The following is a 55,745-nucleotide window of genomic DNA, read 5'->3' on the forward strand; positions in this document are numbered from 1 at the left end:
CGAAATCAGGATGCGCCGGATGCGGCCGGCCCGGTACAGCCACAAGGCATGGGTGAGCCGGTCGGCGCCGTGCTGCAGGTACACCCGGTCGTGCGGCGACTTGCTGACCTGGGTGATGCCCGTCAGCAGTACGCCCACCGGCCGGTGGCCCACCGCGGCGGGCGGCACCGGCGGCAGCTCCCAGGCCAGCAGGGCCTCGTTGACCAGCGCCCCGTTGGTACCGACGAGCAGCAGAACCAGCGCCGCCAGCAGCAGGCCGCGGCGCCGGGCCGGGCGGCCGCTGAGCAGGGCCGCTACGAGCAGAAACAGCAGCCACACCAGCGGCAGCAGCAGAAAATCGAGGACCTTAGAGAGCAGGAAGAACACGGCCGCAAAAATCACGGATTTGTGCGGATTTGACGGATGACACGGATTTTGTGGACGGGCACCGGATGAATATAGAACGTCATCCTGAGCGCAGCGAACCGAAGGAAGGCGAAGCCAAGGACCTTCCTCGCACCCTGCACCGACGTTAAAATCCAAGCTCAGACGCAATTCCGGCAGCACAGTAAAAGCGTTGCCTAAGCAATTGGGAGTTAGCAGCTCGGCTGCTATTAAGACTGCGCTAGCCGAAAACGTCAGGGCGTTGGCATCAGCGGCGGTGCGGGGTTAGAGGAAGGTCCTTGGCTGCGCTCAGGATGACGTGCTGATTGATGCGGCGGCCGTAGGCACCTAATCACCTAATCACCTAATCATTCATCGCACCAGCGGCACGAAGGCGCGCAGGCGGTCGAGCATGCCGCGCACTTTTTCCTCGGTAGTCAGCGAGTCGCATTCCAGCAGCTGGCCCTGGCAGTAGCTCACGAAGAAGGGCGCCACACGCTCCTGCATGAGCTTTTTGGCCACGGGGTTTTCGTCGGAATCCAGGCGCAGAAACAGGATGGGCTGGTAAGCCTCGTCGTCGGCGAACTTGCCGAAGGGCGGGGACAGCTGCTCGCAGATAGCGCAGCCCGCGGAGGTAAACTTGGCGAAGACCTTCAGGTGCTCGTGGGTAAGGCGGCGCAGACCTTCGTCGTTGGTGTCGTGGACGCGCTGGCGGGGGGCTTCTTTCATGCGGCGGCTGGATCGGGAAAAGAGGGAGTTGGCCTTGTACGAATTAGTGGCGCTTTTGGCCCAGAATGGGAAAACAACCAGCCCGTCGGCGCAGCTTCAGAAAGCCGGACCGGCGGGCTGGTTGAATTAGTGGCGGCGCCGCAAACAAGGCCGACCGTTAGGCCGGCGCGGGCCTAGCGCAGCATCATCTGGCGGATGTAGCGCACCGGGGCGCTGCCGTAGCTGAGGAACTGCTCGTTGAAGTTTTTCAGGTCGAAGTCCTTGCCCAGCTTCTGCTTCATTTCCTCACGCAGGGCCATGATTTCGCTGTAGCCGGTGAAGTAGGAACTGAGCTGCACCTGGCTCAGGGTGGCGCGGCGCCACTTGTTGCGGGCTTCGGCTTCTTCCTGAAATCCGTCGCGCGTGAGCAGCTGCACCACCTGGGCCTCCGGGGCATTTTCGGTCTGAATCTGGTGGTCGATAATGGTGTTCAGCGTCACGCGCATGTTCCACTTGTCCCACATCAGCCAGATTTCGTCGGTGCCGCCGGCGTAGCCGCTTTCCAGCATCATGCGCTCGGCGTACACGGCCCAGCCCTCAATCATGGCCCCGTTGCCGAGCACGGCCTTGATGATGCTGGGGGAGCGGTTGGCGTACACCAGCTGGGTGTAGTGGCCCGGAATGGCCTCGTGGATGTTCAGAATCTGCAGGGTGTACTGGTTGTACTCGCGCAGGTAGCTTTCGGCCTGCTCGGCCGGCTGCCCGTCCAGGGGCTCCACGTTGTAGTAGGTATCGGCCCCCTTATCATAAGGCCCCGGCGCCGACACCGAAGCCCCCGCGCCCGAGCCGCGCATGTACAGCGGCGTCTCGCGCACCACCAGCGGCTTCGTGGGGTCCTGGGTCAGCAGCTTCTTCTCGTCCACGAACTTGACCAGCTCCGGAATCTGCTGGCGCACCGCCGCCACGAAGCCGGCCTGGGTGGCGTGCTTGGCCGAGAGCTGCTTGATGACCTCGCGGATGCGGGTGAGCGTGTCGGCGGGCAGGGGCTGGCCAGCCAGGTACTTGGGCCAGAGGCGGGTGGCGCGCACGGCCATGTCCTGCAGCAGCTCCCGCTTGTGGCGCAGGGCGCGCTGGTACACCTCGTCGGCCGAGGCGTTGGCCACGATGTCGTAGCGGAACTTCTGGTCGAACAGCGCCTTGCCGATGCGGAAGCTGCGCTTGGCCCGGGGCCGCAACTCCTTATCCAGAAACTGCACGTACTCGCCGATGGCCTGGCGGGTGGTTTCGATGCGGGTGCGCAGCTCCTCCTTTTCGCGCTCCGAGAGGCTGGATTTGGCTACCGAGTCGAGCAGGGCGGGACCGAAGACTTCCAGGCCGCCCTTGTTCTGCAGGATGGCCAGCTCCAGGTGCTCCTTGGTGGGGTTCTGCAGGTTGTTTTCGGCGGTGGCGTAGTACTCCAGGCTGCGGTTGATTTTGCCCGAAATGCTGCGCAGGCGCTGGGCCAGGGGCTGGTAGCGGCCGTTGAGGATTTCGGCCACCGGCTCCGAAATGTTGTACTGGGCCGGGTTCCACTGCCAGCTGCGCAGGGTGTCGTTGTACCAGCGCGTGCTCCGCAGCTGGTTCACCATCATCAGGTAGTCGGTCTGGTTGTTGGGCGAGAGGGAGTCGAAGGCGAAGCCCTGCAGCTCCCGCAGGCCCCGCTCGGCGGCCTTGTTTTCCACCTGCCGCCGGCCGGCGGTAGGCAGCACCAGCACCGCGTCGTACTTGTGAAAGCCCTGCGAAGAGGCCCAGCCGGGGTTGTAGTACCAGAGCGAGTCGATAAACCGCTCCTTGTACCGGTCGAAGCCGATGTCGGCGGGGGAGGACTGGGCGGCGGCGTTGTCGGTCTGGCGCTGGCAGCTGGCGGCCAGCACGCCGGCGGCTACGAGGCCCAGCAGCGGCAGCCGGGAGTAAAGTTGGGACATAGGGAAGGGTAGGAAGAAAAACGGCGAACGGGCGAAGGTAGGGGCAAAAACGGCCGTTGGTACCCGCGGGCTGCACGGCCGGACCGCGCCGCGCCGGCGGCTGTTTGGCGGGCCGATACAGCCGCCGGCCAAGCTCAACCGTAAAAAGGGCCGTTTGCCCGCAATTCCCCACTTTTAGCTTTTCGCTCCCCTCATGCACGGCACCATCTTTACCCTGCTCAAGCGCTACGTGCAGACGCAGTACGACCACAGCACCTGGATTCGCCTGGTGGAAGCGGCCGGTATCAGCGCCATCGACTTCGACCACAAGCACGTGTACCCCGACGAGCACATGTACGCCCTGGTGGGCCACGCCGCCGAAATGGCCGGCATCCCGGCCGCCGAGCTGCAGGAGAAATTCGGCGAGTACCTCGTGCCCGACCTCATCTACATGTACCAGAAGCTGATGGACCCGGGCTGGCGCACCCTGGAAATGCTGGAGCACACCGAAAAGGTGATGCACAAACGCGTGCGCGAGGAGCACGAGGACAACGCCCCGCCCGTGCTCGACGTGCGCCGCGTGGCCCCCGATGAGGTGGTGGTGGAGTACGTGTCAAGGCGGCGCATGGGCGCGCTGGCCGTGGGCATCGTGCGCGGCCTGGCCACCTACTTCGACGAGGCCGAGCGCATCGAGGTGACGCCCACCACCCGCGAAGACGGGGAGCACGTGCACATCCGGGTGCGCCGCCTGCCGGCCTAGCCGCCGGGTTCGGATAGCCCGCCGGCCGGTTCAGCCAGTCGGGTGGCCCTGCAGCCGCGTTTTTTGCGTTTCTTGCCCGTCGCCGCGCCAATCCGAACCCGGCGCGGCTTCGTTTGTCTTCTCCGAGATGGAAAAAAACACCTACTACAACCCCGCCGACCTCGCCAAGTTCGGCAACGTGACCGAGTGGCAGGCCGAAATGGGCCGCAAGTTCTTCGACTACTACGGCGAGGTATTCAAGGAAGGCGCCCTCACCGAGCGCGAAAAATCCCTCATTGCCCTGGCCGTGGCCCACGCCGTGCAGTGCCCCTACTGCATCGACGCCTACACCTCCGACTCCCTGCAGAAGGGCGCCGACGAGGCCCAGATGATGGAAGCCGTGCACGTGGCGGTGGCCATCAAAGGGGGCGCCGCCCTGGTGCACAGCGTGCAGATGATGAACAAGGCGAAGGAGCTTTCGATGTAAACCGCTGATTCGCGCTGATTTTCGTGATTTCGCTGATTTTTGACGTTCAGGCCGGCGCTGTCGGCCTGAATTATACTTAGTTGTCTGATTTCACTGAAGTTATGAGCGAAATAGTGGATGAACGGTACGCGCAGTCGGCGCTGACCGGGCAAATTATTGGGTGCGCCATGCGCGTGCACGCGGCTTTGGGCAACGGCTTTCCGGAAATCATCTACCAGCGGGCCTTGGCTGTGGAAATGGAATCCGAAGGCATGTCCTTTGACGAGGAGTTTGCCCAGCCCGTGTACTACCGCAACGTCTGCATCGGCTCCCGGCGGGTGGATTTTCTGGTCGGCGGCGAGGTGCTGGTGGAGCTGAAAGCCACGCACGAGCTGACCGATTTGCACCTGGCGCAAACTATTAACTACCTGAAAGCATTCAAGCTGGAAGTGGGCCTGCTGATCAACTTCGGCGAAAAGAGCCTGCGCTACCGACGACTGGTTAAGTCGCAAAAGCAGAAGTAGGACCCTCATCCTAGTCTCCTGAACGTCAGAAATCAGCGAAATCATGGAAATCAGCGCAAATCAGCGATTAAGTCTGACGGGCCGCCACCACCCCCTGGCCGATACCGGGTACCAGCTCACCGTGCTCAACGCGGCGCAGACCAGCGGGGCGGCCTGGCCGGCTTTCGGCAGCAAGCTGCGCGAGACGGGGCTGCTGCCGCTGCGGCCCACCGGCATCAGCACCCTGCAGCTGAACGTGGGCAAGATGTGCAACCAGACCTGCAAGCACTGCCACGTCGACGCCGGGCCCGACCGCACCGAAATAATGACCCGCGAAACGATGGCGCTCTGCCTGGAAGCCCTGCGCCAGGCCCCCGACATGCAGGTGGTGGACCTCACGGGCGGTGCCCCCGAGATGAACCCGGACTTCCGCTGGCTGGTGGAGCAGGTATCGGCCCTGGGCCGGCAGATTATTGTGCGCTGCAACCTGACCATCATCGTGGCCAATAAGAAGTACCACGACCTGCCAGAGTTCTTCGCCCGGCACCGGGTGCGCGTGGTGTCGTCGCTGCCGCACTTCTCGGCCGCCCGCACCGACGCCCAGCGCGGCGAGGGCGTGTTTGAGCGCAGCATCCGGGCGCTGAAGATGCTCAATGCCGTGGGCTACGGGCAGGAGGGGAGCGGGCTGACGCTGGACCTGGTGTACAACCCCTCGGGCGCATTTCTGCCCGGCTCCCAGGCGGGGCTGGAGCGCGACTTCAAGCAGCGCCTGCGCCGGGAGCACGGCGTGGAGTTCAATAGCCTGCTGACCATCACCAACCTGCCCATCAGCCGCTTCCTCGACTACCTGCTCGAATCGGGCAACTACGCCGCCTACATGGACAAGCTGGTGCAGGGCTACAACCCCGCCGCCGCCGCCAACGTGATGTGCCGCAGCACCTTGTCGGTGGGCTGGGACGGGCAGCTCTACGACTGCGACTTCAACCAGATGCTGGAGCTGCCGGTGGAGGCCCGCGCCCCGCGCCACATCCGCGACTTCAACCTCGCGCGCCTGCAGGAGCGCAGCATCGTGCTGAACCAGCATTGCTACGGCTGCACCGCCGGCGCGGGCTCCAGCTGCGGCGGCGCGACGGTGTGAGTCAATTAAAAATTGAGAATCAAGAATTAAAAATTGAAACGAGTTCTGCTGATGTGGTCAGCGCTGCTGGCATTGGTGGGCTGCGGCTCGGCCCAGGACAAGCCCGCTCCGGGCGCCTCGCCGGCCTACGCGGCCCTGCTCAAAACCCTGTACAAGAACACCGTACCCACGCTGTCGGCCGCCGAGCTGGCCCGCCTGCGCCAGCGCCAACCTGCACTTATCCTGCTCGACACCCGCTCGGCCGCTGAGTACCAGGTAAGTCACCTGCCCGGGGCGCGCTTCATCGACTACGACGCCTTCACCGCCGCTGCCGTGCGCGACCTGCCCCGCGAGCAGCCGGTGGTGGTGTACTGCTCCGTGGGGGTGCGCTCCGAGCGGATCGGCGAGCAGCTCAAGGCCCTGGGTTTCCGCGACGTGCGCAACCTCTACGGCGGCCTGTTCCAGTGGTCGAACGAGGCCCGGCCGCTCATCGACGCCCACGGCCCCACCCAGCGCGTGCACCCGTACTCCGCCCTCTGGGGCACCTGGCTCACCCGCGCCGAAAAAGCATATCAGTGAATGTGCTGATGTGTTAATGTGTTAATGTGCTGATGACCAATTAGCCAGTAGCAGAACAGCATCAGCACATTTCCTCACATTAGCACATCAGCACATCAGCATATCAGCACATTAGCACCTCAGCACATTAAAATGACCGAGCACCTGCTGATTTTTGCCCGCTACCCGGAGCTGGGCAAGGTAAAAACCCGCCTGGCCGCCGGGCTGGGCGCGGCGGCGGCACTGGAGGCGTACGAGCAGCTGCTGGCCCATACCGAGGCGGCCGTGGCCCCGCTGGCGGCGGCCCGCACGCTCTGGCTGGCGGCGGTGCCACCCGCGGGGGCTGCCCCGCTCTGGCCCGGGACGGCGCAGCAGCTGCAGCCCACCGCGGCCGACCTTGGCCAGCGCATAGCTCACGCGTTCGACGCGGCTTTTGCCAGTGGCGCCCGGCGGGTGGTCATCATCGGCACCGACTGCCCCGGGCTGAGCACCGCCATTCTCGAAGCGGCCTTCCGCGCCCTGCACGAGCACGACGTGGTGCTCGGGCCCGCCGCCGACGGCGGCTACTACCTGCTGGGCCTGCAGCAGCCGCAGCCGACGCTATTTGCGGGCCTGCAGTGGAGCACCGATTCGGTGCTGCGCGACACCCTGGCCCTGGCCGCCCGGCAGGGCCTGACGGTGGCCCAGCTGCCCACCCTGCGCGACGTGGACACGGCCGAGGACTGGCAGCACTGGCAGGGCCAGCGGGGAGAGTAAGCCCCGGCGCTACCTTTGGGGCTGTTTCCTTGCCCTGAAGCCTCCTCGTATGCTGTGTTTTGCCGCGCTCCGTCGCCTGCCGGCGGCCCTGCCCGTACTGCTCCTGACGGCCTGCTCGCAGCCGGCCCCGCCCGCGGCAGGTGGGCCGCCGCCTTCCTCGCTGGGCAGCATCGAGCGGCACTTCGACCGGCAGTGGGCGCTGAGCAAGCACTGGGACGACGGCCTGGCCGAAGTGGCTACCTACGCGGCCGAGCGGGAGGTGTACAAGAAGAAGCGGACGTACGAGCTGACCATCATCACGGTGAAGGAGGACTTCAACCGCGCCTTCGACGTGAAAACCGACGACTACCAGCGCCCGGACCTGTTTGCGGTGATGAAAGTCAACGAGTTCTGCCAGATTCCGACCGACAATTACCCCTACCACTACCTCACCTCCCTGTTTTTCCGCCGCGAAGACCCCGTGCAGCTGCACAAGCTCACCAGCTCCTCGCAGGAGTGGTGCGGCAACACCTTCAAGGCCCTCACCGACAGCGCCACGGCCTACCAGTACAGCTACAACTCCTACTGGGACGGGCAGGGCACCGGCCGCCGCAGCCTGCCGCGCGACATCGTGCTGGAAGACGCCCTGCCCTACACCCTGCGCAGTTTGCGCTTCAACGACCAGCCGCTGTTTGAGGTGAACGTGCTCGAAACCCAGCAGACCAGCAAGGCCGCCGAGCCCAAGCTCTACCGCGCCGGCGTGCGCGTGGCCCGCGCCGCCGACGCCGAGGCGCCGCGCCCGTCCTGGCGCGTGACGGTGGAGCTGGAGCGCGGCAAGGCCAACGTGTACTGGTTTGACCAGCGCTACCCCCACCTGCTACTGCGCCACACCGCCTGGGACGGCCGCACCCTGTTGCTCAAGAACGAGCGGCGCTACGCCTACTGGCAGCACTAGGGGCGTCTGCGACGTAGCGCGAACCGCAGGTCAGCGGAGCTAAGCTCTGCTTCGCGTGTTCTGAACGACAGACGCAGAACGAAATCAGCCGGACGAATAAGATTACTATCTGGGATACGCGAAGCGGAGCTTCGCGCTACGACGCGGACGGCTGCGTTTTGTATTGCACAAGCCGGGTTTTGTATAGCGCCGGCGCCGGCCCGGAGCCGAACCTTTGCAGGGTAATCATTCACCCCAAAATCCCTGCAAATGAACACCCTCAAACGCGTAGCCCTGGGCAGCCAGGGTCTGGAAGTACCCGTCGAAGGCCTGGGCTGCATGGGCATGACCGGCGGCGTGGGCGGCATGAGCGTGTACGGCGCCGCCGACGAAGCCGAAAGCCTGCGCACCCTGGACCGGGCCCTGGAGCTGGGCGTCAACCTGCTCGACACGGCCGACCTCTACGGCCCCTTGCTCAACGAGCAACTGCTGGGCCGCGCCATGGCCGGCCGCCGGCAAGAAGTCATTCTGGCCACCAAGTTCGGCTTTGAAGTCGACGAGGCGGGGCAGTTTACGGGCCGGCTCAACGGCCGCCCTGACTACACCCGCCGCTGCATCGAACGGTCCCTGCGCAACCTGGGCACCGACTACGTGGACCTCTACTACCTGCACCGCCTCGACCCCGAAGTGCCCATCGAGGACTCGGTAGGGGAGATGAGCCGCATGGTGGAGGAAGGCAAGGTGCGCTACCTGGGCCTCTCCGAGGTGGCGCCCGACATCCTGCGCCGCGCCCACCAGGTGCACCCCATCACGGCCCTGCAAACGGAATACTCGCTCTTCGACCGCGGCGTGGAGGAAACCGGCTCCCTGCAGGCCGCCCGCAAGCTGGGCATCGGCTTCGTGGCCTACTCGCCGCTGGGCCGCGGCTTCCTCTCCGGCGACATCAAAACCCCCGACGACTTCGAGCCGGACGACTCGCGCCGGCTGTTTCCGCGCTACCAGGGCGAGAATTTCTACAAGAACCTGGAGCTGGTAGAGAAAATTCAGGCGCTGGCGGCGGCCCGGGGCGTGACGGCCGCCCAGCTGGCCCTGGCCTGGGTGCTGGCCCAGGACGTGGTGGCCATTCCGGGCACCAAGCGCCGCAAGTACCTGGAGCAGAACGTGGCCGCCGCCGCCCTCACGCTCAGCCCCGCCGAGCTGGCCGAGCTGGAGGCCATCATGCCGGTGGGCGCCGCCGCCGTGGGCGCGGCCTACCCACCCGGCTTCTGAGCCTCAATCAGCCGCCTAAGCAGGGCGCCGTAACCAACGGCGCCCCGACTTTGTACTGTACCGTCAACTGCCGCCCATGAAACCCGCCGCCCAACCCTGCACCACCCTGGCTTCGGTCAGCGACTTTACCGCCTACTTCGGCTTTCCGCCGCCGGCCCACCCGCTGCTCACCGTCATCGACCTGGGCCGGCACCGCAAGCCGCCGGTGAGCGGCACGGTCTGGCGCGGGCTGTACATCGTCTCGCTGAAAAAGAACCTGAAGGGCATGCTGCGCTACGGGCACCGCATCTACGACTTCAACGAGGGCGTGCTGGCCTTTTTCGCGCCGGGGCAGGTCTGCATGGCCGATGCCTCGGTGGATACTTCGGCGCTGGAAGGCTGGATGCTGGTGTTTCACCCCGATTTGCTGCTGCGCCACCCGCTGGGCAAGCGCATCGGCAGCTACGGCTTCTTCTCCTACCAGCTCAACGAGGCCCTGCACCTCTCGGCCCGGGAAGAAGGCCTGCTGGGTGCCCTGTTCGGGCAGCTGCACGAGGAGCACCAGCAGCCCATCGACGCGTTCAGCCAGGACGTGCTCGTCTCGCAGATTGATGCCCTGCTGAGCTACGCCAACCGCTTCTACCACCGGCAGTTTCTCACCCGCCGCGCCGCCGAGCACGACCTGCTCAGCCGCTTCGAGGAGCTGCTGACCGGCTATTTCGCCCGCGACGACCAGGACCAGCCCCTGCCCACCGTGCAGCATTTCGCCGACGAGCTGCACGTGTCGCCGGCCTACCTGAGCGACATGCTGCGCACCCTCACCGGCCAGACCACCCAGCAGCACCTGCATCATGCCCTTATCGAAAAAGCCAAGCGCCTGCTGCTCACCACTTCGCTCACGGTCAACGAAACCGCCTTTCAGCTGGGCTTCGAGTACCCGCAGTACTTCAGCCGGCTGTTCAAAAACAAAACCGGCCTGACGCCCGCCGCCTTCCGGTTTTCGGCCCAGTAGGCCCGGGGCACAGCCGCCCGGGTGCTGACGCCGCGTCGGTGGCTGCGTGGACGGGGCCGTGTAGAGACGCAACCTTGGCTACGCCTTCCTCCGGTTGCGTCTCGTCGTTGAACGATTGAAGCATGCACTAACCACGCGGCGCGGACGACTAGACGCAATTATGCGTCCCTACATCGTTCGGGAAACGGCTATTGATAGTCGGGAGGCGCATAAAAAGAACGTTGTGCTTCCGCCGGCTGAGGCCAAACGAGGCGTGACCAATACGCTCCAGTAACCTTTTCATTTCCGCTCCGAACCTCCTGCCTCAACCCTCGAACGCGGCTGGGCATGGAGCTTATTCGCCTCTCTGCCATGAACCTCACCAACTTTCGCACCCTGGGCCGCTCCGGCCTGGTGGTCAGCCCGCTTAGCCTGGGCACCATGACGTTCGGCACCGCCCGCTGGGGCTCGGCCGACGAGGTATCCGCAGCCGTGTTCCGGGCCTACGTAGAGGCCGGCGGCAACTTCATCGACACGGCCGACGTGTACGCCGGCGGCCGCAGCGAGGAGCTGCTGGGCGGCTACGTGGCCGAAGCCAGGCTGCGCGAGCAGCTGGTGCTGGCTACCAAGTTTACCTGGAACCTGCAGCCCGGCAACCCCAACAGCGGCGGCAACGGCCGCAAAAACATCTACCGGGCCCTGGAAAGCTCCCTGCGCCGCCTGCGCACCGATTACGTGGACCTGTACTGGCTGCACGCCTGGGACGCGGTGACGCCCGCCGAGGAAGTGCTGCAGACCCTGGGCGACCTGGTGCGAGCCGGCAAGATTCGCTACTTCGGCCTCTCCAACGTGCCCGCCTGGTACGTGGGGCAGATGGGCGGACTGGCCGCGGCCCATGGCGTGCCCGGCCCGGTGGCCCTGCAGATGGAATACTCGCTGGTGGAGCGCAGCATCGAGCGGGAGTTCGTGCCCGCCGCCCGCACCCTGGGGCTGGGCCTCACGCCCTGGAGCCCGTTGGCGGGCGGCTTTCTGGCCGGCAAGTACCAGCGCCAGGCCCCCCAAGCCACCACCGACGGGCGCCTGAGCGGGCCCAACCCGTTTCAGGACAGCAAGTTCACCGACCACAACTGGCGGGTGCTCGACGCGCTGCGGGCCGTAGCCGCCGAGGTAGGCCGTCCGCCCGCGCAGGTAGCCCTGGCCTGGACGCTAGCCCAGCCCGGCATCACGGCCCCCATCCTGGGCGTGAGCCGGCTGGCCCAGCTGACCGATAACCTGGCCGCCCTGAGCCTCCCGCTCGGCCCCGCGCAGCTGCAGCGGTTGCAGGAAAGTAGCGCGCCGGACCCGGCGTACCCGTACCCCATTTTCGCCCCCGACATCAACCGCCGCATCTTCGGGGGCGCCGACGTACGGGGCTGGCAGCCGTAGCGGGACGCTTGGTGTGGCGCGGTCTTTAGTCCGGTCTCGGGCGGCTAGCGGCCCGATGGAGACGGGCTAAGCCAAGTTGCGGAGCACTGGCGCCGTCCGCGCCGTAGCGCGAAGCTCTGCTTCGCGTATTCAGAACGGTTGTCGCAGAACCAATTGGGGGCGTAATGATAGTCGTTCAACGAGTCGTTCTGGGTACGCGAAGCAGAGCTTCGCGCTACGACACGGACGGCGCCAGTGCTCCGCAACTGGAGTTGGCTAATGTCCCGCTTTACAATTGGTTTAAGCCGGCTGCCGGACGTCGTCAAGGCTGCGCGGTTGCCGGCTGCGGTGCCAGTCGGCGGCCATGAGCAGGGCCACGCCCAGGTACTCTAGGGCCACCAGCCAGAGGTTTTCCTGGTAGGCGGCCGAGCGGTAGGTGGCGTAGGAAAGCGTGGCCAGGGCGGCCCAGGCGGCCGGGTAGCGCCAGCCTGTAAAGCAGCTCAGCGCCAGCAGCGGCGTGAGGTACCAGGGGTGCACGGTGGTAGCCAGCAGGTAGTAGCCGGTGAAGGCCAGCAGCGCCGCCCGCGGCAGCGTCGCCAGCGTGGGGCGCCGCTCCAGCAGCACCAGGGCGAGGATGCCCGCCACGGCTGCCGCGGCCAGCCCGGTGCCGAGGCGGGCAATTTCGTTGTAGCCCGTGAGGCGGTAGCCCACCGCCCGCAGCAGGTAGTACACGCTGGCGTTGAACTCGAAGGAGTGGAAGTACAAATCGAGGCTGCGGCCGAGGTTGCGCAGCAACGCCAGCGAGGCGAAGGGCGCAAAGGCCGCCGCCAGCAGCAGGGCCACCAGGGCGCCGAAGGCCGCGGTGCGCGCCCAGCCCAGGCGGCGCAGCAGCAGAGGCAGCACCAGCAGCGGGGTGAGCTTGGCCGCCACGCCCAGCGTCAGCGCGGCGGCGGCCAGCCCCAGCCGGCGGCGCGTGAGCAGCCAGAGGGCGCCCAGCAGGCCGCTGATGACCACGGCCTCGAAGTGCAGGTTGCCCACCAGCTCGGCCACCGTCAGCGGATGCAGCAGGTACATCAGGGCCCGCTCCGGCGGCTGGCCGAAGCGGCGCAGCAGGGCCAGCAGCAGCAGGGCCGTGGCCGCTTCGGCCAGCAGCAGCGCGAGGCGCAGCGTCACTATCTGCCCCAGCTCGGCGCCCGGAAACAGCCGCGCGGCCAGCCCGAACAGGCCCTGGCACACCGGCGGGTACACCGAGTAGTAATGCGGGGAGTTGAGCCGCTGGTACAGGGCGGACGTCAGGCCGGGCGGGTTGGGCAAGCGGCCCCCGCCGGCCTGGTACTCGTCGGGGCGGTGCCGGAAGGGGCTGTGCCCGGCCACCACCAGGGCGCCGTCCCAGCGGAAGCGGTGGTAGTCGTCGGACAGGGCAGGGCGGGCGGGCAGCCACAGCAGGCGCAGCAGCAGGGCCAGCAGCAGGCCGGCGCGCCAGCTCAGGCGCCAGTGCAGCAGGGCGGCGTAGGCCAGGGTGCCCAGGCCAAAGAGCAACAGCAACTGGGCCGTGTGGGGGCGGGGCGTGTAGTAAGCCAGGCCCAGCTGGGTGGCGGCCAGCACCACGGCTGCGGCGGCCAGCCCCGGGCGTTGCCGGGGGCGGCTCATGCGGCGTGGCGGATGCTGTAGTACACCACCGCCCCGTAGCCCGCCGTCAGCAGTAGGTGAAAGGGCAGCAGGCCGTAGTTGTCGTAGTGAAAGGCCAGCCCGATGCCCAGCAGAAAATACAAAGCCAGGGCCGCTTCGAGCACGGTCTGCCCGTTCACCGAGCCGGTGCGGTAGCGCCGCCAGCGCGCCGCCTTGTCCCGCCGGATCAGCCCCGATTTCGGGGTGCGGATAAAGGGCGTAAGCCGGCCAGCCAGTCCGGTCAGCACCGCCCAGGCGTTGTGCAACGACAGGCCCATCGACATGGCCAGAAACAGCAGAAACTTCGGCAGGAAGCGCAGGCCCCGACCCCGGCCGCCGTTCCAGCGCCAGGCGGCGTAGTAGTAGGCCAGCAGCGGCGTCAGGCTGAGCACCGACAGGCCCGCCAGCCGGAAAAACCAGCGCAGCTCGGGCTGCCGCGTCTGCACCACCAGCAAGGGCACGCTCAGCAGGCCCATCAGCAGCACGGCCACGAACACGGCGCTGTTGAGCAGGTGGGCGGTGGCGTACAGCTTGGTTTTCAGCGGCAACTGCCGGCTGCGCCACACTCGGCCCAGGTGCTTGCGGGCGGTTTCGGCGCCGCCCTTGTTCCAGCGGTGCTGCTGCGAGCGAAGCGCGTCCATCTGGGCGGGCAGCTCGGCCGGGGCCACCACGGCGGGCAAGTAGCGGAAGTGCCAGCCCGTAAGCTGGGCCCGGTAGCTCAGGTCGAGGTCCTCGGTGAGCGTATCGGCCTGCCAGCCGCCGGCCTGCTCGATGCACTGGCGGCGCCACACCCCGCCGGTGCCGTTGAAGTTGATGAAATGGTGGCCGGCGTTGCGCCCCACCTGTTCCACCAGGAAGTGCGCGTTCAGCCCAAAGGCCTGCAGCTCGGTGAGCAAGGAGTAGTCCTCGTTGAGGTGCCCCCAGCGCGTCTGCACCGCTCCCAGCCGCTCATCGGCCAGAAAGTAAGGCACGGTGTGGCGCAGAAAATCGGGGGCGGGCACGAAGTCGGCGTCGAAGATGGCCACCAGCTCGCCGCGGGCCGCCTCCAGCCCGTAGGCCAGCGCCCCGGCCTTGTAGCCCTGCCGGTCGGGCCGGCGCACCTGCTCGATGTCGACGCCGCGCTGCCGGTGCCAGGCTACCCGAGCCGCCGCCAGGGCCACGGAGTCGTCGGTGGAGTCGTCGAGCAGCTGGATGTGCAGGCGGCCCCGGGGGTAGTCGAGGGCCGCGGCCGCGTCGATGATGCGCCCGACCACGTTCAGCTCGTTGTAGACGGGCAATTGCACCGTCACGCGGGGCCAGTGCTGCTCGTCGGTGGGCAGGGGCGGCGGGGCGGGCTGCCGGCGCAGCGCCCGGCGGGCCAGCCGCGTCAGGCGCCACTGCGAGAGGCTGAAGGCCAGCACAAACAGCAGGCACAGGCCGTAGAGGACCAAAAGCAGGACGTCTAGCCCAAACATGCGGAAGCGGCGGGTAATGCGGGAAATTTCAAGCGGACAAAGGTACGCAGCCGGACGGCCGTCGGATTAGCCGCCGGCGGCATCGTCGAAGTGGACCCGGCAATACTCCATGACGGCCGCAAAACGTTGCCGGCAGGCCCCGATTTCCCAATGCGCGCCTTTATCGGCCGCAAAAGCGCCCCACAGGCCGCCCGGCGCCACGAAGGGCCCGCCGTGGGCCGTGCCCAGCTGGGCGTCAATCCAGAGCAGGGCCGCCATGGCCCAGGCCTGGTCGTAGTACAGCTCGGGGCGGGGCAGGTAGGCGTGTAGGTAGCGCACCAGGTGCTGGGCACTGGCCTCGTCGGCAAAGCGGGCCAGGGCAAAGCAATAGCCCTGCCCGGCGTAGTTGCCGCTGCTGGCTAGCAGCAGGGCCCCGAGGTGGTCGGTGTACTGGCGCCAGCCGCGCAGGCCCGCCAGCCAGCTGCCCGTCAGCCGCTCGCGCCAGCCGCCGTCTAGCAGCCGGCTGACCACGGCGGGCGTCAGCCGGGGCAGGGCCACCCGTACCGCCGCATCGAAGGCCTGCTGCTGCTCGGCGGAATCCTGGTGGGCGTAGTTGCCGTGCAGCAGGCGCAGGTAAAACGGCGCGACCCAGGTGCTGAGAAACTCGTCCATGCCTGCTCAGCTCCGCGCGTAGCGGAAAATCGTCCACAGAATCTTGTAGCCCGCGCCCAGCGTGCCCTTCACCGTGCCCGATACCTTCGACACGCCGATGCGGCGGCGGTAGCGCACCGGCACTTCGGCGCAGCGCAGGCCCTGGCGGGCGGCTTTGAGCTGCATTTCCACCGTCCAGCCATAGGTTTTGTCCTGCATGTCGAGGCGGCGCAGGGCCTCGGCCCGGATGGCGCGGAAGGGGCCCAGGTCGGTAAACCGGGCGCCGTAGAGCCGACGCAGCAGGGTAGTGGCCAGCCAGTTGCCGAAAATCTGCTGGGGCAGCATGGCGCCCTTCTCGCGCTGGCCCAGGGCCCGGGAGCCGATAACCATGTCGGCCCGGCCCGCCAGGATGGGCTGCACCAGCTCGGTCAGCTGCTCGGGGTAGTCGGAATAGTCGCCGTCGAGAAAGACGATGATGTCGGGCTGCTCGTGCGGCGGGCGGGCGTAGCAGCGGGCCATGCCGCGCAGGCAGGCGTAGCCGTAGCCGGGCCGGTCTTCGCGCAGCACGGTGGCCCCGCCGGCGCGGGCCGGGGCAGCCGTGCCGTCGGTGCTGGCGTTGTCGACCACGATAACCTCGCGCACCCAGGGCCAGGGAATTTCGCTCAGCACCGGCCCGATGCTGCGGGCTTCGTTGTGGGCCGGGATGATGACGTCGATGACGGGGAGGTCGGCGGGTGGTGGAGGTGTGGAAAGCGGCATGCGGCGCAAAAATAGGCAGTTGGCAATGGGTAATCAGTAGTCGGACGACAGGACAATTGTCTTAATACCAGTTACCTGCTACCCAACCTAGTTGGAGTGGCGGCGGCGCAGCACCCGGCGGTGCCAGCGGCCGGCGCGGTTGCTGCTCTGCAGCTCGGCTTCCTCGGTCAGAATCAGGTACAGCCCGTAGCTGAACACGAAGGCCGTGGCCACGCCCGGCAGCCAGATCCAGCTGCGCGTCACGGCCATGTACAAATCGTAGCCCATGACCAGGCCCGGCACGGCGGCGGCCAGCACGGCCAGGCGGCGCGAGGGGCGGGGCTGCTCAAACAGCAGCGTGGCCAGGAAAGCCGTCATCAGCACCATCTGGTGAATGGCCTCGCCCATCCACCAGGGCAGCAGGGTGTTCAGGCCAACAAAGCGCGACACGGAGCGCAGCACGTAGGCCAGCGCCGCCGCTTCTATAATTGCCAGTACGAGGGGCAGGTAGGGGCGCAGGACGAGTCGGGCCATAGGCTCGGGGCGGGGAATAGGGGCGGGAATGGGCGCCGTCGCGGCTCACATACGCGGCCGCGGGGGGACACGGTTTGCCGGGCCCGGGGCCCGCGGTGCCGGCCTTCCAATATAGGCTTTTCGCCGGATGCCGACGGCCCGCCCGGCCGCTACGGGGCCCGCTGAGAACTTTCCGTGGTAACTTTGGGTTTATCATTGCCTTTTTTGCGTCGAGCCGCCGACCACCTATGCCAGCCTACATCCAGCCCACTTCCCTGATTCCGGACAACGAGTTGGCGCGCCTGCGCACCCTCTACCAGTACCAGATTCTCAACACCATCCCGGAAAAGATATTCGACGACTACGTGGCCCTGGCCGCGCAGCTGTTCAACCTGCCCATCTCGCTGATTTCCCTGGTCGACGCCGAGGCCGTGTTTTTCAAGGCCAACGTGGGCCTGCCGGGGCTGGAATCGGTGCCGCGCGCCGATAGCCTGTGCTCGGCGGCCGTGCTGGAGAACATGCCCGTGCTGTTTCCGGACCTGCGGCAGCAGCGCTGCGACCTGGTCAACCCGGCCGTGGCCGAGTCGGCCGGGCTGCGCGCCTATGCCGGGGCGCCGCTGCGCACGGCCGAGGGCAACATTGGTACGCTCTGCGTGATTGGGCGCGAAGCCCGGGAGTTTACCGAGGGGGAAAGCCAGCTGCTGGCGCGCCTGGCCGGGCTGGTTACGCTCACCATTGAGCTGCGCGGCCGGTTGCTGAGTCACGGTGGGGAGGAGCACTGGCAGCGGGCCCAGCACGAGTTGCGGGGCTACCTGCACGAAAGCTCCACCCTGGCCCGCTACCTGGCCGCGCGCACCAACGGGGCCGCCTTTTTCAGCGAGGAAGTGCAGCAAACCGTCGACCGCCGCCTCGACGCCATTGAGCAGGCGCTGCGCCGCCTGCTGGCCCGGGCTGCCGCCGCCCCGGAAGCTGCCTCCGCCCAGCAAACCAGTAAATAAGGCTACTAGCCGATAGCAACGCGGCCCCGCTCTGCCTGGCAGAGCGGGGCCGCGTCGGTAAAAAGCAGGCGGTTAGCGGCTGGCCGTAGCCCCCGTCATCGGCTCGATGGTTTCGATGCTGCCGTCGGGGCGGCGCTTCAGCTCGGTCACCTTCACGTTGCGCAGGTGGGTTTTGCCCGACAGCTCGGTGTCGTGGTAGAAAATGTACCACTTGCCCTTGTGCTCGATGATGGAGTGGTGGGTGGTCCAGCCCTGCACCGGGTTCATAATGACGCCCTTGTAGGTGAAGGGGCCGGTGGGTTTGTCGCCCACGGCGTAGACGAGCAGGTGGGTGTCGCCGGTGGAGTAGGAGTAGTAGTACTTGCCGTTGTACTTGTGCAGCCAGCCGCCCTCGAAGAAGCGGCGCTTGGTGTCGCCGGCCAGCAGGGGCTTGCCCGCTTCGTCCAGAATCTTCACCTCCGTCACCGGCCCGGCGAAGGAGCGCATGTCCTTGCTCAGCTTGGCCACGCGCGGGCCGTAGGCTTCTTCTCCGGCCGGCTGGTTGGGGGCTACTTTGTCGTCGTACTGCCCGCTGCGCCAGCGCTGCAGCTGCCCGCCCCAGATGCCGCCGAAGTACAGGTAGCTCTGCCCGTCCGAGTCGGTAAACACGTTCGGGTCGATGCTGTAGGAGCCGGCAATGGGCTTGGCGTCCGCCTTGAACGGGCCGGTGGGCGAGGTGCTGGTGGCCACGCCCAGGCGGAACACGTCCTGCTTGTCCTTCACCGGGAAGTACAGGTAGTAAGTGCCGTTCTTGAACTCCGCGTCGGGGGCCCAGAGCTGCCGCCCGGCCCAGGGAATGTCCTTGATATCCAGGGCCACGCCGTGGTCCGTCACCTTGCCGCCCACGCTGTCCATCGACAGCACGCGGTAGTCGCGCATGGCGAAGTGGGCGCCGTTGTCGTCCTCGGGCACGTTCGCGTCGATGTCGTGCGAGGGGTAGATGTAGATGCGCCCGCCGAAGACGTGGGCCGAGGGGTCGGCGGTGTAAATGTCGCGCACCAGCGGCGCGGAAAGGAATTTCGCCTGGCCTGCGGCCGGGGCGGCGGTCTGCGCAGTGTCGGCCGCGGCGGGTTGGGCGGCGGTAGTTTCGGAGGAGCCGGAGTTGCTCTGGCAGGCCGCGGTCAGCAGCAGGGGCAGGCCGAGGCCGAGCAGGTAAGCAGTGGATGCGCGCAGGGTGGGCATGGGCAGGGGATAGGTGAGAGTTCGGTTCCGCAAAAAACACCGGCCCGTTCCGGAAATCGGCCGATATAGATAGGTTCCGGATGAGCTGGGCGGGGCGGGCGGGGGCCAGCGGAAAAAAAGTGGCTTCCTGGCCGTGCGCGCCGTACTTTGCGCCGAATCCGCGCCTACTAAGCGGCGCCTGAAACGATTCCGATGGGAGCTTTACTAACTGATTTATTGCAGCGCGCCCAGCGCAGCCGCCGCCTCGTGGCCCTGAAAGTCGGCTCCGATTTGCTGCTGGGCTACGTGCTCAGCCACAACCCCGATATGCTGCTGGTGCGCACCGTCACGCGCCAGGGCGTGCCCAGCACCGTGCGCAGCCTGCACCTGCACGAGGTGGCGCAGGTGTACTTCGACGACAAGTACGTGCGCCTGATTGAGTTCAAGGAGCAGCACCCCGAAATCATCTTCGGGGCCGTGCCCGCGCCCGAGGGCCTGGGCCAGCAGTACCTGACGGTGCCCGCCCTGCTGCAGCGCGCCCTGGAGCTGCGCCAGCTGGTGCAGCTGCTGACCTCCGCCGACAACGACCCCTACGGCTACGTACTGCGCCTGACCGAGGACGAAGTGCTGCTCGAAACCTACAACGACTACGGGGAGCCCGACGGGCAGGTAGTGCTGCAAATCGACGACGTGAGCAGCGTGGTGTGGAGCGACGAGGACACGCGCACCATCGAGCTGCTGCTGCGCCAGCGCGGCGCGGCGGCGCAGGAGTAAGAAATTTAAAGCTGGAAGCCAGGGGCTAGTTTCCCTCCTCAGCTGACAAGGGGAGCTAGCCTTAACCCTACTTTTGCTCTGGCTCCAAATGCCGGGCAGAGCGGTGCTTTGGTGCCCGACATAGCTTATTATCACGCCGGGCGGCCGCTGTCGGCCCAACCCAGGCCCTTATTTCCTGCTCCGATGACCAGCAACTGGCCCCGCAAGCACAACGCGTTTTACCGGCGCCCGAGCGGCAGCGTCGTTATCGAAAGCTCCTTGCCGCGCTGGCAGGTGGCCCTGGGCACGGGCCTGTTGCTGCTGGGCGTCGGCGTGCCGTGGCCGCCGCTGTACGCGTACGAAATGCCCCAGGTCTGCGCGCTGCTGCTGCTGCTGGCGGCGGTGGGGCTGTTGTACACGGGGCTGTTCAGCAGCCTGGAAATCGGGCCGGCGGGGGTAGTGCTGCGCCGCTTTGGCTGGTTTTGGCCGGCCGAGCGCGTGCCGCTGAGCGCCCTGGTGCTCCGGGAGCAAGGCGGCACCCCGGCCGGGCGGCGGCCCCGGCTCCTGGCCGACGAGCGGCTGCACCTGGAATGGGGCGCGCCCTGCGAGAACGAAGCCGACCAGCTGTTCATTACCTACCGGGGCCGCCACCTCGACCACGTGTTCGACGACGAATTTGCCTGGAGCAGCCTGCAGCGGGCCGCCGCTCAGCAGCGCCTGGCCGGGGCTACGACGGCCGGCTAACGGCCGCGCGGGGGCGGCTGAGAATAAAGGCGCCGGGAAGCGCCGCCGCGCTGGCCGATAACCCCGTTGCCCAAATCGGGGTTAAGAACTCCGATGAAGCACCTTCTGACCTTACTGCTGAGCGGCCTGCTGCTCGGCGCCTCCTTCGCGGCCCGGGCCCAATCGGCCGTGCCCAACACGCTCAACGCCACTCTCGACGGCTACGACTACCCGCACCCGGTGCGCTACCTGCGCCTGCGCCTGGAAGGCCAGCCCGTGCGCATGGCCTACATGGACGTGCCGCCGGCTGCCAAAGTCGCCAACGGCCGCACGGTGCTGCTGCTGCACGGCAAAAACTTTTTCGGGGCCTACTGGCGCGCTACCATCGAGGCGCTGAGCAAGGCCGGCTTCCGGGTGGTGGTGCCCGACCAGGTAGGCTTCGGCAAGTCCGACAAGCCCAACATTCACTACTCCTTTCACCAGCTGGCCCGCAATACCCGGCAGCTGCTCGACACCTTGGGCGTGCCCCGGGCCGTGGTGCTGGGCCATAGCATGGGCGGCATGCTGGCCACGCGCTTTGCCATCGAGTACCCCGCGGCCACCGAGCGGCTGGTGCTCGAAAACCCCATCGGCCTGGAGGACTACCGCCGCGGGGTGCCCTTCCAGACGGTAACCGAGGCCACGGCTACGGAGCTGAAAGCCAGCGAAGAAACCATTCGGAAGTACCACGCCAGCTACTACCCCGGCCCGTATCCCCAGCAGCACGACCAGTGGCTGCTGCCCCTGGCCGCCCAGACGCGCCACCCCGACTTTCCGGGCGTGGCCGTGGCCAGCGCCCTCACCTACGACATGATTTACCAGCAACCCGTGTGCTACGAGTTTGACCGCGTGCGGGCTCCCACGCTGCTCGTCATCGGCCAGCAGGACCGCACCGTGGTGGGCAAGGGGCTGGTGAAAGATGCCAAAGTGCTGGCTTCGCTGGGCCAGTACCCCGCGCTGGGGCAGCGCACGGCCAAGGCCATCCGGGGCAGCAAGCTGGTGGAACTGCCCGGCGTGGGCCACATTCCGCACCTGCAGGAGCCCCAGCAGTTTCACGCCGCCCTGCTGGCGTTCCTGAAGTAAGCGCCGTTACTTCGGGCCCCGAACCTGCCGCCGACATCCCCATGCCGTTTCGCCCCGCTTTTCTGCCCGCCGCCGTCCTGAGCGCCGCGGTCCTGCTGCTGCCCGCCTGCCAGTCACCAGCCGAAGAGCAAACGGCTGAATCAGCGGCCGCCCCGCCGCCTGCCGCTGCCAGTTCGGCCCCGCCGCCGGCCCCAGTGGCTGGAGCTGCCGTCGTGGCCCCCGTGAAGGTGGTAACCGTGGCGGCGGGCCAGGAAGGCGAAACGTACGGCCGCTTCGAGCTGCCGCAGGTGCAGCTGCCCGATGCCGCCGTGGCCGCCCGCCTCAATCAGGCCATCGTGGCCGCCAGCTTCGTGGGCGAAGACGACTGGCAGGGCTTGTCGGCCCGGCAGGCGGTGCAGCGCTGCCTGCGGGAGTACCAGGAAAACGACCACCAGGGCCTGACCAGCCTCAGCTACAGCGTGGTGCACAACGACGAGGGCCTGCTGACGCTGGCGCGCAGCAGCGAGTACATGGGCGCCTACCCGTCGGCGGATACCCGCTGCCTGGTATTCGACGTGCGCAGCGGCCGGCGCCTGACGATGGGGGATTTGGCGGGCGACACCACGGCGCTGCGCCGCCACTGGCGCGCGGCCATCAGCCGGCGCGTGGCCGCCTTCCTGCAGCGGGCCCCGCAGGACTTCCCCGACGACTCCGCCCTGGTGCGGGAACTGCCCGGGCTGCTGCGCTGGAACGCGGCTACGCGGCAGGTCGACTTCGACGCCCACGAGCCGCGCTTCTACGACTTTGCCGTAACCCGCCGCGGGCTGACGCTGACCTACTCGTTCGGCTTTCCGCACGTCATCCAGGCCGCCGAGCCCGAGGGTGACTACTCGTTTACCTACGCCGAGCTGCGGCCCTGGCTGCGCCCCGCCGGCCCGCTGGCCCCGCTGCTGCGCTGAGTTATTGTCGGCCCAGGACCCTGCCCGGACGGAGGTGTGCAACCCCGACCGGCCGGCACCGCTCTTTACCCGGATAACAAGTTGACGCTGATTATGAAAACTACCGTTACCAGCCTGCTGCTCCTGCTGCTGGCCGGCGCCGCCGCCGCGCAGAAGCCCCAGTCCGCCCGCGTCTACGGCGTCAAGGATGGCCACCTGGTGCTGCTCGATTCACTGCGGCCCGGCACTACCGGCTGGGTGCCGGCGCCCCGAGCCGGCCGCGCTGCCGGCACCGGCCAGCGGCGGCGCTCCGCCCCCGGCAGCTACCGCACCGAATCCTACGCCCTGCGCGTGCAGGTGCCCGCCCCGCACCCCGACAGCGTGGCCGTGGCAGCTCCCGGCCGCACCCGCGACGCCATGCCGCGGCAGCAGCTGCCCCCGGTGTGGCCGCAGACGGAGGGGCGCCGCCGCGGGCGGTAAGTAGTTGGCTTAACAGCGGTTGGGGTGAATTACTTGGCAGGCGGAGCGGAAGTCCATGGTGGGTGCCGGGCCAGTGTAAGTAATGGCCTGATAGCAGGACGGCCGCGCCTCAGCGGCTTCCGCGGAGCCCGTTCCACAGGCGGGCCAGCCAGGAAGCGGCGGGCGCGGTCGGGGCGTCGTCGGCGAAATGGTAGGTGGTGGGGGGCGGCGCAGGCAAATCGGGCCGCTCGAAGAAGCGCTGAAAAATGCCCGGGTTGATTGCCTTGTCCGTGCGGCGAAACTTATTCAGCACCACGGGGTGGTACACGTACTCGGGCCGGAAGTTGTCCAGCTTCCTGATGGGAATGACGCCGAAGATGAAGTCGTGCTTGCGGCGGAAGCGGCCGACTACCAGGGCGTTGTCGTTCATGCCCCAGTACACGTCGTAAATGTGCACCTTCTGGCCGGCCGTGAACGAGTTGGTCTGGATGATGACGTTGGCCGCCACCAGCGGCAGGCGCGTGGTGTGCTCGTCGGCGCGTAGGTTGAACGGGCGGGCGCCGAAGTCCTCGGTCTCCATGCGCTGCAGCCGGGCCAGCGTCTGCGGGTCGGGTTCGATGATGGGCATAAGGGCTTAGCTCAGAATCCGCAGGCTGTCGGCATGGATGAGTTGGCTGGGCTGGTAGCGGCCCTCGCGCGGACCGTTTTCCAGGTTGAGCACCCCGCGCGGGCAGGCCGTGCTGCACAGGCCGCAGCCCACGCAGGCCGCCCGGATAATCGGCTCCCCGCGCTGGGCGTACTGTTTCACGTCGATGCCCATTTCGCACACGTTGGAGCAGTTGCCGCACGAGATGCACTGCCCGCCGTTGGTGGTGATGCGGAAGCGCGAGAAGTGCTTCTGCAGCAGGCCCAGGTAGGCCGCCATCGGGCAGCCGTAGCGGCACCACACCCGGCTGCCCAGGATGGGGTAGAAGCCCACGCCCACCACGCCGGCGAAGATAGAGCCGATGAAAAAGCCGTAGGTCTGGGCAAACTCATCGGAAAAGCGGCCGAGCAGGGCGCCGCCCCGGGCCGCGTTCAGCCACAGCAGGGCCGTCGTCACGACGATGAAGCCCAGCACCGTGTACACGATGCTGACCTCGTAGCGCCAGGCTTCGCGGCGTTTGTCGCTGAGGTGGCGGTACGGGTCGCCGGCGGTTTCGGCCAGCCCGCCGCAGCCGCACACCCAGGAGCAGTACCAGCGCTTGCCGAAGAAGTACGTGAGCACCGGCGTGGCCACGAAGGACATGATGATGCCCCAGCCCACCATGAACGCGCCCAGGTGGCCGTTTTGCAGCAGGCTTTGCACCCCGCCGGGAAAAAGGTAGTCGTACTTCAGCGGCCAGAAGTACGTGAAGTAGAACTCGGGCTGCTGCAGAGCCAGCAGCACGCCCGGCAGCAGCCAGGCCAGGCCCAGCTGAAAAAACATGACCGAGGCCGTGCGCACCCGCTGGTAGGGCGAATGGCGGTATTTCAGCAGGGCCCGGCCGCCCATCAGCAGCACGGCCAGGGTGTAGAAGGAGCCGTAGAGAAACCACTGGTCGGCGGCCCGGCCGCGCAGCAGCTGGCTCAGGCCGTCGAGCGGGCGAATGAGGTTTTCGAGGTAGGCGGGCCACCAGTACAGCACCACGTAGAAGCCCGTGAGGGCCACGCCCGCGGCCCAGGCCACGGCTCCGCGCGAGGTGCTGGCCCGGCTCCAGAGGAAGTTGTGCCGCACGCCCCGGCTGCCCCCGAATTTCCGCCAGCTCCAGCCCAGGGCCCCGGCGCTCAGCAGGCCCAGCCCCAGCCAGAAGGCCGTGTCGCGCAGGCCCGCCGGGGCCAGGGCCGCCACGCCCAGGGCCAGCAGCCCCAGCGCCACCAGGGCCAGCCACAGCCGCTCGGCGGCGGAGGGTTCTGGAGTCGGGTGAGCCAGGGGCTGGTCGGAGTAGGCGGCGAGGAAGGACATGGACAAGGGGGGAAAGAAGCTGGCGCCGGTTTAGCAACGGAGTTGCGTAACCGGTGCCCGAAATAAAGCAGGCTTTCAGCCTGCGTGGGGCGCCCGGACGACCAGTTCCGCCCGGAGCAACAACGCGGTACGCAGGTTGAAAACCTGCTTTATGATGGGCACCGGTTACGCCGTCTTCGACGGCTAAACCGGCGCCAGCTACATGCCTAGCCGGCTTAGTGATGATGGTGGTGGTCGTCGGGCTTGCCGTAGAGGTTGCTCAGCGAGCCGAGCACGAAGACGCCCGCCCATACCGCGTACAGCCAGAGGAAGCCGTCGGGCTTGGGCTGCCCGATAACGGCCAGAATGAGCTGGGCGCCGAGCGTCATGATGATGCCGGTGAAAGCAATGTACTGCCAGGCGTTGAAGGCGGCGGGGTGGTAGAGCTTGCGGTAGTCGGGTTTGTCGGCCATGCGGCGAAAGAGGGGAGAAGTCAGGACAGCATACGGGCCAGCAGGCCCTTGCGGCGGCGCAGCGTGAGCGGGGGCTCGTCGGGGTGCTGCCGGCTGTAGGCCGCCACGATGCTGGCCTCGTGCTGGGGGAAAAATTCCGGGTCGAAGTTAGCCGCCCCGAGCTGCTCCAGCACCGTGCGCAGGGGCGCGCCGGCCCGCAGCCAGGCGTCGCACACCTCGTGGCGCAGGCGCAGGCCCAGCGCGTTCAGGCCCAGCAGGGCCTGCTCGCCCCCGGTGCGGTAGTGCAGGCGCAGGCCCAGCGGGGCGCTGGGGTGCTGCCACCAGAAGCTGCTCTGGCCTTCCACCGGGCCGGCGGGCACCTGCCCGTAGGTCTGGTATTCGAGGTCGAAGAACTTGGCCGAGTTAAACCACGGTCCGCGGCGGTAGGGCGTGGGCTGCCCGCCGATGGTGTGGGCCACCGTCTCGCCCTGCATGCGGCCGGTGTACCACAGCGGCTCGATGGCCGCCTCGCCGGGCGGCGGGTTGCGGCGCTGGGCACAGTCGCCGGCCGCGTAGATGCCCGGCACCGAGGTCTGCAGCAGCTCGTCGACGAGGATGCCGCGGTCGGTTTCGATGGCGGTGCCGGCCGTCAGGTCCAGGTTGGGCACCACGCCGGTAGCCACGCCCAGCCACTGGCAGGGCAGCTCCTCGTCGGCGGCGGTGCGCACGGCCCGCACCCGGCCGGCCGCGTCGCCCAGCACTTCGGCCAGCTCGGTGGCGTAGCGCACCCGCACGCCGTGGCGGCGCAGCTGCTCATCCACCAGCGCGGCTTCCTCGGGCGGCAGCACCGAGCCCCAGTAGTGCTGGTCGCGCACCAGCATGGTTACTTCGAGGCGGCGGGCGCGCAGCATCTCGGCCAGCTCCACGCCGATAAGGCCGCCGCCCACCACCACGGCCTGCCGCACGCCCTGGGTAGCCTGGCTCATCCGCTCCACGTCGGCCTTGGTCACCAGGCCCTGCACGCCCTGCAGGTGCTGGCCGGGCCAGTCGTAGTAGCGGGTGCGGGCGCCGGTGGCCAGCAGCAGCGCGTCGTAGGCCAGGGGCGGGTGGCGGGCCAGCAGCACGCGCTTGCCCGCCACGTCGAGGCCGGTGGCCTGGTCGTGCACCAGCTCCAGGCGGTTTTCCGGCCAGTACCAGTCCTCGAAGGGCTTCACGTCGGGCCAGCGCAAGTGGCCCATGTACAGGTACATCAGCGCGGGGCGGGAGAAGTGGTGCGCACTTTCGGCCGAGACGAGCGTGATGCGGGCCTCGGGGCGCAGGCGGCGCAGTGTCTGGGCGCAGGTCACGCCCGCAATGCCGTTGCCGATGATGACCAGGTGCATCTTGTCAGATGAGCGGATAAGTAAATGAGCGGATGGGGCAGCCGGGGCCGGCTCGGGTCAAACCTACTGTTTTTCGGCCGGGGCGGATTGGGCGGCTGCGGGGGCTTACGCGAAAACCGCAAACCGTGGCCGGAGCCGAACCGCCCGCCCACCGCCGCCGTACAGCCTTAGCACAACCAACCCCAAACCACCCATCATGGCTACTCCTCTCAACCTCAATACCGAAGGCACCAACCAGGACGACAACGAGCAAATCAAGCGCAACAGCAAAGAAGCCCCGCGCGACGAGCAGCAGGAGCAGGAGCGCGACTTTGAGCAGATTGTCAACAACAACACCGACGTAGACAAGGCCCCGACGGCCTACCGCAACGCCGGCTCGCGCGGCTACTCGCAGCGCACCGGCCAGATGGACAAGCTGGAAAACCTGCACATCGGCGGCAGCGACACCGAGCCCTACGGCGCCAACGACCACGACACCGACACCAGCAAGCAGCAGGGCGGGGGCTTCGAGGCCGAGGGCAGCTACGAGCTGGACCACGAGCAGAACCTGCGCACCCGCGAGCAGCCCCTGGGCGGCAAAGCCGAAGGCCCCGCCCAGCCCGTGCAGGAATAACCGGCCGCTACCTTCCGGCCCCGCCGCCCCGGCTTCGGTTACCCCCGAAGCCGGGGCGGCGGTGTTTTAGGAGAATTGTAAGGTTAATGTTGCAATCTGCCCCGATAGTTGTGATATATTTAACGGACGAATTGAACCCGGTCCGCCGCCCGGAACCGCGGCGGGCCTTTTCACTCAGCCCTACCTTTTTCTCCTACCCTGCACGCCCACCGCATATGAGCGACAATTACGAAACGGTAACCACCGACGAACAGGTTGACAACGACGAAGCCTCGCTGGATTCGGGCAACCGCAAGCTGGGCCTGATTGCCGGGGGCGTGGTGCTGCTGCTGGGCGCGGCCATTGCCTTCGGCCCGGCCGCCAACCGCCAGCGCATTGCCAACGGGCAGATGCCGACCTTCGAGCTGGCCGGCGCCAGCGTGGTCGGCTCCCGCCCCGTCGAAGAAGCCGCCCCCGCCGCCGAGGCTGCTGCCGCCCCCGACGCGGAAGCCAAAGCCACCACCAAAACCGCTGCGGCCCGCCCCGCTGCCAGCCGCCCGGCTTCGGCGGCCGTGGCCACCAGCACCCCGGCTGATGCCGCCCCCGCCGCCGAAGCAGCGCCGGCGGTAGTGGAGGAAGCCCCGGCCCCGGCGCCCGCCCCGGCCGTGGAGGAAGCCCCGCGCATGAGCACCCTCAGCGGCCGCATCCTCGACGAAAACGGCAAGCCCCTGGCCGGCGCCACGGTGTTTGTGAAGGGCACCCACAAATTCGCCAGCACCGACGCCAACGGCAACTACTCCGTGGAAGCCCCGGCCGGCGAAAACAGCGTGGTGTATGGCTACGGCGGCTACCAGGACCAGGAAATGCGCGTCGGCGGTGGCCAGAAAAACACCGTGACGCTGGTTCCGAGCGAAACCGGCAAGCGCAAGCGCCGCTAAGGCCGGCTCCCTGTTACGGTACGCAAAAGGGCCGCTGCTCCACCCGGAGCAGCGGCCCTTGTCGTTGGGGGCGAGTGGCCTACTACTTGGGGCCGGGCGGCACCGAGCCGGCGAAGCGGTTGCGAAACAGCAGGTACACCGGCACGCCCAAGGCCACCAGCAGCAGGCCATACTGCGCCTGCGGGCCCTTGTTTTCGTCGAACAGCAGAATCAGGCAGAAGGCCGAGGCCAGCACGATGTAGAGCAGCGGCACCACGGGGTAGCCCCAGGCGCGGTAGGGACGCGGGGCCTCGGGCCGGGTGCGCCGCAGCACGAAAATGCCGATGATGGTAATGACGTAAAACAGGATAACCGAGAACATCACGTAATCGAGCAGCTGGCCGTAGGAGCCGGAAAGGCAGAGCAGGCAGGCCCACAGGCACTGCGCCCACAGCGCCACGCCCGGCACGCCGGCGCGGTTCAGGCGGGCCAGGCCGGGGAAGAAGAGGCCGTCCTTGGCCATGGCGTAGTAGGCCCGGGCCCCGCTCAGGATGATGGAGTTGTTGGCCCCGAAGGTGCTGATCATGATGAGCACGGCCATAACGGCCGCCCCGGCCCCGCCCAGGATGTTCTGGGCCACGGCGGTACCCACCCGGTCGTTGGCGGCGTACATGATGCCGCGGGCCATGACGTCGGTTTCGGGGGCGGCGGGGTTGCCGTGCAGGGGCAGCACCAGCAGGTACACCAGGTTGATGAGCAGGTACAGCCCCGTGACAATGCCCGTGCCGATGGCCATGCTCAGCACGATGGTGCGCTCGGGCCGCACGATTTCGTCGCCCGAGAAGCCGATGTTGTTCCAGGCGTCGGAGCTGAACAGGGAGCCGGTCATGCCCAGGCCGATGGCGGCCACCAGGCCCCACACCGTCAGCGGCACGGCCTGGCCCTGGGCGTCGTAGCGGGCGGCCTGCCACAGGTCGGTGAAGTTCTGACTCACGGCCGTCTCATTCACGCCGATAAACAAGCCTACCAGGATGAGCAGGGCCAGGGCTACCAGCTTGGTCGAGCCGAAGATGTTGGAAATCAGCTTGCCGCCGCGCACCCCGCGGGAGTTAATCCACGTCAGGCCCACCAGCATGATGATGGCCAGCAGCATGACGGTGGTGAAGCGCACCGGCCCGACTTCGAACAGCACGTTTTTCTCGCTGATGGTGGGCCAGAGCACGCCCACGAAGCGGGCAAAGGCCACGGCCACGGCGGCAATAACGCCGGTCTGAATGACGAGGAACAGGGACCAGCCGTAGAGAAAGGCCACCAGCTTGTTGTAGGCCTCGCGCAGGTACACGTACTGCCCGCCCACCTTGGGAAACATGGAGGCCAGCTCGCCGTAGCTCACGGCCCCGGCCAGGGTGATGACGCCCGTCAGCAGCCACACGACCAGCAGCCAGCCGGTGGAGCCCACGAGGCGGGCAATGTCGGAGGAGACGATAAAAATACCGGAGCCAATCATGCTGCCGGAGACAATCATAACGGCGTCGAACAGCCCGATGGCGCGCTGAAAATGGCCTTGTGGTTCGCTCATGCGAGGGGAGGAGTGAGAAATGGGGCCGGAAGATAGACGTTTGCCCCGCATCGGCGCCAACAAAACGACCCGCCGGAGGGGCGGGCCGTTGAAAAACTGTCCGAAAAGTAAGGCCCTGAGGGCGACAATCGTCCACAAAAGCCCTGCAATCCGACGAATCCGTTTAAAACGAAGCTCGGCGTAGCCAATCCGGGCTTAGAACTCGCTCCGGTCGTACCAGCTGCGCATGCGCCAGGGGTCGGTGGGGCGCTTGCGCACCAGCACCAGGCGGGCCGTGCCGGTGCCGTCGTAGCGGGTGTTGTCGCGCTGCTCGATGCTCAGCGAGAAGGCGCGCTCCACGTACACCAGCGTGTCGGAGTACATGGTGTCGGTGGTGGGCATGTACTGCGTCCACTGCAGGTTGGCCGAGCGGGCGGCCCGGAACAGCTTGTAGGTGGCCGTCACGTCCACGTCGCGGTTCCAGGCCCGGTCGGCGTTGGCGCTGAAGTCGCGGAAGGTAAAGGTAAACTGCCGGTTGAGCAGCTGCCCGTAGAGCGTGGAGTCGCGCAGCTGGTAGGCGGCCCGGAACCGGTCGAAGAAGCCCCTGACCGTGACGGGGTTGCCCAGCAGCTGGTCGGGGTTGATGCTTTCGTCGTCGAGGCCCGGGGCGAAGGGGTTGCAGGCCCCGGCCACCAGCACGGCACCCAGCGCCCACCAGCGCCGGAGGCGGGCCGGGGCGGGGCGGGCAGGGCGCAGCGGGGACAAACGATTCATGGCAAGCAGGATAGGACGGGCTACCAGTGCCTGCAAGCTACGCCGCCGCCCGTTGCCGAACAATACCGGCGGCCTGTATTCTGCTGAGCAGGGCGGCAGCGCGTAACCCGAACGTCATCCTGAGCAGAGCGAAGGACCTTCCTCCAACCACGCACCGCCGCTGTCTACGAAGTGCAGGCTTTCTTTGGTAATGCCAGGGCAGCCCCGCGGCTCAGACGATTGAACGTTGGTGGCTGCGTTTTTCAGTTCGTGCAAGGTTCGAGCAAGGTCCTTCCTTCGTCAGGATGACGTGCTGATTATTGCCGTTCTACCGCCGCACGAAATACTTCTTGGCCTCCGTCCACACGGGCTGGGCGCCGGTGGCCAGGTCGCGCCAGGCGGCAATCTGCCACTCGTTGTTGCGGCGGCGCAGCAGCAGGCGGATGTTGCCCTGCATGGTGCGGAAGCGGAAGGCCGTGTCGGTCTGGGCCAGCGTGAGCGTGTACTGGGCCGATACTTCGGCCGAATCGGGGCCGTAGAGCTGGTCGCGGCGGGCTGAGAGCTGCAGCACGTTCTGGGCCGTGGCGGGGGTGCGCTGGCGCAGGCGGTTGAAGTAGTCCAGCTCCTCGCGCACGCCCCAGTTGGCAAACAAGGCCGCGTTGGTGGAGCCGGCGGCCGCCGGGTCGGGGTAGAAGCGGTAGCGCTGGGGCACGAAGCACCGCTCGTAGTTGGCCGCGTTGAGCCGCTGCACGGCGGTGCTGAAGTTGCTCAGCAGCACATCGATGCTGGTCGGCGACACCCACTCGCTCGACACGGTGGAGGGCTCCGGCTCCCGCAGCTCGAAGCAGGCCGGAAGCAGCAGGAGGGAGGCCGCGGGCAGCAGCAGGCGGATGGGGCGCGGCATCATGTGGGGAAGGTACGGAATCGGCGGGCGAGATGCCAAGATCGGCCGAACGGTGCTACCAGAACGTCAGCAGAGGCGCAGCCGAACCGCAGGTCGCCGCCGGCAAACAGCCGAAGCATGGCGTTCTGGTAGCACCGTGCAGTGCGCCCCCGCGAGATGCTTGACGACGTCGACCTTCGGTTCGCTGCGCTCTGCCTGACGTTCAAGAAGCCCCGCCCCGGCAACTTCTTCCCCCACCGGCCCGAATAGCTACCTTTGCCGCCACTGTTCCCGCCCTCGCCACCGCTGCATGTCGAACCGCTTACTGGTCCTGCTTTCGGGTTTGCTGCTGCTCTCGGCCCTGGCCTCGTACGTGTACTACCGCCGCGTGGTGGCCAGCACGCCCGTCGACCCCTGGATGCTGGTGCCCGAGGATGCGGCCCTGGTGGTGGCTACCCGCGACCACCCCGGGCTGGTGCGCCGGCTTAAGGAAACCCAGCTCTGGGACAACCTGGCCACGCTGCGCTACTTTCAGCAGGTGGAGGAGCAGGTGGTGCTGGCCGACAGCCTGGGCAGCACCCGCAACTCCATCCTGGGCTTCCTGGGCCGCAAAACTGTGCTGACCTCCCTGCACGTCACCGGCCCGCGCTCCTTCGACGTGCTGTTTCAGGTGCCGGTGAGCAGCGTGCGGGAGCACCGGCAGGTGCGCACCCTCATCGAAGCCCTGGGCCGCGACGCCCGCTACCAAGTCAGCACCCGCGACTACGAGGGCGCCCAGCTGCTGACCGTGACCCAGCGCCGCACCCGCACCGGCCTGACCTGCCTGAACTACCGCAACACGCTGGTGATGAGTGCCAACCCGGCCCTGGTGGAGGCCGTGGTGCGCCGCACCGGCCGGCTGGCCCAGCTGGGCTCGGTGGCCACCGGCTTCGGCGACACCGACTACCTGCAGCTCAAGGACGTGGACGCGGCCGTGCTCGTCAACTACCGCCAGCTGCCGCCCTTCCTGGGCGTGTTTTTCCGCCCCGAGCTGCGGCCCGATTTCGAGTACCTGGCCAGCCTCGGCGACAAAAGCCTGTTGGAAATGAAGCTGACCAGCAACCGCGTGCTCTTCAACGGCTTCACCAACCCCGAAACCGCCCGCCAGAGCCTGCACCGGCGGCTGAGCGGGCAGCCCGGCGGCCGCCTGCGCATGGCCGAGGCCCTGAGCACCCGCACCGCCCTGCTGCTGCACCTGGCCGCCAACCCCGCCGCCCTGCGCACCCCCTCCACCGATACCACCGCCCGCGCCCTGGTCGACAGCCTGGCCACCACGCTCGACCACGAAGCCGCGCTGTGCTACCTGGCTACGCCGTCGCCGCGCAGCCTGCCGGGGCGCCTGGCCCTGGTGCGCACCCGCGACGCGGCCCGCACCGCCCAGTGGCTGGGGCTGCTGCGCCGCCGCACCGGCACCAGCCCCAGCTTCGAGCGGTTTGGGCCCTACCAGCTCTACCAGAGCAACGTGCCGCAGCTGGCCCCGCGGCTGCTGGGGCCGCTGTTTGCGCCCGTTGGCCCCGGCACCGCCGGCGCCACCGCCCTGGTGGGCGACTACCTGGTGCTGGCCGAGGATGCGGCCGCCCTGCGCACCTACCTCACCGATCTGGCCGCCGGGCAGAACTGGAGCCGCTCGCCCACGCAGATGGCTTTGCTGGAAGAAACCACCCCCGTGGCCCAGCTGAGCGTGGTGCTCGACACGCGCAACAGCTGGAACGTGCTGCTGCGCGCCCTGGTGGAGGAGCGCCGGGCCGGGCTGCTGCGCAACGAGGCCCTGTTTCAGCGCTTTCCGCAGGTGGCCCTGCAGTACGCCCCCGCCGACCACGGGCAGTACTACACCCAGCTGGTGCTGCGCCACCCGCCCATCGGGCCGGCGGTGGCGGGGCCGCAGGCGCCGGGCGGGGCCGGCAGCTCCCTGCGCTTTCAGGCCGGGCTGATGCCGCTGGGGCCGGTGCTGCTGCCCGCCGCCACCGGCCGGCCCGCGCCGGCGCTGGTGCAGGACCGCCGCGGCGCGCTGCACTACGTCACCCCCGACAACACGGTGAGCTGGTCCGACTCCCTGGGCGGGCCGCTGCTGGCCCCGCCGCAGCTGCTACCGGGCGCGTTCGGGCGGCGGCCGGGGCTGCTGCTGCTCACGCCGGGCCGCGTCCACCTGCTTACGGAGCGGGGCCGCCGGGCCCGCAATTTCCCCCTGAACCTGCCCGACACCGTGCAGGCCGCCTCGCTCAGCAGCGCCCCGCCCACCGACGGGCAGCCCGCCCGCCTGCTGGTGGCCGACCGCTACGCCAACGTGTTCCTGTTCGATGCCCTGGGCAACGCCCCGGCCGGCTGGCAACCCAAGCGCCTGGACTTTGCCCTGGCCGCCCCGCCCCAGCTGCTGCGCGTGGGCGGCCGCGACGTGGTGCTGTGCCTGCTCGAAAACGGCTACATCTACGCCTACGACGCGCTGGGCAACACCCTGCCGGGCTTTCCCATCAGCCTGGGCGCCCGCCTGCACACGGCCGCCGTGGTGGAGGCCGGCCCCACGCTGCAGCGCACCCGCCTGACGGTGGTCAACCAGCACGCCGAGCTGATAACCTTCACGCTGAGCGGCGACATTACGCAGCGCCGCCGCCTGACCACCTGGAGCCGCAGCAGCACCTTCCGCCTAGTGCCCGCGCAGGCCGGCGGCAGCTACGTGGTGGTGCGCGACGACGGCCAGGGCCTACTTACCGTGCTCGACGCGGCCGGCCGCCCGCTGGTGGAGCGCCGCTTCCTCACCTCGGCCGAAAAGCCCGTGCAGCTGTTTGACTTCGGCGCCGGCCGCCGCGTGCTGGTGCTGAGCGAAACCGGCCCCGGCAAGGCTTACCTCTACGACTCGCGCAACCGCCTCGTCGGCGGCCAGCCCTTCGACAGCTCGGCCCCCACCGTGGGCCTGACTTTCGACGCCCAGGCCGGCACCTACCAGCTTTACCGCGTGGCGGGCACCGAGCTGCGGCGCCTCACGCTGAAGATGGACTGAGTTGTAGCGCGGGCTTTAGCCCGCGTCCATCCATGCAGCATTGGTTTTCGCCGCGCCGGTTGGCCGTAACAGCTCATTGTACCCGTTTGTATTTCATCGTTCAGACGGACGCGGGCTAAAGCCCGCGCTACAACTACCCGATCTATGCACGCCACCCGCCCCGTCGCCGGCCTTGTGGTGGGCAAGTTTGCCCCGCTGCACCGCGGCCACCAGCTGCTGATCGAAACGGCCGCCGCGCAGGTCGATGAGCTGCACGTGTGGGTGTACTCCGAGCCCGACCTGGCCCGCGTGTCCGCCGCGGTGCGCGCCGGCTGGCTGCGGCAGCTCTACGGCGCGGCCATTGGTGGGGCGCGGCTGCACGTGCGGAGCCTGAGCAAAACCGAGTACCCCGGCCTGCCGCCCAACGACGCGCCCGACCTGGCCCACCGTGAGTTCGTGCGTCAACTGCTGCTGGAGCTAAACCTGCGTATCGACTTAGTTTTCACCAGCGAATCTTACGGGGCAGGCTTCGCGGAGCACCTCGGCGCCGGGCACGTACTGGTGGACTTTGAGCGGCGGCAGCGGCCCGTGTCGGGCACCCGGCTGCGGGCCGACGTGTACGGGCTGAGCGACTGGCTGCCGCCTGTGGTGCAGGCGTATTTTCGCTCCGAGGCCTACGTGCAGCGCGTGGCCCTGCTCGGCGCCGAAAGCACCGGCAAGTCGACGCTGGCGGCGGCGCTGGCCGCCCGGCTGGGCACCGGCTTCGTGGCCGAGTACGGCCGCACGCTCTGGGAAGAAAAGGCCGGTCAGCTGGAATTCGACGACCTGCTCCGCATTGCCCGGCGGCACCGGCAGCTGGAGGAAGCGGCCCTGCCCGCCGCCCGGCACTGGCTCGTCAGCGACACCAACGCCGTGACGACGCTCTGGTACTCCTACGCCTACTTCGGCCGCGCCGCGCCGGAGCTGCACCAGCTGGCCGCCGAGTGCCGCCGCCGCTACGCCCACACCTTCGTCTGCGCCCCGGACTTCCCCTTCGAGCAGGACGGCACCCGCGCCCCGGCCGGGCAGCAGCCCCTGCAGCAACACATGATTCTGCTGCAGCTGGATTTGCTGGGCATTCCGTACCAATTGCTCACCGGTTCGGTGCAGGAGCGGGTTCAGCAGGTAGTAGCGGCGCTGGGCGAACCGCTGACGGTGCGGCTGTAGCGGCACTGGCTACAGCCGCCCATTAGCCCATGAGGCAGGCAAATCTGGTGTCCTGCTTCGACGGTCCCCGGCTTGTCAACCCCAGCCGCAGCGCCATGATGGTAGAAAAATCAGTTGGCAACAACGACCGAGCGGCAGCGCAGCGGCATGGAACAGGGGCCGCGTGAACGTCAACGGCAGTTCAACGTCAGCCTGGCCGCTGCGCTGCCGCTTTGCTGGGCTTTCACGGCACGGATGACTACGAATATGGCGCCGCACTGCGGCTAGAGCACGGGCAGGGCTTTTGATACAGCCTTATAACTGATTGTAATCTAATTCCTGAACCAGCCCTTGCGGAAAAAGTAAATCAGCATGCCGCCGGCAATGGCGGCCATGATGAGCAGCACCGTGGGGTAGCCCCAGGGGTTGTACAGCTCGGGCATGTTCAGGTGGTTGATGCCGCCGCCGGGCCGCTCGCGGGCGAAGTTCATGCCGTAGAGGCCGGCCACGAAGCTGAGCGGAATGAAGATGGCGCTGATCATGGTCAGCACTTTCATCACCTCGTTCATGCGGTTGCTCTGGTCCGACATGTACAGGTCAATCAGGCTCGATACGGATTCGCGGTAGCTTTCCGAGAGGTCCATGGCCTGAATGGCGTGGTCGTAACAGTCGCGGAAAAACACCTTGATTTCCTCGGGCACCACCTCGTCGTGCAGGCGCAGCAGCTCCAGAATCTTGTCGCGCTCGGGGTACACCAGGCGGCGGAAGCGCACGATGTCCTTCTTGATCTGCAGGATGCGGGCCAGCAGGCGCTTGGAGGCCCGGTCGCGGATGATGATGTTTTCCAGCTCCTCGATGTAGTCGCCGATGGCGGCCATGGTGGGGTAGTAGTGGTCGAGCACCACGTCGGTGAGGGCGTAGGCCAGGTACAGCGGGGGGCGCTGCTTGATCTGGCTGAAGCCCGAGCGGATGCGCTGCCGCACCGAGTCGAGGCAGTCCTCGTAGTCGTCCTGGAAGGAGAGGACGTAGTTGGGGCCGGTGAAGATGCTGAGCTGGTCGTCGTCGATTTCGAGCCGGGCGGTGAATTCCGTCATGCGCGAGACGAGGAACAGGCGGTTGTCGCCGAACACTTCCACCTTGGCCCGCTGGTAGTCGCCAATGACGTCCTCCATCTGCAGCGGGTGCAGCTCGAAGTCCAGCATGATGCGCTCCATCAGGGCCACGTCGCCGTAGCCGCGCACGTCGATCCAGTGGCGGCGCTCGGGCTGGCTGCGGAAGCGCTGCAGCAGCTCGTCGTAGGAGCGGTACTCGGCCTCCTCGTAGCCGGTCTGGTCGTAGCTGAAGAGGAACAGCCGGGGCGGCAGGGCATTGGCACTGGGGCGCAGGGTGCCGGGGCGGGCGCCCACGCCCTGCATGCGGGCCTGGCGGGTGGCGTCGCGGTCGGTTACGCTGGCGGCGGCATCGGCCACGTCGTCGGGGGCCGTGGCCGGGCCGGGCATGGTGGCGGCGGAGGCACCGGCCATCATCGGGCCGGTTTCCGGGGCGAATTCGGACATAGGTAAGCGGGGGCGTAGCGGGAGCCGGCGGCTGGCTCCGGCGTAATGCTACGCAGATGCGGGCAGAAAGTGCTGCTTCGGGGGCTGGCCCAGTGCCCGTTGCAGCATCCTCCGGCCGATTTTGCCGTACTTGCGCCCTTTCGCAACCGCTTTCCCCTTGCCCGGCCCGCCGTTCCCCGCCTTTTCGTCCGCCGTTTCGTCGCCGCAGCTGCTGCCGGGGGAGGCGGGGCGTTATTGGCTGCGCTGGCTGCCGGAGCCCGCCGCCCCGCCGCTGCCCCCGGCCGCCGAGCTGTACCTGTACCTGCGGCCGGCCCAGCTGGCGCTGGGCGGACCGGTGCGCGTGGCCGTGCTGGAAGACGCGCACCGGGGCCTGACGGTAGCCTGGTGGCCCATCTTTCAGCTGCCCGACGGCTCGGCCGGCAGCTCGCCCGCGGCGCCCTTCGGCGGCCCCCAGCTACTGGTGCCCGGCCTGCCCATTCCGGTGCTCGATGCCTGGCTGGCGGCCGTGCAGCAGCAGCTTACGGCCCAAGGCCTCCGCCGCCTGACGCTGCGCCTGCCGCCCTTCGCCTACGAGCCGCAGCGCAGCGGTCCGCTGGTGGCGGCCCTGCAGCGCCAGGGCTACCGGGTACAGCTGGCCGAAATGGACACTTACCTGCCCTTCAGCCGCGACTACGAAGCCCACCTGCACCCCTCGGAGCGGCGACGCCTGCACAAGTGCGAGCGGCACGGCCTGCGCTTCGAGCAGGAGCCGCCCCTGCTGCTGCCCCTGGCCTACGACTTTCTGCGCCGCTGCCGCGAGGAGAAGGGCCAGCGCCTGTCCCTGACCGAGGAGCGGCTCACCCAGCTGTTTCGCGACTTCCCGCGCGACTACCTGCTGTTCTCGGTGCGCGACGCCCAGGGCGACTGGGCGGCCCTGACGGTGGCCGTGCTGGCCGGCGGCGGAGTGCTCTACAACTTCTACCCGGCCAGCCCGCTGCGCTACAACAGCTTCAGCCCGGTAGTGCTGCTCAACGCCGGCCTGCACGCCTTCGGCCGGGCCAGCGGCCTGCGCCTGCTCGACCTGGGCACCAGCACCCTGCCCACGGGCCCCAACGAGTCGTTGCTGCGCTTCAAGCGCCACCTGGGCGGCGTGCCGAGCCTGAAGCTCACGCTGGTACGGGAATAAGGGCAGGAGTTGTCGGGGCTGCCGGATAAGCCAGTGCGCCTCAGGTGCACTCCCCCCGGACTTTTCGCGGCTCCCGCTAGGGTAGGGCTGCTTGGCGGCTCCGTTTGTCTCGCTAGCTTATTCACATGAAGCCCCTGTTTACCGTTTTATCCCTGGCGGGCCTGCTGCTGCCGGCGGCCGCCTCGGCCCAGCAGTGGCGCCTCGACGTGGTCGGGGCGGGCACGCTGACCCATATGGCCAACCGCTCCACCGTGCGCAGCAACGTATACCAGCCCCTCTATGTGGGGTCGGGGCTCAAGAGCAAGGCCGCCTACCAGGTAGGACTGCGCATCAGCACGCCCCTGCGCGAGAACCTGGCGCTGGAAGCCGAGCCGCGCTACAGCCGGGTGCGCGGCTCCTTCGACTACCGCTTCAGCCAGAGCGAGGCCACGGTGGGGGTGGGAGGCGGGCTGGCCGGCGGCTACTGGCAGCTGCCCCTGGGCCTGCGCTACACCCTCAGCCGCAGCGCCCAGCGGCCCCAACTACTGGTGCGGGTGGTGCCCGGTTACGGCGCGCTGCACCCCGTCGACCCCGTGGGGGGAGTGCCGAATAACTACGCGGGCTTTTACCGGCCGCCCACGCCGACGAAAATTGCCCTGGGCTACGCCACCCGGCCGGCGCACTGGCAGCTGGGCCTCGAAGCCGGGGTGGGCATCGACGTGCTCCGCCGCCTCAACCTGGGGCTGCTGCTCTACCACGGCCTTACCCCCGCCCAGGTGCTGAGCACCCGGGGCAGCGCCGAGTACTTCGAAGAGGCCACGCGCCAGCAGAAATCGTATACCATCAGCGGGCAGGTGCGCGCCCGCCTGACCACCTTAAGCCTGCAGGCGGCCGTGCGGCTGCACTGAGCGGCCGCACGGGCTGCCGCTGCTACCTTGCGGCCCCGTAGCCCCCGCGCATGAGCCTGCCCGCCGCCGAAGACGACGCCCCCGAAACCCTGCCCGCCCCGCCGCTGCCGGCCGCCGGTGGGCTGGCGCGCTTCGTGCGCGGCTCCCTGGGCTCGGGAGCCTCGGTGCTGGCGCGGGCGGGCGGGGCGCTGGTACTCAACAAGCTGCTGGCCGTGTACGGCGGCCCCGGCGGGCTGACCTTGCTGGCCCACTTCCAGAACCTGATGGCCCTGCTCACCACCCTGCCCAACGACGGGGTGCACGTGGGCATCGTGCGCTACCTGGCGCCGCGCCGGCCGGGCTCCCGCAGCTGGCGGCTGTGGCTGGGCACCGGGGCGCTGCTCAACGCGGCCGTGCTGCTGCTGGGCTTTCTGGCCCTGCCGGTGCTGCGCGGGCCGCTGCTGGCGGCTTTCCGTCCTTCGCCAGCCTGGGTGCTGGGCGTGGTGCTGGGCATCACGCTGCTCACCGCCCACGCCTACCTGGCCGCGGTGCTGCTGGCCGCCCAGCGCCTGCGCGCCTACGTGCTGCTGACCATCGTGCTGAGCCTGCTCGGGCCGCTGGCCGTGGCCGCCGCCCTGCTGCTGCGCCGGCCCGTGACGGAAGCCCTGCTGGCCTACCTGCTGGCCCAGGGCCTGACGGCCTTGCCCACGGCCGTGGTAGCGGCCCGCGCCGGCCTGCTGGCCCCGTTGCGCGGCCGCCTCAGCCAGCCGGCCCTGCGGGGGCTGGGGCGCTTTCTATTGATGGCCCTGAGCGTGCTGGTGTGCAGCAAGGTCGTGGATTTTGCCGTGCGCGACTTGCTCATCGGCCGCTTCAGCCTGGTGCAGACCGGGCTGTGGCAGGCGGTGGCCAAGCTGTCGGACAACTACACCATGGTGTTTTCGGCCGTGATGGGGGCCGTGTTCTACCCCCGGCTGGCGGCCCTGGCGGCGCAGCCGGCTGCCCGGCGAACCTACGTGCGGGCCGTGCTGGGTTTGCTGGCCGCGGCGCTGGCCCTGGGCCTGGGCGCCCTCTGGCTGCTGCGCGACTGGCTGCTGCCCCTGCTCTTCGACGCGCGCTTTGCCGGGGCCCGCGCCCTGCTGGCCCCGCAGCTGGCCGGCGACTGGGCCAAGTTTCTGTGCTGGACCCTGCTGTACCTGCTCATTGCCGAGGCCCGGGTGGGGCGCTACGTGCTGGTGCAGGTGCTGTCGGCGGGGGTGTACCTGGGGCTGCTGGCCCTGCTGCTGCCGCGCTTCGGGCTGCTGGGCGCCCCGCTGGCCCACGCCGGCCGCTTCGGGCTGCTGCTGCTGGGCTGCCTGGGATACTTCCGGGGCTACTTCCGCCGCTGAGGGCGGCAGGAGGAGTATCGAATAATTTAAAAATAAATCATTCGATACTTTTCGCGGGGCCGGGCCAGAGTATCAAATAATTTATTTTAAAATCATTCGATACTCTGGCCCGGCCGCAGGAGGGAGGGCGCCGCGGCTGGGCTGGCTGAGCAAGCAGCTGCTTGTCGTCAGCCGCCGCCTACGGAATACCCTGCAGCTCGCCCCCGGCGCATCGACTGGCCCGGTTCCGGCTCACCAGTCAGGCCGGGGGCAGCCGACCGCCACAGGCCCCGCCGCCGGTCGGGTCCCGGCACGCGGCGTCAGCCAGGCTTGGTGGTGCCCGGGCGCCGCTGTCGGCTGGTCGCCGTATTTTCGGCCGCCGTACCCTGCTCCGTGTCACTCAGTCACTCATTCACCCCGTCACCGCTCGTTACCATCGTGGCCTTGTGCCACAACCACGCCCGCTTTCTGGCCGAGGCGCTGGACTCGGTGGCGGCTCAAACCTACCCGCACCTGGAGGTGTGGCTGGTCGACGATGCCAGCACCGACGGCAGCCAGCAGTTGCTGCAGGCATACGCCGCCCGCTACCCGCACTGGCACCTGCTGCTGCTGCCGGCGGGCGTGGGCAACTGCCGGGCCTTCAACCAGGCTCTGCGCCGCAGCCGGGGCGAGTACCTCATCGACTTCGCCACCGACGACGTGCTGCTGCCCGAACGCGTGGCCCGGCAGGTGGCTTTCATGCAGGCCCAGGGCCCGCGCTGCGGCATTGCCTACCACGACTGCGAGCTGATTGACGAGCAGGGCCGGCACGTGCGCTTTCATTTCCGCCGCGACGCCGCCGGCCGGCCGGTGCACCCGCGCCCCGCCAGTGGGCCGGTGTTTGCCGAGGTGCTGCGCCGCTACTTTATCAGCACGCCCACCATGATGGTGCGCCGCGCCGTGTTTGAGGAGCTGCAGGGCTACGACGAGACGCTGGCCTACGAGGATTTCGACCTGTGGGTGCGCGCCGCCCGCCACTGGGACTTCGGCTTTCAGGACGAGGTACTGACCCGCAAGCGCCTGCGCCCGCGCTCCATGTCGACCAAGGCCTACCGCCCCGGCGACCCGTACGTGGCCTCCACCATCCGCGTCTGCCAGAAGGCCCTGGCCCTGTGCCGCGACGCCGCCGAGCGGGCCGCGCTGGCCGTGCGCCTGCGCTGGGAGCTGCGCCAGGCCCTGCGCTTTGGCGGTGGCCCCGAGGCGTGGCAGCTCTACGCCCTGCTGCGCCAAACCGGCCAGCAACAGCCGCTGGATTATGCCCTCGGTCTGCTGGCCCGGGTGTGGAAGTGAAAGTTGAGGTTGCTGATTTTATTGTGTTTGGTTTATAGCAGGTTATGGCATGTAGTTGCTAATGCCAATAGACGGAAGCTTTAACTCCTGACGGCCTGTTACAACCGGCTCGTATTACCCGAATCAGCGCACAACGCCAGCCGCGTAGCGGCGCCACGTCAATAGCCAAAACGAGTACATAGAACGGCCAAGCTCCGGAGGAGCGGCACCCTAACCGCGCGGTCAAGGTGCCGCTCCTCCGGAGCTTGGCCGTTCATTTTCGACAAGGTTTTTCTATTGACATGGCGCCGCTACGCGGCTGTAAACGAAACCCGGCATCAGCACCCAAGTACGCCTCAATCACCAATCACCAATCACCATTTCACCTCATACAGCTCCACCGGTCCGTCGTGGGCCAGCAGACGGCGGCGGGGGTACCAGCTTAGCACGCTGTCGGGGGAGTAGCGCAGCAGCTTGCGGGTGAGTTCGGGGTTGCTCAGAGTGGCCCGGTTGAGCAGCAGCCAGGCCGTATCGGCGGGCGCCAGCTGCACCGAGTCGCGGGCCCAGTAGCGGCGGAAGCGCAGGCCCGGCGGCACCTGGTAGGCGTAGTAGAAGTCGTAGTTGCCGATGAGGTAGTCGTCGACGAATACCACCCCGCGGCGCGGCGCCTGCAGGTAGCGGCCGATGAGACGCGTCTGCGGAAAGTGGGCCGACACGCTGGGCTTGCGCATGAAGTGCAGGGGCCGCAGCAGCAGTACCGCCGCCAGCCCCAGCAGCCCCAGCGCCGCGTACGAGGTACTGCCGGCCGGCCAGCGGCGCCGCAGCGGCGCCAGGGCCAGCGCGGCCAGCACCGCGGCCGCCCCGAGGTACAGGATGGCCACGCTGCTGCGGTCGAGGGTGGCCAGCAGGGCCAGCCCCAGCGCGTACCAGCCCGCCCGGCGCCCGGTGCGCAGCACGTCGGCCAGGCCGAAGCCCGCCGCCAGCACCAGCGGCGGCAGCAGGGGCGTGAGCATCCGGGGGGAGAGGCTGATGGGGTTGTAGTGCGCCAGCGAGGTGCTGCCCAGCCAGTAGCAGGCCAGCGTGCTGAAAGCCAGGCCCTGCCAGAAGTGCCGGTCGTCGGCCGCGCCCCGGCCCGGTTCGGCGGGGCGTACCGGCCACAGGCTGCCCAGCGCCAGCAGCAGGGCCAGCCCCAGCCCGGTGCCGATGAGGAACTGCGCCGGCCCCAGGGTGAGGCGGTGCAGCAGCGCGGCCCGGCTGCCCTGCAGGTAGTTGCCCTCGGCCAGCACCTCGTTGGTGCGCTCAATCAGGTGCAGGCGGTAGAGCGCGTCATTGGTCTGCCAGTGGTAGAAGGCCAGGTAGCCCGTCAGCAGCGCCGCCCCGGTGCCGAATGCGGCCCGCCAGAACCGGCCGTGGCGGCGGTGGCGGGCGTCGAGCAGCAGCAGGCCCAGGTAGAAGGACGCGTAGTAGACCACCGTTTCCTTGCAGAGCAGGGCGGCGAAGTTCAGCCCCGCAAAGGCTACGCCCCAGAGCGTTTCGGCCCGGCCCGGCTGTCGGCCCCGCCACAACGCCAGTGCCGCGCCCAGGCAGGCCAGCATGTTCACGTTGTCGGGGTAGAGGTAGTTGGTCAGGTTCAGGCTGAAGTAGTGCAGCCCGAGCAGCAGCAGGGCCCCGGCCGCCACCAGCGGGGCGCGGCGGCGGTAGGCGGCCCACAATAGCCCCAGGCAGGCCAGGGTGCAGAGCAGGGGCCAGAGCGTGGTGCTCCAGATGTTCACCCCCAGCAGCGCGTACAGCCCCGCCACCGGCCCGAAAATCAGCCACCGCTCGTGCAGCGGGTCGTGGAGCAGGCGCTGCGGGTCGGGGCCGAGGTGGAAGCGGCCGGTGAGCAGCTGCTGGGCGTAACGCGAGTAGAAGTAGTCGTCGAGGGCGTACAGGCCTTCGTGGGTCAGCACGAAGTAAGCCACCGTGACGAGCACGACCAGCCCCAGCAGCAGGGTGGGCAGCAGGCGGAGCCGGAGGTGCGGGGAGGAATTCACGGCGGCGAAAATCGGGAAAGAAACCGCAGATGCTACGAAGGCCGGCGCAGATACACCGGATTTAGGCCGGCGCGGGAACTGGTTTATCCCGCCCACCCGGCCCCGGCGCGGTGCGTCAGCCCGGGTGCCGCGGCAGGCCGGCGTAGCCTCAGCGGGGCAGCCGGCGCCGATTCGCGTACTTTGCGGGCTATGGAGCAGGCCCGCTTAGGCTACTGGTTGCGCGTCGTGGGGCTGCCCGTGCTGCTGGTGCTGCTCACGGCCACGGTGCTCGGCAGCCACTACGAAACCAACGACGACTTCTGCCTGACCCTGCTGCTGCGGGGGCGCACGGCCGCCGCGCCCGTCACCAACCTGCACCTGTACTTCCACGGCTGGGCCTGGGTGCTGGCCCGGCTCTACCAGCTGGCCCCCGCCGTGCCCTGGTACGGCCTCACGCTCTACGCCCTGCTCACCCTGGCCCTGGTGCTGCTCACCAGCGTGCTGGAGCGGCTGCTCGCGCCCCACACCACCGCTTGGCCGCGGGCCGCCCTGCTGACCGTTTTCCTGGTGCTGGCCGGGTTGGAGCACGCGCAGTGGTTCAACTACCTGCGGGTGCCGCTGCTGCTGAGCGGGGCCGGGCTGCTCTGGGCCGCGCAGCAGCCGGCCGCCCGCCGCTGGGTGCTGCCCGTCAGCCTGTTGCTGTTTGCCGCCGCCTGGGCTATCCGCCCCAGTGCCGCCGTGCTGGGCGCCGCCCTGGTAGCGCCGGCCGCCTGGTGGTTGGCGGGCCGCCGGGCCGGGCGCGTGGTGGCGGGCTTCGGGGCCGTGGCCCTGCTGCTGGGCCTGCTGGTGCAGCTCACCCGCTCGCCCGAAGCCACCCGCTACCGCCGCCTCGACGTGCTCAAGTCCGCGGTGCTCGACTACGGCTGGCAGGTGCCCGCCCCCCACACCCGCGCCGACAGCCTGGCCGTGCAGGCCGTGGCCGAATGGTCGTTCGGCGACTCCACGCTGGTCGACGAGGCGCTTTTCCGGCGGGCCTACCGGCCAGCGCCCTGGGCCAAGGTGCTGCCCGGTAAAGCCTTCGATGCCTTCGTGCTGGTCGTGCGCGACTATTTCCCCCTGCTGATCCTCAACGCGCTGCTGCTGGCCCTGGGCCTGAACCTGCCCGCCGCGCTGCGCCGCCGGCAGTGGCTGTACGTGCTGGGCGGCGTGGGGCTGCTGCTGGGTCTGGCGCTGGCGCTCAAGCTGCCGCCGCGCCTGGCCGGGCCGCTGCTGACGTTGTTTACCGTGGCCCACGCGGCCGGGGTGCTGCGGCAGCCGCTGCGCCTGCCCAAGGGCCGCCCCCTGCGCCCGCTGCTGCTGGCCGCGCTGCTGGGCCTGTACCTGCTGAAAGTGGGGCACCGGCGGCAGGTGCTGGCCGCCGAGGAGCAGCAGCACCGCCGGTTTGTGCAGGCGCTGGGCGCCCACCGGGCCGGGCCGCTGGTGGGCATGCAGGTGGAGGAGCAGTTCAAGTCCCTCTCGCCCTTCCGGCAGTACGTGCCGGCCGCCGGGCCGCCCTGGCTGCTGCTCACCGGCTGGCCCACGCTCGACCCCTCGCAGGCCCGGCTGCGGCAGCAGCTCACCGGCAGCCGCAACCAGCGCGAAGCCCTGCGCCGCCTGCGCCGACGCCCCGGGGTGCGCTGGCAGAATGTGCACCTTCAGCTGCCCCCGAAGCGCCGAGAGGAGCTGTAGGGGCTGAACGGCCGCCTGTTGGCCGCGTTTCAACGATTGGTGCAAATTATTCGGCTCGTCGCAACAATAATCCAAGACGCCGCAGAGCTTTTCCCGCCCGAAGCTCGTATGAAGAAGTACCTGCGCCCAGCCGCAAGCTTTCCACCCGGCAATTGCCTACTTTTGGCCTTTCCCCACGCGCTCCGTCCTTCTTCCTCCATCATCTTTTCCCTCACCGCATGATTGCCACCGTGACTTCCCGCGGCGAAGTATTGCAGCACCTCGAAGTCTTTCTGCGCGAGAACATGGGCTCGTTCCTGAAGAAAGTTGAGGACAGCTGGCAACCGTCCGACTTCCTGCCCGACTCGCGCCTCGACAATTTCTTCGACGAAGTAAAACTGCTGCGCGAGCGGGCCAAGGAGCTCAGCTACGACCTGCTGGCCGTGCTCATCGGCGACACCATCACCGAAGAAGCCCTGCCCAACTACGAAGCCTGGTTTCACCAGCTCGATGACCTGAACCGTGACCCCAACAACGGCTGGGCCCAGTGGATCCGGGGCTGGACGGCCGAGGAGAACCGCCACGGCGACCTGCTCAACCGCTACCTCTACCTCTCCGGCCGCGTAAACATGCGCGAGTTCGAGATGAGCACCCAGTACCTCATTGCCGACGGCTTCGACCTGGGCACCGCCCACGACCCGTACCGCGCCTTCGTGTACACCTCCTACCAGGAAGCGGCCACCAACCTCTCGCACCGCCGCGTGGGCACCCTGGCCCGCAAAGCCGGCGACGCGGCCCTCAGCAAGCTCTGCGGCATGATTGCCGGCGACGAAGTGCGCCACGCCCGCGTGTACCAGACCTTCGTGGAGAAAATCTTCGAAGTGGACCCGAGCGAGATGATGCTGGCCTTCGAGGACATGATGCGCAAGAAAATTGTGATGCCCGCCCACTACATGCGCGAGCTGGGCGTGGAAATCGGCAAGACCTTCGGCCACTTCACCGATGCGGCCCAGCGCCTCGGGGTGTACACCAGCCAGGACTACACCGACATCCTGGAAGGCCTCATCCAGACCTGGAAAATCGACCAGCTGACCGGCCTCAACGGCCAGGCCGAAAAAGCCCGCGACTACGTGATGAACCTGCCCGGCCGCCTGCGCCGCGTAGCCGACCGCATGCCGGTGCCCAAGCTGGAGTACAAGTTTAAGTGGATTGAGTAAATGGCCTAATGGCTAAATGGTTGTATGGCTGAATTGTTGACCGTTTAGTTAGCCGTGTACTGCATCCAAGCAAAAGGCCGACTCCGCAAGGAGCCGGCCTTTTGCTTTAAACTGAATCCGGAACGAATCAGCCATTTGACAATTCCGCCATCCAGCCATTCAACTATCCTGGTGCTCCACCATGGTGATGAGCCCTTCCTTTTTGGGCATCTCGTAGACGATGGTGCGGGTGCCGCCCGAGGGTGTGCTGTTGGGGTCGTCGGGGCGGTAGATGGGAAAGCTGCGGATGAGGCGCCGGCCCTCCACGCGGAAGGAGTCGTGGCCGAGGTAGCCCTCGGCGGCGGGGCCTTCCAGGGTGGGCAGGCTCAGGGGGCGCCGGCCCCGGCTCAGGAACTCGTAGCCCACCAGCCGGCCGTAGGAGCCGCTGCCCGCGTCGGCCACGAAGACCAGCAGCTCGGGGAAGTCGTCGTTGTTGAGGTTGCTCACCTGCGCGTCGAGCACGGTACCCTCGATGTTGTCGGTCATGGCGGCCAGCTCCCGGCCCAGGCGCTCGGCCCGCCAGCGCAGCTGCCGCTGCGAGCCGGTGCCCACCGTTTGCACGGCGAAGCTGTAGTCGCCGCGGCTTAGCTCTTTCTGGTAGCTCACGGCTGCGGCGGAGTTGGTAGGCGTGGAGAGCGGGGCGGCGCTTTCGGTGGCGCTGCGCTGCGAGTCGCAGGCCGCCGCAGTGCTCAGCAGCAGGGCGGCTGCGGCCAGCCGGGGTAGGTGCTTGGTCATGGCAGAAAAGATGGGGCCGGACCGCCGCCGGGGCGGTCGGCTGGGTTCAGGTGTTCGGGGAGGGGCGGTACCCGGGTTATACGCACCAGTGGCGGCCGGGTGGCGGTGGCGCGGCTTTGCTTTTGCCCGGAACGGGGTACCGGCGCAAGAAAAAAGCCCGCCATTCGGCGGGCTTTTCCTGCAAATACGCGGCGTCGGCCTTAGGGCTTGGGCGGCGTGGTAGTCGGGGCCGTCGTGGTAGTGGTCGAGTTGATTTTCGGCATGGCCTCCACCGGCGTCGTCTGGGTCGGCGTAAGCAGGCCCTGGGCGTTCAGCTGGTACTCCACCGTCTGCGACTGACCGGTGGCCGTGGCGCTGGCGTCGGTGCCGGTGTACACCGGGTAGGTGCGCACGAGGCGGTTGCCGCGGATTTCGTATTTATCCTCGCCCTTATAGCCGGTAGCCAGGTCGTTGCTGAGCTTGGGCAGGGCCTGAATCGGGCGAAACGACTTGTCGACGAACTCGTAGGCTTCGACGCCGCCCATGCCCATCGTGCCGCCGCTGGTGAAGACGTACAGCTCGGGGTTGCCGTTGCCGTTCAAATCGCCCATCACGGCATCGGTTACGTTGCCTTTCACGTTCAGGCGCACCGGGTCGGTTACCAGCGCGTCGCCGCGGCGGGTCTTGATGGTGAGCTGCTGCCCGTTGTCGAGGGTGTTGGACTGGATCTGAAAGCGGTACTCGCCCTGGCTCAGGTCGCGGGAGAAGGCCACGTCGCCGGGAGTAGTGACGGTGGTTTCCACGGTAGCCGTGCCCGAGGAGGTATCAGTGGTGCTGCGCGCCGAGTCGCAGCTACCCAGCAGCACCAGCGCCGCAGCGCCCAGTTGCCACACCGGAGTGAGAAGTTTCATAAGGGTATGTGTTGGAAGTGGAGAGAAGTCGCAGTATTGTCGGTGCGCTATACTAACGCCTCCTATTCCGCTGGGGTTACGTTTTGGGCATTATTTAACCCTACTGCACTACCTGCACGCCCTTCCAGAAAGCCACCCGCCCGCGGATGTTTTCGGCGGCCGGTTTGGGGTCGGCGTAGTACCAGGCCGCGTCCTTGTTCAGCTGCCCATCGACGCGCACGGAGTAGTAGCTGGCGCGGCCCTTCCAGGGGCAGGTAGTGCCGGCAATGCTGTCCTCAAAGTACTCGCGCTTAATGGAATCGGCGGGGAAGTAGTGGTTGTTTTCGACCACCACCGTATCGTCGCTTTCCGCCAGCACGGCGTTGTTCCAGATGGCTTTCATGGGGCTAGGGGCTTGGGAGCTTAGGGTCTTGGGGGCTTGGCTGACTTTGCGGGCCGCTGAGTATACGTAGCCTGAAGACGAATAATCCTGCTGGCAAAAAACGTCACCAAGCCCCCAAGACCCTAAGCTCCCAAGACCCCAGGTGAACATTGCCGGCCCGGCCGTTGTTTTCTGAGTCCATTCCTCCTGACTATGGCTGTTGGCTTCCGCTTCCGCGACTTTGTACCCGACGAAACGCCCGAGAAGGGCTTCGATACCCTCTTCAAGCTGTTCATGCAGCTGGTTACCATCACCGCCGGCGACGTGTCGGAGGCCCTGCAGTGGCTTAACGAGCTGGACAAGCAGTACGGCCTGACCGACGACGAGTACGGCATGGGCGACTTCATCGAGGACCTGAAGAAGAAGGGCTACATCGATGAGAACGAGCAGCAGCTCGGCGAGCTGAAGATTACCGCCAAGTCGGAGCAGCTGATTCGCAAGTCGGCGCTGGAGGAAATCTTCGGCAAGCTCAAGCGCGGCACCCAGGGCAACCACCGCACCCCGCACGCCGGCCAGGGCGACGAGCTGACGACCGATCTGCGCGACTACCAGTTCGGCGACACCATCGAGCAGATCGAAATGACCGAGAGCCTGCGCAACGCCCAGCTCAACCACGGCCTCGACGGCAACTACCTGCTCACCGAGGGCGACCTGGAAGTGCGCGACACCGAGCACAAGACGCAGACGAGCACGGTGCTGATGATTGACATTTCGCACTCGATGATTCTGTACGGCGAGGACCGCATCACGCCGGCCAAGAAGGTGGCCATGGCCCTGGCCGAGCTGGTGAAGCAGAAGTACCCCAAGGACTTTCTCGACATCATCGTGTTCGGCAACGACGCCTGGCAGATTGAGGTGAAGGACCTGCCTTACCTGCAGGTGGGGCCTTACCACACCAACACGGTGGCCGGGCTGGAGCTGGCCATGGATTTGCTGCGCAAGCGCAAGACGGCCAACAAGCAGATTTTCATGATAACGGACGGCAAGCCTACCTGCCTCAAGGAGCCCGGCGGCTACTACAAGAACTCGTTCGGGCTGGACCGTAAGGTGGTGAACAAGACCCTGAACCTGGCCGCCGCCGCCCGCCGCCTGAAGATTCCCATCACCACCTTCATGATTGCCTCCGACCCGTACCTGCAGCAGTTCGTGCGCGAGTTCACCGAGACGAACCAGGGCAAGGCCTACTACAGCTCCCTGAAAGGCCTGGGCAGCATGATTTTCGAGGACTACAAGCGCAACCGCCGCAAGAGCCTGTAGGCGGTGAAATAGTGAGGTGGTGAAATGGTGAGTGTCGTTCTGATTTGCTTGAACGACACTCACCATTTCACCACCTCACTATTTCACCGCTACGCCAGCGCGTCGGCGGTGGAGCTGGCGGTTTCGTGCATTTCCTGCAGCTTGTTCAGCCACTCGGCCTTGGGCGTGGCGGGCGGCGGGGTGCTGCTCATCGTGTAGGCCGCGTTAACGTAGTCGGGGAAGGTGCCGGTCCAGCTCTGGGGCGTGAGCGGCAGGCAGTGGGTCAGCACGGTTTGGAGGTTGGCCATGCTGTGGTTGGAAATCGGGTTGTACTCCCACCAGTGAATGCGCCGGAAGGCCACCTCGAACTGCGCCCCGATGCTCACGTAGCTCAGGATTTCCATGGGATAGTCGGGCACCAGGTCGTGGTAGTTCACTACGCGGGTAATGGCCTGGGTGGCGCCCGAATCGTCGCAGGCGGCCTGCCAGGTGGCGTCGCCCACGCGCGGGCTGGCGAAGTTCAGGCAGGTCAGCGCCCGGCCCGGCTGGCTGACGCTCAGGTCGAGGGCAAACAGCTGCGAGAGGGCCGCGCCCAGGCTGTGGCCGGTGGCGTATACCGGCGTGGCGCCGGCCGGCAGTAGACTGAACACCTGATCCTGCATGGAGGCCGTCATGGAGCCGCCCTTGGTCAGGTAGATGTCGAAAAAGCCGGTGCTGACGCTGGCGGGCGTGGGCAGGCTGTTCTGGTAGGGCTGGAAGGGGCACAAATCCCAGAACGAGTCCTCGATAATGTCCAGGGTGGAGTCGGTGCCGCGGAAGGCCACGATGTAGCCGGGCTGGGCGGTGGCCGAGCCGGCGTACTGGAACACCAGCCCGAACTTCTCCTCCTTGTCGAAGGGCCCGAGCCAGCCGTCCCAGCCGGTGAAGCCCCCGACGAGCGTGCAGTTGTCGGGCATCGTGTACGGCTTGCCGGCGTACTCGGCGTAGGCGGCCAGCGAAGCCTGGGCCAGCACCAGCGTCAGGCTCTGGTCGAGCGTGAGGGCGGGGGCGGCGGTGAAGGGCGCGGACGAAGTGGAATCGGCCATGAGCGTGGAAAGGGTTGGTGGAACGGCCGCAAAGATTCCGTTCTGCCAGACGCAGCGCCTCAGTGCCAGCACTGAATTTTCGGCGGGCTTGGTAAACAGGAGGAACGAGAAAAACAGCCCGTCATCCTGAGCGCAGCGAAGGACCTTCCCCCAACCCTGCACCGCCGCTGATGCCAATGTGCAGCCGCTTTGCAACAAAGAAGCGCAGCCACCAGCGTTGGTAGCTGCGCTTCTCTACATTCCTACTAATCCTAAGTAGCAGCGTCAGCACTGCGTAGGTGGCGGCGGTGCAGGGTGGGAGGAAGGTCCTTCGCTGCGCTCAGGATGACGTTCTTAATGCTACGCTACTGCTCCTGCACCGCGCGGGTGCCGGCGTAGTAGTAGAGCTCGGCCAGCGTCTTCTCGTAGCCGGCGCGCAGGCTTTCCTGCTTCAGCCGCAGCTCGATGAGCTTGGTTTCGCGGCTGTTCACCAAGAACAAGGTGCTTTCCCCCAGCTCGAACTTCTGCAGCTCGGCCCGCAGCAGCAGGCGCTGGTTCTCGATGGTCTGGGCCTGGATATTCAGCTGCTGCTCGTAGGCCTTGAGGGCGTTGAAGCGGGCCTGCACCTGGTTGACGATGACGCGGCGGCTGTTTTGCTGCTCCAGGGTGGCGTCCTGCACTTTCAGGCGGGTTTCCCAGAGCTTGCCGCGCTCCTTGCGCAAGAACAGCGGGAAGGCAAAGTCCACGCCCACCTTGTAGTTGTTGCGGCCGAAGTCGTAGTAGGCCGGCACTTCGGGACGGTAAAAGTCGCCGCGGCTGAGCAGGTAGCCGCTCACGTTGACGGTCGGCTTCAGCAGCTCCCGGCGAAACCGCTCCTCCACGCCCAGCTGCCGGATTTTGGCGTCCAGTTTCAGCAGGGTGGGGTGCCGGCTTTCGGCAAAGTCCAGCAGCCCGCGCAGCGCCACCGTGTCGAGGGGCTGCAGGGTGGGGCGCTGGGGCACGGCATAGGCCGGCAGCTCCACCGGCTGGCCGTCCTTGTTCCAGAGGTAGGTGCTGAGCAGCAGGCTGTTGTTCTGCAGCTCCACCTGCTGCTGGGCCAGCTGCACGAGGCGGTCCTGCACCGTAATCTGGGCTTCCACCGAGTCGATGGGGGCCTGGTCGCCGATGACGGCGCGGCGGCTGGTGGCCCGGAAGCGCGTTTCGGCCAGCTGAATGGCTTCCCGGGTCAGCAGCATCTGCTGGTAGCCGTAGTACCAGTTCCAGTAGTCCTTGGCGGCCTGCAGCCAGATTTCGTTGATCTGCTTCACCTTGTCGGCCTCGGCCGCGTCCACCAAAATCTTGGCCTGGCGCAGGGTGCTGCGGCGCGCGTCGATGAGCAGGCCCTGGCCCAGCGGCACCGACAGGCCCGCCACGGCCAGCCCGTCGAGCGGGGTGCGGTGCTCGGGGTTCACGTAGGTGCCCACCATTCGCTCGTAGCCCACTTTCAAATCGATGCCGGCCGGCCACACCGGGACCTTCAGCTCGTTGGCCCAGTTGTTATAGTACTGCGTGCCGCCGAACAGCTTCCGGTCGAAGCCCGAGCCCAGCTTGGGGTCGAAGCCGCCGCGGGCCTGCTGCACCTGGGAGCGGGCCGTTTCGCTGAGCAGGGCCGCCTGCTTCACCACGGGGTGGTTGGCAAACACCAGCTCGGCCAGGTCCTGCAACGAGAAAACGCGGGCGGTATCGGCCGCCGGGCGGTCCTGGGTTAGCTGCTCGGTTTGCAGGGGCGCGGGCTCCAGGCCCGGCTTGCGGGCGGGCAGGCGCGGGTGCTGGGCCTGCGCCGCGAAACCCAGCAGGCCCAGCAGCAGGGCAGCGGCTATTCGTTTTTCGTTGTTCGTTGTTCGTTTTTCGTTGACGTTCAGCGCCGGCCCCAACAACCTAAAGGCAAGGCGTTGTTTTTGGGGAAGGGGCGAAAAACGAATAACGAACAACGAAAAACCCATCAGGTATTTCCTCATTATTTCTCCGCTTTGACTTTCACCGGGGCCTCGCTGGGTTCCGTTTCGAGCGTGGGCGGAAAGCCGTTGAGCTGCCGCCAGATTTCGTACCACACCGGCACCGAGTCCAGAATTACCCAGCCGTACACGCCCGAGCCCAGGCGCAGCTGCGCGGGCCAGTCCCGGTCCCGCTCGTGGTGCTGGTCGGGGCGCACCAGCAGGCGGTACTTCCCGTTGCCGCTGCTCACCACGTCGATGACGGTGACGGTGCCGCCGAAGGTGCCCACGGCCACCGAGGGCCAGCCCGAAAACTGAATGGCGGGCCAGCCGTCGAACTGCAGGCGCACCTGCCGGCCGCGCTGAATCAGGGGCACGTCCATGGCCCGCACGTACAGCTCGGCGGCCAGGATGGGCGCGTCGGGCTGCAGGGTGGCAATGGATTCGCCCTCCTTAATCGTCTCGCCGATACCGGCCTTGAGCGTGCGCACCACGTAGCCGGCCTGCGGGGCCCGCACCACGTACAGGCCGCGGCGCACCTCCACGTTGCTGATTTTGTTGCGCAGCGCCGCTACCTCGCCCTCCGACGAAGCCCGGCTCGACACGGCCGAGCTGCGGTCCGACAAGGTCTTGGCCAAATCCTGCTCGTACTTGGCGCGCAGGTTACTCAGCTCGATGCGGGCGTTGGCCAAGGACTGCTGCGAGTTGAGCAGCTTGTTGCGCTGGGCCGTCACCTTGGCCTGGTCCTCCTGCAGCTTCAGGCGGCGCGTTTCGATGTCGGTCAGCGAGAACAGGCCGTTCTTGTAGCCTTCCTCGTAGCGGGCCAGCCGGGCCCGGGCAATCTGGTAGAAGTTGGTTACCGCCACTAGGTCGGCCGAGTCGATGCGGACCGTGTTGCGGGCCTGCGTGACGCGGTTGCGGGCCGCATCGAGCTGCACGTTCAGCGTCAGGCGTAGGGCCTCAATCTGCTGGTCGGTGGCCTGAATCTTGGCCGTGTTGGCCGCCACGTTGCCCTGCTTGGCCGCCAGCTGCTCGCGCAGGCGCTCGGGCAGGTTCGGGTCGAAGTACTCGTCCTTGATTTCGGAAATCGTCAGCAGCGTGTCGCCCTCCTTCACCAGCTGACCTTCGCGCACATTCCAGTGCTCAATGCGGCCGGCAATGGCGTTCTGCACCGTCTGAGGGCGGTCCTGGGGGCGCAGGGTGGTCAGCGTGCCCGAGCCCTGGATGGTCTGGCGCCAGGGCAGAAACAGAATGACGACGAAGATAACGCCCACGGCCACCAGCACCCGGGCCAGCAGCCGGGCGCCCTTGGGCTGCAGCAGCTCCTGGCGCGCCCGGTCCAGCTCCTCGTGCCAGAGGGAGTCGTCTACTTCCTGGTTCGAGATATTAAGCATGGTGGGAGTCAGCGGTATGAGGTTTATCCAGGGGCAAATCGGGCACGGCGGCCAGCTTCTCTACGCCGGTGAGCATGTCGAAGATGGTGCCCACCCCGCTCAGCAGCTTCTCGATGGAGCTGCTGATCTGCACGATGAGCACTTCGGCGGCCACGAACTGGCCCAGGGTCATCTGCCGCGACACCACGAACAGGGTGCCGGCGATAAGCAGGGCGGCCGTCAGCACGGTGCGCAGGGCCACGCCCCAGCCGTAGTAGGTTTTGAGCACCCGGAAATGGTCGTTGCGGGCGCGCAGGTACTGGGCCGTCAGCTCGTCGGTGCGGGCCATGGCGTGGTCCTGGGCCGCCTCATTGCCGCGGTACTCGGGCAGCGCGCCGGCCACCTGCTCCAGCCAGTCCACCGTCTCGTACTTGTGGGCCGATTCCTTGATGCTGGTGCGCAGGGCCTGCCGGTAGTGCAGCATGTAAATCAGCCCGAGCATGAACAGGGTAAACACCCCAAAGCCGATGAACACCGGGTGGTAGAACGACAGCACAATGACGGCGAACAGAATCTGAATGCCGGCAAACATCAGGTCAATCAGCAGCTTGGTCAGGCCCTTCTGCACCGTCAGGATGTCGAAGAAGCGGTTTACCAGCTCCGGCGGATTTTCCCCCTCCAGCGCCTTGGGGTCGATGCGGGGCAGGCGGTAGGCGTACTCCATGGCCGCCTTGGCAAACAGGCGCTGCTCCATGGCTTCCACGATGGTAAACTGCCCGATGAGCAGCACCCCGGCCAGCAGCACGCCCACCACTACCACCCCGATGAGGATGTAGGTGGAGCTGAACACGGCCCCGGTCGAAACCAGGTTGAAGACGGCCTGCGTTCCGAGCGGCAGCGTGAGGCTGATCAGGCCTGAGACGATGGCGTAGAAAAGGATGTAGCGGATGGAGCGGCGCTCTGTTTCCAGCACGCGGGTCAGGCGCTGCCAGGGCGTCGGGGGAGGTAAAACGAGGTTTTTAGAGGCCATTCAAGGGCAAGATGAGTTCAGGTAGCGGGCAAGCGCACCGGGGAAGCTACCAGAAAGGTCTGTCGGCTAGGTACGACAGGAGGAGCGCGGCAACGCTTGCACACCGGGCGCCAAAGCCCGCAAAGGGCCTTGTTCATTCGGCAGCAAAAGTACGGTCTAAACCCCGCAAGGATGCGTAAGGTTGCTTAAAATAAGATTAAATCTTGC

52 protein-coding genes (1 of these 52 running past the window's edge) are annotated in these 55,745 nt (G+C 67.4%); 27 read left to right on the plus strand and 25 right to left on the minus strand.

Annotated features, from left to right (window positions below):
• From EJV47_RS05055 to EJV47_RS05065, 3 genes are all read right to left on the minus strand, one after another.
• Positions 1-381: the 5' portion of a YdcF family protein gene (locus tag EJV47_RS05055; RefSeq protein ID WP_165903624.1), read on the minus strand. It extends 399 nt beyond the left edge of the window; the window shows 381 of its 780 coding nt (coding positions 1-381); its start codon is at positions 379-381; its stop codon lies off the left edge, out of view.
• A gap of 354 nt (positions 382-735) precedes the next feature.
• Entirely contained in the window at positions 736-1,092 is a 357-nt protein-coding gene (locus EJV47_RS05060; protein ID WP_126692041.1) for a thioredoxin family protein, read from the minus strand.
• 173 nt (positions 1,093-1,265) lie between these two features.
• Entirely contained in the window at positions 1,266-3,035 is a 1,770-nt protein-coding gene (locus tag EJV47_RS05065; RefSeq protein ID WP_126692042.1) for a DUF885 domain-containing protein, read from the minus strand.
• Positions 3,036-3,228: 193 nt separating this feature from the next.
• Between EJV47_RS05065 and EJV47_RS05070 the strand changes: the two genes are divergently transcribed.
• The 10 genes from EJV47_RS05070 to EJV47_RS05115 all read left to right on the plus strand — a co-directional run bounded on the left by EJV47_RS05070 (position 3,229) and on the right by EJV47_RS05115 (position 11,730).
• Positions 3,229-3,774, plus strand: coding sequence for a heme NO-binding domain-containing protein (locus tag EJV47_RS05070; protein WP_126692043.1), 546 nt, complete (start codon positions 3,229-3,231; stop codon positions 3,772-3,774).
• Positions 3,775-3,901: 127 nt separating this feature from the next.
• The gene (locus EJV47_RS05075) at positions 3,902-4,240 is read left to right on the plus strand and encodes an arsenosugar biosynthesis-associated peroxidase-like protein (RefSeq protein WP_126692044.1); all 339 of its coding nucleotides are present in this window, start codon (positions 3,902-3,904) and stop codon (positions 4,238-4,240) included.
• Positions 4,241-4,341: 101 nt separating this feature from the next.
• The gene (locus tag EJV47_RS05080) at positions 4,342-4,743 is read left to right on the plus strand and encodes a GxxExxY protein (RefSeq protein ID WP_126692045.1); all 402 of its coding nucleotides are present in this window, start codon (positions 4,342-4,344) and stop codon (positions 4,741-4,743) included.
• A gap of 43 nt (positions 4,744-4,786) precedes the next feature.
• On the plus strand, positions 4,787-5,860 hold the full coding sequence (gene arsS, locus EJV47_RS05085) for an arsenosugar biosynthesis radical SAM (seleno)protein ArsS (RefSeq protein WP_126692046.1): 1,074 nt from the start codon (positions 4,787-4,789) through the stop codon (positions 5,858-5,860).
• A 33-nt stretch (positions 5,861-5,893) separates the two neighbouring features.
• Positions 5,894-6,418: a rhodanese-like domain-containing protein gene (locus tag EJV47_RS05090; protein WP_126692047.1), complete on the plus strand. Its 525-nt coding sequence runs from the start codon at positions 5,894-5,896 to the stop codon at positions 6,416-6,418.
• A 132-nt stretch (positions 6,419-6,550) separates the two neighbouring features.
• Positions 6,551-7,153, plus strand: a complete 603-nt coding sequence (locus EJV47_RS05095; RefSeq protein WP_126692048.1) for a TIGR04282 family arsenosugar biosynthesis glycosyltransferase — start codon at positions 6,551-6,553, stop codon at positions 7,151-7,153.
• Between the two features lie 49 nt (positions 7,154-7,202).
• On the plus strand, positions 7,203-8,087 hold the full coding sequence (locus EJV47_RS05100; RefSeq protein ID WP_126692049.1) for a hypothetical protein: 885 nt from the start codon (positions 7,203-7,205) through the stop codon (positions 8,085-8,087).
• A gap of 249 nt (positions 8,088-8,336) precedes the next feature.
• The gene (locus EJV47_RS05105) at positions 8,337-9,335 is read left to right on the plus strand and encodes an aldo/keto reductase (protein WP_126692050.1); all 999 of its coding nucleotides are present in this window, start codon (positions 8,337-8,339) and stop codon (positions 9,333-9,335) included.
• 76 nt (positions 9,336-9,411) lie between these two features.
• Positions 9,412-10,326, plus strand: a complete 915-nt coding sequence (locus EJV47_RS05110; protein ID WP_126692051.1) for a helix-turn-helix domain-containing protein — start codon at positions 9,412-9,414, stop codon at positions 10,324-10,326.
• A gap of 351 nt (positions 10,327-10,677) precedes the next feature.
• On the plus strand, positions 10,678-11,730 hold the full coding sequence (locus EJV47_RS05115) for an aldo/keto reductase (RefSeq protein WP_126692052.1): 1,053 nt from the start codon (positions 10,678-10,680) through the stop codon (positions 11,728-11,730).
• Between the two features lie 279 nt (positions 11,731-12,009).
• Here the strand turns inward: EJV47_RS05115 and EJV47_RS05120 are convergent, their stop codons facing one another.
• The 5 genes from EJV47_RS05120 to EJV47_RS05140 form a co-directional block, all read right to left on the minus strand.
• Complete coding sequence (locus EJV47_RS05120) at positions 12,010-13,359, minus strand: MptA/MptB family glycosyltransferase (protein ID WP_126692053.1); 1,350 nt, start codon at positions 13,357-13,359, stop codon at positions 12,010-12,012.
• Positions 13,356-14,831: a cellulose synthase family protein gene (locus tag EJV47_RS05125; RefSeq protein WP_126692054.1), complete on the minus strand. Its 1,476-nt coding sequence runs from the start codon at positions 14,829-14,831 to the stop codon at positions 13,356-13,358. Before EJV47_RS05125 ends, EJV47_RS05120 begins: the two co-directional genes overlap by 4 nt.
• A gap of 66 nt (positions 14,832-14,897) precedes the next feature.
• Entirely contained in the window at positions 14,898-15,482 is a 585-nt protein-coding gene (locus EJV47_RS05130; protein WP_126692055.1) for a DUF6000 family protein, read from the minus strand.
• A 6-nt stretch (positions 15,483-15,488) separates the two neighbouring features.
• Complete coding sequence (locus tag EJV47_RS05135) at positions 15,489-16,220, minus strand: glycosyltransferase family 2 protein (RefSeq protein ID WP_126692056.1); 732 nt, start codon at positions 16,218-16,220, stop codon at positions 15,489-15,491.
• A gap of 87 nt (positions 16,221-16,307) precedes the next feature.
• The gene (locus EJV47_RS05140; protein WP_126692057.1) at positions 16,308-16,733 is read right to left on the minus strand and encodes a hypothetical protein; all 426 of its coding nucleotides are present in this window, start codon (positions 16,731-16,733) and stop codon (positions 16,308-16,310) included.
• Between the two features lie 227 nt (positions 16,734-16,960).
• Here EJV47_RS05140 and EJV47_RS05145 point away from each other — a divergent pair, with 227 nt between their 5' ends.
• Positions 16,961-17,710, plus strand: coding sequence for a GAF domain-containing protein (locus tag EJV47_RS05145; RefSeq protein WP_126692058.1), 750 nt, complete (start codon positions 16,961-16,963; stop codon positions 17,708-17,710).
• Between the two features lie 72 nt (positions 17,711-17,782).
• Here the strand turns inward: EJV47_RS05145 and EJV47_RS05150 are convergent, their stop codons facing one another.
• Complete coding sequence (locus tag EJV47_RS05150) at positions 17,783-18,931, minus strand: glycoside hydrolase family 43 protein (RefSeq protein ID WP_126692059.1); 1,149 nt, start codon at positions 18,929-18,931, stop codon at positions 17,783-17,785.
• Between the two features lie 192 nt (positions 18,932-19,123).
• Here EJV47_RS05150 and EJV47_RS05155 point away from each other — a divergent pair, with 192 nt between their 5' ends.
• From EJV47_RS05155 to EJV47_RS05175, 5 genes are all read left to right on the plus strand, one after another.
• Positions 19,124-19,684, plus strand: a complete 561-nt coding sequence (locus tag EJV47_RS05155) for a hypothetical protein (protein ID WP_126692060.1) — start codon at positions 19,124-19,126, stop codon at positions 19,682-19,684.
• Positions 19,685-19,867: 183 nt separating this feature from the next.
• Entirely contained in the window at positions 19,868-20,407 is a 540-nt protein-coding gene (locus EJV47_RS05160; protein WP_126692061.1) for a hypothetical protein, read from the plus strand.
• Between the two features lie 93 nt (positions 20,408-20,500).
• Positions 20,501-21,508: an alpha/beta fold hydrolase gene (locus EJV47_RS05165; RefSeq protein ID WP_126692062.1), complete on the plus strand. Its 1,008-nt coding sequence runs from the start codon at positions 20,501-20,503 to the stop codon at positions 21,506-21,508.
• Positions 21,509-21,549: 41 nt separating this feature from the next.
• Positions 21,550-22,446, plus strand: coding sequence for a hypothetical protein (locus EJV47_RS05170; RefSeq protein WP_126692063.1), 897 nt, complete (start codon positions 21,550-21,552; stop codon positions 22,444-22,446).
• A gap of 93 nt (positions 22,447-22,539) precedes the next feature.
• Positions 22,540-22,905 (plus strand): hypothetical protein, encoded by a 366-nt coding sequence (locus EJV47_RS05175; RefSeq protein WP_126692064.1) that lies wholly within the window; start codon positions 22,540-22,542, stop codon positions 22,903-22,905.
• 109 nt (positions 22,906-23,014) lie between these two features.
• Here the strand turns inward: EJV47_RS05175 and EJV47_RS05180 are convergent, their stop codons facing one another.
• The 4 genes from EJV47_RS05180 to EJV47_RS05195 all read right to left on the minus strand — a co-directional run bounded on the left by EJV47_RS05180 (position 23,015) and on the right by EJV47_RS05195 (position 26,681).
• Positions 23,015-23,512 (minus strand): hypothetical protein, encoded by a 498-nt coding sequence (locus tag EJV47_RS05180; RefSeq protein WP_126692065.1) that lies wholly within the window; start codon positions 23,510-23,512, stop codon positions 23,015-23,017.
• A gap of 6 nt (positions 23,513-23,518) precedes the next feature.
• A complete protein-coding gene (locus tag EJV47_RS05185) occupies positions 23,519-24,868 on the minus strand; it encodes a 4Fe-4S binding protein (protein ID WP_126692066.1) in 1,350 nt (449 codons plus the stop codon).
• Positions 24,869-25,083: 215 nt separating this feature from the next.
• Positions 25,084-25,320: a hypothetical protein gene (locus tag EJV47_RS05190; RefSeq protein WP_126692067.1), complete on the minus strand. Its 237-nt coding sequence runs from the start codon at positions 25,318-25,320 to the stop codon at positions 25,084-25,086.
• Between the two features lie 20 nt (positions 25,321-25,340).
• Positions 25,341-26,681, minus strand: a complete 1,341-nt coding sequence (locus EJV47_RS05195) for an NAD(P)/FAD-dependent oxidoreductase (RefSeq protein WP_126692068.1) — start codon at positions 26,679-26,681, stop codon at positions 25,341-25,343.
• 196 nt (positions 26,682-26,877) lie between these two features.
• On the opposite strand from EJV47_RS05195, the gene EJV47_RS05200 reads away from it, so the two are divergent.
• Complete coding sequence (locus EJV47_RS05200; protein WP_126692069.1) at positions 26,878-27,294, plus strand: hypothetical protein; 417 nt, start codon at positions 26,878-26,880, stop codon at positions 27,292-27,294.
• Between the two features lie 215 nt (positions 27,295-27,509).
• On the plus strand, positions 27,510-28,211 hold the full coding sequence (locus tag EJV47_RS05205) for a carboxypeptidase-like regulatory domain-containing protein (RefSeq protein WP_126692070.1): 702 nt from the start codon (positions 27,510-27,512) through the stop codon (positions 28,209-28,211).
• A gap of 82 nt (positions 28,212-28,293) precedes the next feature.
• On the opposite strand, the gene EJV47_RS05210 is transcribed toward EJV47_RS05205, so the two are convergent.
• The 3 genes from EJV47_RS05210 to EJV47_RS05220 all read right to left on the minus strand — a co-directional run bounded on the left by EJV47_RS05210 (position 28,294) and on the right by EJV47_RS05220 (position 31,408).
• Entirely contained in the window at positions 28,294-29,769 is a 1,476-nt protein-coding gene (locus tag EJV47_RS05210; protein WP_126692071.1) for an APC family permease, read from the minus strand.
• 195 nt (positions 29,770-29,964) lie between these two features.
• Complete coding sequence (locus EJV47_RS05215; RefSeq protein WP_126692072.1) at positions 29,965-30,522, minus strand: hypothetical protein; 558 nt, start codon at positions 30,520-30,522, stop codon at positions 29,965-29,967.
• A 307-nt stretch (positions 30,523-30,829) separates the two neighbouring features.
• Positions 30,830-31,408 (minus strand): hypothetical protein, encoded by a 579-nt coding sequence (locus EJV47_RS05220; protein ID WP_126692073.1) that lies wholly within the window; start codon positions 31,406-31,408, stop codon positions 30,830-30,832.
• Between the two features lie 286 nt (positions 31,409-31,694).
• On the opposite strand from EJV47_RS05220, the gene EJV47_RS27930 reads away from it, so the two are divergent.
• A complete protein-coding gene (locus EJV47_RS27930) occupies positions 31,695-34,418 on the plus strand; it encodes a hypothetical protein (RefSeq protein WP_165903625.1) in 2,724 nt (907 codons plus the stop codon).
• 144 nt (positions 34,419-34,562) lie between these two features.
• A complete protein-coding gene (locus EJV47_RS05230; RefSeq protein ID WP_126692074.1) occupies positions 34,563-35,603 on the plus strand; it encodes an AAA family ATPase in 1,041 nt (346 codons plus the stop codon).
• 311 nt (positions 35,604-35,914) lie between these two features.
• Here the strand turns inward: EJV47_RS05230 and corA are convergent, their stop codons facing one another.
• Complete coding sequence (gene corA, locus EJV47_RS05235; protein WP_243651019.1) at positions 35,915-37,138, minus strand: magnesium/cobalt transporter CorA; 1,224 nt, start codon at positions 37,136-37,138, stop codon at positions 35,915-35,917.
• Between the two features lie 157 nt (positions 37,139-37,295).
• On the opposite strand from corA, the gene EJV47_RS05240 reads away from it, so the two are divergent.
• The 4 genes from EJV47_RS05240 to EJV47_RS05255 all read left to right on the plus strand — a co-directional run bounded on the left by EJV47_RS05240 (position 37,296) and on the right by EJV47_RS05255 (position 41,862).
• Entirely contained in the window at positions 37,296-38,303 is a 1,008-nt protein-coding gene (locus tag EJV47_RS05240) for a GNAT family N-acetyltransferase (RefSeq protein ID WP_126692075.1), read from the plus strand.
• Positions 38,304-38,428: 125 nt separating this feature from the next.
• Complete coding sequence (locus tag EJV47_RS05245) at positions 38,429-39,190, plus strand: hypothetical protein (RefSeq protein WP_126692076.1); 762 nt, start codon at positions 38,429-38,431, stop codon at positions 39,188-39,190.
• A gap of 50 nt (positions 39,191-39,240) precedes the next feature.
• Positions 39,241-40,554, plus strand: coding sequence for an MATE family efflux transporter (locus tag EJV47_RS05250; RefSeq protein ID WP_126692077.1), 1,314 nt, complete (start codon positions 39,241-39,243; stop codon positions 40,552-40,554).
• A 417-nt stretch (positions 40,555-40,971) separates the two neighbouring features.
• Positions 40,972-41,862, plus strand: a complete 891-nt coding sequence (locus tag EJV47_RS05255) for a glycosyltransferase family 2 protein (protein ID WP_165903626.1) — start codon at positions 40,972-40,974, stop codon at positions 41,860-41,862.
• Positions 41,863-42,215: 353 nt separating this feature from the next.
• On the opposite strand, the gene EJV47_RS05260 is transcribed toward EJV47_RS05255, so the two are convergent.
• Positions 42,216-43,874: a glycosyltransferase family 39 protein gene (locus EJV47_RS05260; protein WP_126692079.1), complete on the minus strand. Its 1,659-nt coding sequence runs from the start codon at positions 43,872-43,874 to the stop codon at positions 42,216-42,218.
• Positions 43,875-44,063: 189 nt separating this feature from the next.
• Here EJV47_RS05260 and EJV47_RS05265 point away from each other — a divergent pair, with 189 nt between their 5' ends.
• Both EJV47_RS05265 and EJV47_RS05270 read left to right on the plus strand, forming a co-directional pair.
• On the plus strand, positions 44,064-45,581 hold the full coding sequence (locus EJV47_RS05265) for a hypothetical protein (RefSeq protein ID WP_126692080.1): 1,518 nt from the start codon (positions 44,064-44,066) through the stop codon (positions 45,579-45,581).
• A 218-nt stretch (positions 45,582-45,799) separates the two neighbouring features.
• Positions 45,800-46,777 (plus strand): acyl-ACP desaturase, encoded by a 978-nt coding sequence (locus EJV47_RS05270; RefSeq protein WP_126692081.1) that lies wholly within the window; start codon positions 45,800-45,802, stop codon positions 46,775-46,777.
• A 159-nt stretch (positions 46,778-46,936) separates the two neighbouring features.
• Here the strand turns inward: EJV47_RS05270 and EJV47_RS05275 are convergent, their stop codons facing one another.
• The 3 genes from EJV47_RS05275 to EJV47_RS05285 form a co-directional block, all read right to left on the minus strand.
• Positions 46,937-47,551 carry a hypothetical protein gene (locus tag EJV47_RS05275; protein ID WP_126692082.1) on the minus strand — a complete coding sequence of 205 codons (615 nt, stop codon included), beginning with the start codon at positions 47,549-47,551 and terminating at the stop codon, positions 46,937-46,939.
• A gap of 200 nt (positions 47,552-47,751) precedes the next feature.
• Positions 47,752-48,441, minus strand: coding sequence for a hypothetical protein (locus tag EJV47_RS05280; RefSeq protein ID WP_126692083.1), 690 nt, complete (start codon positions 48,439-48,441; stop codon positions 47,752-47,754).
• 100 nt (positions 48,442-48,541) lie between these two features.
• Positions 48,542-48,823, minus strand: coding sequence for a DUF427 domain-containing protein (locus tag EJV47_RS05285; RefSeq protein WP_126692084.1), 282 nt, complete (start codon positions 48,821-48,823; stop codon positions 48,542-48,544).
• A 192-nt stretch (positions 48,824-49,015) separates the two neighbouring features.
• Here EJV47_RS05285 and EJV47_RS05290 point away from each other — a divergent pair, with 192 nt between their 5' ends.
• Positions 49,016-50,119 (plus strand): vWA domain-containing protein, encoded by a 1,104-nt coding sequence (locus tag EJV47_RS05290; RefSeq protein WP_126692085.1) that lies wholly within the window; start codon positions 49,016-49,018, stop codon positions 50,117-50,119.
• Positions 50,120-50,208: 89 nt separating this feature from the next.
• Here EJV47_RS05290 and EJV47_RS05295 read toward each other — a convergent pair whose 3' ends face one another.
• From EJV47_RS05295 to EJV47_RS05310, 4 genes are all read right to left on the minus strand, one after another.
• A complete protein-coding gene (locus EJV47_RS05295) occupies positions 50,209-51,183 on the minus strand; it encodes a lipase family protein (RefSeq protein ID WP_126692086.1) in 975 nt (324 codons plus the stop codon).
• Between the two features lie 344 nt (positions 51,184-51,527).
• Positions 51,528-53,075, minus strand: a complete 1,548-nt coding sequence (locus EJV47_RS05300; RefSeq protein WP_243651021.1) for a TolC family protein — start codon at positions 53,073-53,075, stop codon at positions 51,528-51,530.
• 83 nt (positions 53,076-53,158) lie between these two features.
• A complete protein-coding gene (locus EJV47_RS05305) occupies positions 53,159-54,529 on the minus strand; it encodes an HlyD family secretion protein (protein WP_126692088.1) in 1,371 nt (456 codons plus the stop codon).
• Positions 54,522-55,538, minus strand: a complete 1,017-nt coding sequence (locus EJV47_RS05310) for an ABC transporter transmembrane domain-containing protein (protein ID WP_126692089.1) — start codon at positions 55,536-55,538, stop codon at positions 54,522-54,524. The genes EJV47_RS05305 and EJV47_RS05310 overlap by 8 nt, the downstream gene beginning before the upstream one ends.
• Positions 55,539-55,745: the final 207 nt, after the last annotated feature.

The organism is Hymenobacter gummosus (genome assembly GCF_003970915.1).
Lineage (GTDB): Bacteria > Bacteroidota > Bacteroidia > Cytophagales > Hymenobacteraceae > Solirubrum > Solirubrum gummosum.

Bases quoted from the DNA above. Each gene is read 5' to 3' on its own strand.
- EJV47_RS05190 (WP_126692067.1), bottom strand. From the start codon at position 25,320: ATGGCCGACAAACCCGACTACCGCAAGCTCTACCACCCCGCCGCCTTC.
- EJV47_RS05275 (WP_126692082.1), bottom strand. From the start codon at position 47,551: ATGACCAAGCACCTACCCCGGCTGGCCGCAGCCGCCCTGCTGCTGAGC.
- EJV47_RS05060 (WP_126692041.1), bottom strand. From the start codon at position 1,092: ATGAAAGAAGCCCCCCGCCAGCGCGTCCACGACACCAACGACGAAGGT.
- EJV47_RS05105 (WP_126692050.1), top strand. From the start codon at position 8,337: ATGAACACCCTCAAACGCGTAGCCCTGGGCAGCCAGGGTCTGGAAGTA.
- EJV47_RS05095 (WP_126692048.1), top strand. From the start codon at position 6,551: ATGACCGAGCACCTGCTGATTTTTGCCCGCTACCCGGAGCTGGGCAAG.
- EJV47_RS05290 (WP_126692085.1), top strand. From the start codon at position 49,016: ATGGCTGTTGGCTTCCGCTTCCGCGACTTTGTACCCGACGAAACGCCC.
- corA (WP_243651019.1), bottom strand. From the start codon at position 37,138: ATGTCCGAATTCGCCCCGGAAACCGGCCCGATGATGGCCGGTGCCTCC.
- EJV47_RS05175 (WP_126692064.1), top strand. From the start codon at position 22,540: ATGAAAACTACCGTTACCAGCCTGCTGCTCCTGCTGCTGGCCGGCGCC.
- EJV47_RS05135 (WP_126692056.1), bottom strand. From the start codon at position 16,220: ATGCCGCTTTCCACACCTCCACCACCCGCCGACCTCCCCGTCATCGAC.
- EJV47_RS05205 (WP_126692070.1), top strand. From the start codon at position 27,510: ATGAGCGACAATTACGAAACGGTAACCACCGACGAACAGGTTGACAAC.
- EJV47_RS05130 (WP_126692055.1), bottom strand. From the start codon at position 15,482: ATGGACGAGTTTCTCAGCACCTGGGTCGCGCCGTTTTACCTGCGCCTG.
- arsS (WP_126692046.1), top strand. From the start codon at position 4,787: ATGGAAATCAGCGCAAATCAGCGATTAAGTCTGACGGGCCGCCACCAC.
- EJV47_RS05155 (WP_126692060.1), top strand. From the start codon at position 19,124: ATGGGAGCTTTACTAACTGATTTATTGCAGCGCGCCCAGCGCAGCCGC.
- EJV47_RS05245 (WP_126692076.1), top strand. From the start codon at position 38,429: ATGAAGCCCCTGTTTACCGTTTTATCCCTGGCGGGCCTGCTGCTGCCG.
- EJV47_RS05210 (WP_126692071.1), bottom strand. From the start codon at position 29,769: ATGAGCGAACCACAAGGCCATTTTCAGCGCGCCATCGGGCTGTTCGAC.
- EJV47_RS05070 (WP_126692043.1), top strand. From the start codon at position 3,229: ATGCACGGCACCATCTTTACCCTGCTCAAGCGCTACGTGCAGACGCAG.
- EJV47_RS05125 (WP_126692054.1), bottom strand. From the start codon at position 14,831: ATGTTTGGGCTAGACGTCCTGCTTTTGGTCCTCTACGGCCTGTGCCTG.
- EJV47_RS05310 (WP_126692089.1), bottom strand. From the start codon at position 55,538: ATGGCCTCTAAAAACCTCGTTTTACCTCCCCCGACGCCCTGGCAGCGC.
- EJV47_RS05180 (WP_126692065.1), bottom strand. From the start codon at position 23,512: ATGCCCATCATCGAACCCGACCCGCAGACGCTGGCCCGGCTGCAGCGC.
- EJV47_RS05110 (WP_126692051.1), top strand. From the start codon at position 9,412: ATGAAACCCGCCGCCCAACCCTGCACCACCCTGGCTTCGGTCAGCGAC.
- EJV47_RS05080 (WP_126692045.1), top strand. From the start codon at position 4,342: ATGAGCGAAATAGTGGATGAACGGTACGCGCAGTCGGCGCTGACCGGG.
- EJV47_RS05150 (WP_126692059.1), bottom strand. From the start codon at position 18,931: ATGCCCACCCTGCGCGCATCCACTGCTTACCTGCTCGGCCTCGGCCTG.
- EJV47_RS27930 (WP_165903625.1), top strand. From the start codon at position 31,695: ATGTCGAACCGCTTACTGGTCCTGCTTTCGGGTTTGCTGCTGCTCTCG.
- EJV47_RS05100 (WP_126692049.1), top strand. From the start codon at position 7,203: ATGCTGTGTTTTGCCGCGCTCCGTCGCCTGCCGGCGGCCCTGCCCGTA.
- EJV47_RS05145 (WP_126692058.1), top strand. From the start codon at position 16,961: ATGCCAGCCTACATCCAGCCCACTTCCCTGATTCCGGACAACGAGTTG.
- EJV47_RS05265 (WP_126692080.1), top strand. From the start codon at position 44,064: ATGGAGCAGGCCCGCTTAGGCTACTGGTTGCGCGTCGTGGGGCTGCCC.
- EJV47_RS05075 (WP_126692044.1), top strand. From the start codon at position 3,902: ATGGAAAAAAACACCTACTACAACCCCGCCGACCTCGCCAAGTTCGGC.
- EJV47_RS05220 (WP_126692073.1), bottom strand. From the start codon at position 31,408: ATGATGCCGCGCCCCATCCGCCTGCTGCTGCCCGCGGCCTCCCTCCTG.
- EJV47_RS05305 (WP_126692088.1), bottom strand. From the start codon at position 54,529: ATGCTTAATATCTCGAACCAGGAAGTAGACGACTCCCTCTGGCACGAG.
- EJV47_RS05195 (WP_126692068.1), bottom strand. From the start codon at position 26,681: ATGCACCTGGTCATCATCGGCAACGGCATTGCGGGCGTGACCTGCGCC.
- EJV47_RS05140 (WP_126692057.1), bottom strand. From the start codon at position 16,733: ATGGCCCGACTCGTCCTGCGCCCCTACCTGCCCCTCGTACTGGCAATT.
- EJV47_RS05285 (WP_126692084.1), bottom strand. From the start codon at position 48,823: ATGAAAGCCATCTGGAACAACGCCGTGCTGGCGGAAAGCGACGATACG.
- EJV47_RS05120 (WP_126692053.1), bottom strand. From the start codon at position 13,359: ATGAGCCGCCCCCGGCAACGCCCGGGGCTGGCCGCCGCAGCCGTGGTG.
- EJV47_RS05185 (WP_126692066.1), bottom strand. From the start codon at position 24,868: ATGTCCTTCCTCGCCGCCTACTCCGACCAGCCCCTGGCTCACCCGACT.
- EJV47_RS05230 (WP_126692074.1), top strand. From the start codon at position 34,563: ATGCACGCCACCCGCCCCGTCGCCGGCCTTGTGGTGGGCAAGTTTGCC.
- EJV47_RS05160 (WP_126692061.1), top strand. From the start codon at position 19,868: ATGACCAGCAACTGGCCCCGCAAGCACAACGCGTTTTACCGGCGCCCG.
- EJV47_RS05295 (WP_126692086.1), bottom strand. From the start codon at position 51,183: ATGGCCGATTCCACTTCGTCCGCGCCCTTCACCGCCGCCCCCGCCCTC.
- EJV47_RS05065 (WP_126692042.1), bottom strand. From the start codon at position 3,035: ATGTCCCAACTTTACTCCCGGCTGCCGCTGCTGGGCCTCGTAGCCGCC.
- EJV47_RS05280 (WP_126692083.1), bottom strand. From the start codon at position 48,441: ATGAAACTTCTCACTCCGGTGTGGCAACTGGGCGCTGCGGCGCTGGTG.
- EJV47_RS05215 (WP_126692072.1), bottom strand. From the start codon at position 30,522: ATGAATCGTTTGTCCCCGCTGCGCCCTGCCCGCCCCGCCCCGGCCCGC.
- EJV47_RS05170 (WP_126692063.1), top strand. From the start codon at position 21,550: ATGCCGTTTCGCCCCGCTTTTCTGCCCGCCGCCGTCCTGAGCGCCGCG.
- EJV47_RS05250 (WP_126692077.1), top strand. From the start codon at position 39,241: ATGAGCCTGCCCGCCGCCGAAGACGACGCCCCCGAAACCCTGCCCGCC.
- EJV47_RS05115 (WP_126692052.1), top strand. From the start codon at position 10,678: ATGAACCTCACCAACTTTCGCACCCTGGGCCGCTCCGGCCTGGTGGTC.
- EJV47_RS05200 (WP_126692069.1), top strand. From the start codon at position 26,878: ATGGCTACTCCTCTCAACCTCAATACCGAAGGCACCAACCAGGACGAC.
- EJV47_RS05165 (WP_126692062.1), top strand. From the start codon at position 20,501: ATGAAGCACCTTCTGACCTTACTGCTGAGCGGCCTGCTGCTCGGCGCC.
- EJV47_RS05270 (WP_126692081.1), top strand. From the start codon at position 45,800: ATGATTGCCACCGTGACTTCCCGCGGCGAAGTATTGCAGCACCTCGAA.